41 protein-coding genes and 1 pseudogene are annotated in these 41,419 nt (G+C 71.0%); 28 read left to right on the top strand and 14 right to left on the bottom strand.

What is annotated here, in order from left to right:
* The 6 genes from VGZ23_05470 to VGZ23_05445 form a co-directional block, all read left to right on the top strand.
* A partial coding sequence (locus VGZ23_05470) for a polysaccharide deacetylase family protein (GenBank protein HEV2357044.1) occupies positions 1-827 on the top strand: 827 nt, incomplete at its 5' end.
* The gene (tatC, locus tag VGZ23_05465) at positions 824-1,624 is read left to right on the top strand and encodes a twin-arginine translocase subunit TatC (protein HEV2357043.1); all 801 of its coding nucleotides are present in this window, start codon (positions 824-826) and stop codon (positions 1,622-1,624) included. The genes VGZ23_05470 and tatC, both read left to right, overlap by 4 nt.
* Positions 1,625-1,863: 239 nt before the next feature.
* Positions 1,864-3,435 carry an FAD-dependent oxidoreductase gene (locus VGZ23_05460; protein ID HEV2357042.1) on the top strand — a complete coding sequence of 524 codons (1,572 nt, stop codon included), beginning with the start codon at positions 1,864-1,866 and terminating at the stop codon, positions 3,433-3,435.
* A gap of 78 nt (positions 3,436-3,513) precedes the next feature.
* Positions 3,514-4,083 carry a sulfite oxidase-like oxidoreductase gene (locus tag VGZ23_05455; GenBank protein HEV2357041.1) on the top strand — a complete coding sequence of 190 codons (570 nt, stop codon included), beginning with the start codon at positions 3,514-3,516 and terminating at the stop codon, positions 4,081-4,083.
* A gap of 61 nt (positions 4,084-4,144) precedes the next feature.
* Positions 4,145-5,377, top strand: coding sequence for an MFS transporter (locus tag VGZ23_05450; GenBank protein HEV2357040.1), 1,233 nt, complete (start codon positions 4,145-4,147; stop codon positions 5,375-5,377).
* Between the two features lie 106 nt (positions 5,378-5,483).
* Positions 5,484-6,809 carry a phenylacetate--CoA ligase gene (locus VGZ23_05445; GenBank protein ID HEV2357039.1) on the top strand — a complete coding sequence of 442 codons (1,326 nt, stop codon included), beginning with the start codon at positions 5,484-5,486 and terminating at the stop codon, positions 6,807-6,809.
* A gap of 20 nt (positions 6,810-6,829) precedes the next feature.
* Here VGZ23_05445 and VGZ23_05440 read toward each other — a convergent pair whose 3' ends face one another.
* Complete coding sequence (locus VGZ23_05440) at positions 6,830-7,540, bottom strand: hypothetical protein (GenBank protein ID HEV2357038.1); 711 nt, start codon at positions 7,538-7,540, stop codon at positions 6,830-6,832.
* Between the two features lie 67 nt (positions 7,541-7,607).
* A complete protein-coding gene (gene fabF, locus VGZ23_05435) occupies positions 7,608-8,852 on the bottom strand; it encodes a beta-ketoacyl-ACP synthase II (protein HEV2357037.1) in 1,245 nt (414 codons plus the stop codon).
* Positions 8,853-9,028: 176 nt separating this feature from the next.
* Here fabF and VGZ23_05430 point away from each other — a divergent pair, with 176 nt between their 5' ends.
* A complete protein-coding gene (locus VGZ23_05430; protein ID HEV2357036.1) occupies positions 9,029-10,474 on the top strand; it encodes a cation-efflux pump in 1,446 nt (481 codons plus the stop codon).
* On the opposite strand, the gene VGZ23_05425 is transcribed toward VGZ23_05430, so the two are convergent.
* The 3 genes from VGZ23_05425 to VGZ23_05415 are packed head-to-tail and all read right to left on the bottom strand — an operon-like array spanning position 10,422 to position 12,821.
* Positions 10,422-10,892 (bottom strand): SRPBCC family protein, encoded by a 471-nt coding sequence (locus VGZ23_05425; GenBank protein HEV2357035.1) that lies wholly within the window; start codon positions 10,890-10,892, stop codon positions 10,422-10,424. The genes VGZ23_05430 and VGZ23_05425 overlap by 53 nt on opposite strands.
* Before the next feature lie 2 nt (positions 10,893-10,894).
* Positions 10,895-12,082, bottom strand: a complete 1,188-nt coding sequence (locus VGZ23_05420) for an NAD(P)/FAD-dependent oxidoreductase (GenBank protein HEV2357034.1) — start codon at positions 12,080-12,082, stop codon at positions 10,895-10,897.
* A 1-nt stretch (position 12,083) separates the two neighbouring features.
* Positions 12,084-12,821 (bottom strand): methyltransferase domain-containing protein, encoded by a 738-nt coding sequence (locus tag VGZ23_05415; GenBank protein ID HEV2357033.1) that lies wholly within the window; start codon positions 12,819-12,821, stop codon positions 12,084-12,086.
* 126 nt (positions 12,822-12,947) lie between these two features.
* On the opposite strand from VGZ23_05415, the gene VGZ23_05410 reads away from it, so the two are divergent.
* Both VGZ23_05410 and VGZ23_05405 read left to right on the top strand, forming a co-directional pair.
* Positions 12,948-13,904 carry a cobalamin-binding protein gene (locus VGZ23_05410; GenBank protein HEV2357032.1) on the top strand — a complete coding sequence of 319 codons (957 nt, stop codon included), beginning with the start codon at positions 12,948-12,950 and terminating at the stop codon, positions 13,902-13,904.
* Positions 13,905-14,020: 116 nt separating this feature from the next.
* On the top strand, positions 14,021-15,082 hold the full coding sequence (locus tag VGZ23_05405; protein ID HEV2357031.1) for an AI-2E family transporter: 1,062 nt from the start codon (positions 14,021-14,023) through the stop codon (positions 15,080-15,082).
* 654 nt (positions 15,083-15,736) lie between these two features.
* Here VGZ23_05405 and VGZ23_05400 read toward each other — a convergent pair.
* Positions 15,737-17,341 (bottom strand): DHA2 family efflux MFS transporter permease subunit, encoded by a 1,605-nt coding sequence (locus VGZ23_05400; GenBank protein HEV2357030.1) that lies wholly within the window; start codon positions 17,339-17,341, stop codon positions 15,737-15,739.
* Positions 17,341-18,777 (bottom strand): HlyD family secretion protein, encoded by a 1,437-nt coding sequence (locus tag VGZ23_05395; protein ID HEV2357029.1) that lies wholly within the window; start codon positions 18,775-18,777, stop codon positions 17,341-17,343. Before VGZ23_05395 ends, VGZ23_05400 begins: the two co-directional genes overlap by 1 nt.
* A 101-nt stretch (positions 18,778-18,878) precedes the next feature.
* Between VGZ23_05395 and VGZ23_05390 the strand changes: the two genes are divergently transcribed.
* Positions 18,879-19,352: a helix-turn-helix domain-containing protein gene (locus VGZ23_05390; GenBank protein HEV2357028.1), complete on the top strand. Its 474-nt coding sequence runs from the start codon at positions 18,879-18,881 to the stop codon at positions 19,350-19,352.
* A gap of 41 nt (positions 19,353-19,393) precedes the next feature.
* Here the strand turns inward: VGZ23_05390 and VGZ23_05385 are convergent, their stop codons facing one another.
* The 3 genes and pseudogenes from VGZ23_05385 to VGZ23_05375 all read right to left on the bottom strand — a co-directional run bounded on the left by VGZ23_05385 (position 19,394) and on the right by VGZ23_05375 (position 20,894).
* Positions 19,394-19,861 carry an SRPBCC domain-containing protein gene (locus tag VGZ23_05385; GenBank protein HEV2357027.1) on the bottom strand — a complete coding sequence of 156 codons (468 nt, stop codon included), beginning with the start codon at positions 19,859-19,861 and terminating at the stop codon, positions 19,394-19,396.
* The gene (locus VGZ23_05380) at positions 19,858-20,235 is read right to left on the bottom strand and encodes a metalloregulator ArsR/SmtB family transcription factor (GenBank protein HEV2357026.1); all 378 of its coding nucleotides are present in this window, start codon (positions 20,233-20,235) and stop codon (positions 19,858-19,860) included. Before VGZ23_05380 ends, VGZ23_05385 begins: the two co-directional genes overlap by 4 nt.
* Positions 20,236-20,312: 77 nt before the next feature.
* A pseudogene (locus VGZ23_05375) lies at positions 20,313-20,894 on the bottom strand (purine-nucleoside phosphorylase).
* A 152-nt stretch (positions 20,895-21,046) separates the two neighbouring features.
* On the opposite strand from VGZ23_05375, the gene VGZ23_05370 reads away from it, so the two are divergent.
* Both VGZ23_05370 and ada read left to right on the top strand, forming a co-directional pair.
* Entirely contained in the window at positions 21,047-21,322 is a 276-nt protein-coding gene (locus VGZ23_05370) for a hypothetical protein (GenBank protein ID HEV2357025.1), read from the top strand.
* A gap of 197 nt (positions 21,323-21,519) precedes the next feature.
* The gene (ada, locus tag VGZ23_05365) at positions 21,520-22,683 is read left to right on the top strand and encodes a bifunctional DNA-binding transcriptional regulator/O6-methylguanine-DNA methyltransferase Ada (GenBank protein HEV2357024.1); all 1,164 of its coding nucleotides are present in this window, start codon (positions 21,520-21,522) and stop codon (positions 22,681-22,683) included.
* Here ada and VGZ23_05360 read toward each other — a convergent pair.
* Complete coding sequence (locus VGZ23_05360; protein ID HEV2357023.1) at positions 22,670-23,557, bottom strand: DMT family transporter; 888 nt, start codon at positions 23,555-23,557, stop codon at positions 22,670-22,672. The two genes, ada and VGZ23_05360, sit on opposite strands and share 14 nt — an antisense overlap.
* 118 nt (positions 23,558-23,675) lie before the next feature.
* On the opposite strand from VGZ23_05360, the gene VGZ23_05355 reads away from it, so the two are divergent.
* From VGZ23_05355 to VGZ23_05340, 4 genes are all read left to right on the top strand, one after another.
* A complete protein-coding gene (locus VGZ23_05355; GenBank protein HEV2357022.1) occupies positions 23,676-24,776 on the top strand; it encodes a Zn-dependent alcohol dehydrogenase in 1,101 nt (366 codons plus the stop codon).
* Positions 24,776-26,035 carry a D-alanyl-D-alanine carboxypeptidase family protein gene (locus tag VGZ23_05350; protein HEV2357021.1) on the top strand — a complete coding sequence of 420 codons (1,260 nt, stop codon included), beginning with the start codon at positions 24,776-24,778 and terminating at the stop codon, positions 26,033-26,035. The genes VGZ23_05355 and VGZ23_05350 overlap by 1 nt, the downstream gene beginning before the upstream one ends.
* Positions 26,036-26,177: 142 nt before the next feature.
* Entirely contained in the window at positions 26,178-26,468 is a 291-nt protein-coding gene (locus tag VGZ23_05345) for a hypothetical protein (protein ID HEV2357020.1), read from the top strand.
* Between the two features lie 201 nt (positions 26,469-26,669).
* On the top strand, positions 26,670-27,167 hold the full coding sequence (locus tag VGZ23_05340) for a DUF4189 domain-containing protein (protein ID HEV2357019.1): 498 nt from the start codon (positions 26,670-26,672) through the stop codon (positions 27,165-27,167).
* 146 nt (positions 27,168-27,313) lie between these two features.
* On the opposite strand, the gene VGZ23_05335 is transcribed toward VGZ23_05340, so the two are convergent.
* Positions 27,314-28,342, bottom strand: coding sequence for an amidohydrolase family protein (locus VGZ23_05335; GenBank protein HEV2357018.1), 1,029 nt, complete (start codon positions 28,340-28,342; stop codon positions 27,314-27,316).
* 143 nt (positions 28,343-28,485) lie between these two features.
* Here VGZ23_05335 and VGZ23_05330 point away from each other — a divergent pair, with 143 nt between their 5' ends.
* The 9 genes from VGZ23_05330 to VGZ23_05290 all read left to right on the top strand — a co-directional run bounded on the left by VGZ23_05330 (position 28,486) and on the right by VGZ23_05290 (position 37,185).
* A complete protein-coding gene (locus VGZ23_05330) occupies positions 28,486-29,931 on the top strand; it encodes an aldehyde dehydrogenase family protein (GenBank protein ID HEV2357017.1) in 1,446 nt (481 codons plus the stop codon).
* A complete protein-coding gene (locus tag VGZ23_05325; protein HEV2357016.1) occupies positions 29,932-31,140 on the top strand; it encodes a M20/M25/M40 family metallo-hydrolase in 1,209 nt (402 codons plus the stop codon). It abuts the gene before it with no gap.
* A gap of 55 nt (positions 31,141-31,195) precedes the next feature.
* On the top strand, positions 31,196-32,134 hold the full coding sequence (locus VGZ23_05320) for an energy-coupling factor transporter ATPase (GenBank protein ID HEV2357015.1): 939 nt from the start codon (positions 31,196-31,198) through the stop codon (positions 32,132-32,134).
* 44 nt (positions 32,135-32,178) lie between these two features.
* Positions 32,179-33,090, top strand: coding sequence for an energy-coupling factor transporter ATPase (locus VGZ23_05315; protein HEV2357014.1), 912 nt, complete (start codon positions 32,179-32,181; stop codon positions 33,088-33,090).
* Positions 33,087-33,926, top strand: coding sequence for an energy-coupling factor transporter transmembrane component T (locus tag VGZ23_05310; protein ID HEV2357013.1), 840 nt, complete (start codon positions 33,087-33,089; stop codon positions 33,924-33,926). The genes VGZ23_05315 and VGZ23_05310 overlap by 4 nt, the downstream gene beginning before the upstream one ends.
* A gap of 22 nt (positions 33,927-33,948) precedes the next feature.
* On the top strand, positions 33,949-34,857 hold the full coding sequence (locus VGZ23_05305; protein ID HEV2357012.1) for a GNAT family N-acetyltransferase: 909 nt from the start codon (positions 33,949-33,951) through the stop codon (positions 34,855-34,857).
* 173 nt (positions 34,858-35,030) lie between these two features.
* A complete protein-coding gene (locus tag VGZ23_05300) occupies positions 35,031-35,576 on the top strand; it encodes an ECF transporter S component (protein ID HEV2357011.1) in 546 nt (181 codons plus the stop codon).
* Between the two features lie 47 nt (positions 35,577-35,623).
* The gene (locus tag VGZ23_05295; protein HEV2357010.1) at positions 35,624-35,782 is read left to right on the top strand and encodes a hypothetical protein; all 159 of its coding nucleotides are present in this window, start codon (positions 35,624-35,626) and stop codon (positions 35,780-35,782) included.
* A gap of 80 nt (positions 35,783-35,862) precedes the next feature.
* Entirely contained in the window at positions 35,863-37,185 is a 1,323-nt protein-coding gene (locus VGZ23_05290) for an amidase (protein ID HEV2357009.1), read from the top strand.
* A gap of 6 nt (positions 37,186-37,191) precedes the next feature.
* Here the strand turns inward: VGZ23_05290 and VGZ23_05285 are convergent, their stop codons facing one another.
* Positions 37,192-37,662: a QueT transporter family protein gene (locus tag VGZ23_05285; protein HEV2357008.1), complete on the bottom strand. Its 471-nt coding sequence runs from the start codon at positions 37,660-37,662 to the stop codon at positions 37,192-37,194.
* 71 nt (positions 37,663-37,733) lie between these two features.
* Positions 37,734-38,222 carry a preQ(1) synthase gene (gene queF, locus VGZ23_05280; protein HEV2357007.1) on the bottom strand — a complete coding sequence of 163 codons (489 nt, stop codon included), beginning with the start codon at positions 38,220-38,222 and terminating at the stop codon, positions 37,734-37,736.
* A 209-nt stretch (positions 38,223-38,431) separates the two neighbouring features.
* On the opposite strand from queF, the gene VGZ23_05275 reads away from it, so the two are divergent.
* From VGZ23_05275 to VGZ23_05265, 3 genes are all read left to right on the top strand, one after another.
* Positions 38,432-39,100 (top strand): DEAD/DEAH box helicase, encoded by a 669-nt coding sequence (locus tag VGZ23_05275; protein ID HEV2357006.1) that lies wholly within the window; start codon positions 38,432-38,434, stop codon positions 39,098-39,100.
* Between the two features lie 83 nt (positions 39,101-39,183).
* Positions 39,184-40,065, top strand: a complete 882-nt coding sequence (locus tag VGZ23_05270; GenBank protein ID HEV2357005.1) for a methyltransferase domain-containing protein — start codon at positions 39,184-39,186, stop codon at positions 40,063-40,065.
* 271 nt (positions 40,066-40,336) lie between these two features.
* Positions 40,337-41,419 (top strand): threonine synthase (locus VGZ23_05265; protein HEV2357004.1); only part of this gene is annotated, 1,083 nt, incomplete at its 3' end.

Below are 41,419 nucleotides of genomic sequence, written 5' to 3'. Positions count from 1 at the left end.
CGCTCGCCGGAGCCGGCGACGTCTGGTTCGCCCCCGAGCTGCTGGAGGGCGCCCTCGTCCCGGCGCCGCCGCTCGCGCACGATCCGCACCTCCCGCCCGGCGTGCGGGGCCCCGTGCTCCCGGGCGCCCGCACGTATGAGGCGGCCGACCGGTTTCAAGGCAGCCTCACGCAGCGCATCATCGATACCAAGCTCCGGCTCGAAGGGCTGCTGTTCGGCGCGGTGAGCGGCGGGCGGTTGTGGCGGGGCAACCCGCGCCGCCGGGAGATCGCGCTGACGTTCGACGACGGGCCGAGCCCGCTCGCGACGCCGCTCCTGCTCGCGGTCCTCCGCCGGTACGGCGCGCACGCCACGTTCTTTGTGATCGGGGAGCACGCGCGCGCGTACCCGTACCTCCTGGCGGAGATGGCGGCGGGCGGGCACGAGGTGGGCGACCACACGTTTCATCATCCGAACATGACAACCGTGGACCCGGGCGTTGCCGCCAGCGAGATCGCCAGCGCGGCGGCCGTGATCGACCGCGCGGCCGGCCGGCCCGCCCGCTGGTTCCGGCCGCCCGGCGGCGACTACACGGCGGCGGTCGCGGAGGAATCGCAGCGGCTCGGCCTCGGCCTCGCCATGTGGACCGAAAACTCCGGCGATTGGGCGCTCCCGCCGGCGAAGATTCTCGTCGAGCGGGTGCTCGCGCGCGCCGAGCCCGGCGCCGTCGTCCTCATGCACAACGGCACGCTGAACACCGTGCGGGCGTTGCCGGCCATCATCGCCGAACTGCGGCGGCGCGGGTATGCGCTCGTGACTGTCTCCCAGCTCGCGCAGGACGCCGAATGAGCGCGGGCTCCCGCGGCGAAGACTTAGGTGCGATGATGGACGAGCGATCCGACACCCCGCGCGACACGCCCATGACGCTCGTCGAGCATCTGGAGGAGCTCCGGGTTCACCTCACCCGTGCCGTTCTCGGCCTCCTCATCGCGACCCTCGGCGGCTTCGTCTTCGTGGATCCGTTGCTTGCCCTGCTGCTGCGACCGACCGGCGGGATGAAGCTGACGACCCTGACCGTGTTGGAGCCGTTTCTCGTCAAGGTCAAAGTGGCCTTCCTCTTCGGGCTCGCGGTCAGCATGCCGTGGATCATGTACCAGGTCTATGCGTTCATCGCGCCGGCGCTGACCGATCGGGAGCGCCGGCGGACCGTGCCGCTCGCGCTGCTCGCCGGCCTCCTCTTCGCGATCGGGATCATCTTCGGGTACCGCTTCGTCATGCCGATCAGCACGCACTGGCTGCTGCAGCAGGGCCGCGGCCAGTTCAACATGCTGCTTACCGCGAACGCCTACATCTCGTACGTCCTATTTTTCCTGCTGATCGTCGGCGCGACGTTCGAGACGCCGCTCGTCATCCTCTCGCTCGCGATGCTCGGCCTGGTCAGTCCGCAGACCCTCCGGCGGGAGTGGCGCATCGCCTACATGATCATCGCCGCGATCGCCGTCTTCGGGACCCCGGATTGGAGCCCGGTGACGATGCTGCTGGTCGCGATTCCGATGGCGCTGCTGTACGAATTCAGCATCATCCTCTGCCGCATTTTCATCCGCCCCCCGTCGCCGCGGACCGCCGCGTCGTCCCCCCCGGCGTAGGCGGTCATCGGCAGCCGCCCCGTCGGAGGCGCCGCCGGCCCCTTGAGGTGCGGTAAGTCCGATGTGGGGGTAAGTTCCGAGTAGTGTAAACTGGGAGCGGACCGGTCGCCCACCCAGTCCCAACCTGCGTCATCGGTTTGCCGCAGTATTGCGAATGGAACGGCGGTTGCTATAATGGCGTACTAGGCAACGTGAGGGGTGGCTATGGCGAACCGCCCGCCGTGGCGTCGGGGGGACGCATGAACACCGGAAAACCGGCACGGCCGCGGCGCAGGCCGCAGAGCGTCGCGGCCGCGGTCTTGGTGCTGTGCGCCGGGCTACCGCTGTGGCTCGGGCCGGCGGCCTCTGCTTCCGCCCCGGTGGGGTCATCCTCTCTCCCCGCCGCCTCGGAGTCTTGTGACACGCGCACGCCCGTGCTCGTCGTCGGCGGCACGCCCGCCGGCGTCGCAGCCGCCGTCGCCGCCGCGCGAACCGGGACGCCGGTGCTGATGACCGAGGAGAGGCCGTACCTCGGCGGCGACCTCACCGGCCCCATGCTCAACATGCTCGACATGGATTTCGGCCTGGGCGGGCAGCAGCTGGCGCAGGGCATCTTCGGGGAGATCTTCAACCGGCTCGGCATGACGTTCGACGTCGACGCCGCCAAGCGCGTGTTCATGGACGCGGTCCGGCAGGAGCCCCTCATCACGCTCGAGCTGCACCGCAGGCCCGTCGAGGTGATGATGCGCGGTCCGTGGGTGACGGGCGTCGTCTTCGAGGATCCGCACCGCGGCCGGGTGACCGTCTGCGCCAAACGCGTGATCGACGCCACCGACGACGGCGACATCGCGGCGATGGCCGGGGCGCCGTTCACGATAGGGCGGGAAGACTCCGGCATCGACCGGGCCATGATGTCCGCCACTCTGGTGTTCGAGCTGGGCGGAGTCAACTGGCACCAGGTCGTGACGTACGTCACCGGTGTGCGCGAGCAGCACATGCGCCGCGGCGGCGTGTACCGGGGAAACGTGTGGGGCTACGGTCCGATCATGCGGATGTACAAGCCGATCGAGCCGAACATCGGGGTCTACGACCTCAACCTCGGCCTGCAGAACAACCACACGGTCCTGATCAACGGGCTCCTCGTCTTCGACGTCGACGGCACCGATCCGGCGTCGGTCGCCGACGGCATGCGGCGGGCCAAGGCCGAGCTGCCCTCGCTCGTGGCGTTCCTGCGCGAGACCGCGCCGGGGTTCGGGAAGGCGACGCTCGTGCGCACGGCGGACTACCTGTACATTCGTGAGACGCGGCACATCCGCGGACTGTACACGCTGACGGCTTCGGACATCGTCAATAGCCGCGTGTTCTGGGACGCCGTCGGCGTCGCGAGCTACCCGATCGACATTCACCCGTACAAGCCCGGCGAGTTGAACCCGTACGCGCCGAAGCGGTTCGTCTACACGATCCCGTTCCGCTCGCTCGTGCCGTTCGGGACGGCCAACCTGATCATGGCCAGCCGGGCCATCTCGGCGACCTACGCCGCGGCGGCGTCCTGCCGCGTGGCGCCGACGACCATGGAGGAGGGCCAGGCCGCCGGCCTCGCCGCGGTCCTGTCGCTCGAGCGGCGGGTGTCCGTCCGGCAGCTCGCCGATCAGCCGGCGATGATCCACGAGTTGCAGGCCGGCCTGCACGCACAGGGCGCATTCCTGCTGCCCGAGACCCTCGCCTCGACCGGCCATGCCATCCCGTCGTCGCCCGAGCGCGCCGCAACCCCGGTGCTCCCTGCTCCCGCAGCGCCGACCCAACTGGAGGGCGTGCAGCACCCGAAACCGTAAGCCGACCGGTTCCTGAGGCGCTCCCGACGGCCGGCGGGCTCCCCAGGGGCGGCCGCGGCCCAAGACGAAGGACGTGGCATGGACACTCCGCGACTGCCGCCTGGTCAGTCGGTGACCCAGAAGTGGCCGGTCCTCCACTACGGGGGCATTCCGCGCATCGACCTCGCGACCTGGGTCTTCACGGTTGAAGGCGACGTCGAGACGCCCCGCCGCTGGACGTGGGAGGAGTTCGGCACCCTCCCGCGCACCCGCGTCCCGTGCGACATCCACTGCGTGACCGCCTGGTCCCGGTACGACAACGTCTTCGAGGGCGTCTCCGTGCGGGAGGTGCTCGACCGCGCGCGGCCGCGTCCCGGCGCGTCGTTCGTCATGGTCCACTCGTACGGCGGGTACACGACGAACCTCCGGCTCGACGACCTCGCGCGGGACGACAACGTGTTCGCGTTCACCCACGACAGCCGCCCGCTTGCGGCCGAGCACGGCGGCCCGTGCCGGCTGGTCGTGCCGCACCTGTACTTCTGGAAGAGCGCCAAGTGGGTGCGCGGGTTGGAACTGCTGCGCGAGGAGCGTCCCGGCTTCTGGGAACAGAACGGCTACAATATCCGCGGCGACCCCTGGAAGGAAGAGCGCTACTCGGATCCATGGTAGGACCCACCGCGCCGTCGATCCGAGTGGTGCGGGACCTCGAGGCGCGGCGGCCCGACGCGTCTTGACGCCGGACGGCCGCCCGGCGGCGGCCGCCCCGCGGGGCACGGCGGCGGGGACGGTCTCGGACCGTGCCACGCTTCTGCGTCTCGCCGTGCTCTGGCTCGCCGGCATCGACATGCGGGTGACGCTCCTCGCGGTCCCGCCGGTGCTGACCCTAATCCACCGCGATCTTCGTCTCAGCGAGACCGGGGTGGGCGTTCTGACCAGCCTGCCCGTGCTGCTTATGGCCGCCGCGGCGGTCCCCGGCTCGCTGCTGATCGCGCGCGCCGGGGCCCGCCGCGCCGCGATCGCCGGAATCATGGTCGTCGCAATCTCCTCCGGGCTTCGAGGCGCGGGGCCGTCGGTTGCGATGCTGTTCGCGATGACGTTTGTGATGGGCGTCGGCGTGGCCGTCACCCAGCCGGCCGTCCCGTCGCTCGTGGCGCGGTGGTGCGCCGACCGCGTCGGCCTTGCGACCGCCGCCTACGTCAACGGACTGCTGGTCGGTGAGACGCTGAGCGCGGCGTTGACGCTCCCGCTTGTGCTGCCGCTCGTGCGGGGGGCCTGGCCGTCCACGCTGGCCGTCTGGGCCCTCGTGCCGCTGGGAACCGGGGTTCTCATGCTGGCGCTTCGGTCCCGGCTCCCGGACGCGGCCGCCGGCCCGACCGCGCCGTGGCGGCCCGAGTGGCGCGGCGCGCTCGTGTGGCGGCTCGGCCTCTTACTCGGCGGGATCAGCACCGCGTATTTCGGGACCAACGCGTTTCTCCCGGATTACCTGCACACCGTGGGACAGGCCGGGCTCATCGGACCATGCCTCGCCGCGCTCAACGCCGGACAGTTGCCGGCCTCCCTGCTGGCACTCATCCTCGCACCGCGCATCACCGGACGGCGCGCGCCGCTGCTGGCCGTGCCGGTGTCGGCCGCGGCAAGCCTCGCGGTCTTTCTCATCGGCCCGCCGGCCCTTCGCGTGCTCGGGGCGGGGTTGATCGGGTTCTCGGCCGCGCTCGGGCTCGTGCTCGCCCTCGCGCTGCCTCCACTCACAGTCCCGTCCCGGGACGTCCATCGGCTCTCCGCCGGCATGTTCGCGGTCGGCTACGGCTATTCGTTTCTGCTGCCCCTGCTCGGCGGCATGGTGTGGGACCTGAGCCACGTCCCGGTGAGCGCATTCCTGCCGGCGTTCGCCGGAGCCGCCACCGCCTTCGCGGCCGCCTCGGCACTGCCCCCGCGCGCGGGGCTGGCTTCCGGAGGGTCGTGAACGCGCGTCGGCGGCGGACACGGGGTCCCCAAGGATTCCCGTCGGCGCAGCGAATTCTTGGGGCGAGGGGTCCCGGCTCACGCCGCGGGCCGGGGGAGGGAGCCGGATGATCTGGAATCCCGCCGCGGAGACGATGCCACGCGCCGAACTGGCGGCGCTGCAGCGCGCCCGCCTCGCGGACCTCGTCGCACGGGTGTACGCGCGGGTGCCGTTCTACCGCGAGGCCTTCGATCGCGCAGCGGTCCGACCCGGGCAGGTGCGGTCGCTCGACGACCTCCGCCGGCTCCCATTTACGCGCAAAAGCGACCTCCGCGATCACTATCCCTTCGGGCTGTTCGCCGTGCCGCTCGACCAGACGGTGCGTCTCCACGCGTCCTCGGGCACGACCGGAAAGCCGACCGTCGTCGGGTATACTCGGGCCGACCTCGCGCTGTGGGCGGAGGTGTGCGCCCGCTGTCTGGCCGCGAGCGGCGCCCGCCCCGGCGATGTCTTTCACAACGCCTACGGGTACGGGTTGTTTACGGGCGGGCTCGGCATGCATTACGGCGCCGAGCTGATGGGGCTCGTCGTCGTGCCGGTCTCAGGCGGCAACACCGAGCGGCAGCTGCTGCTGATCCAGGACTTCCGGCCGCGCGTGATCGCCTGCACGCCCTCGTACCTGCTGACGCTTGCCGAGGCGGCCGCGGCGCGCGGCGTCGACACGTCGCGGCTCGCGCTGCGGTGCGCCGTTCTCGGCGCGGAGCCGTGGACCGAAGCGATGCGGCGTCAGATCGAGCGCATGGTGCCGGTCCGGGCCGTGAACATCTACGGGCTGAGCGAGGTCATCGGGCCGGGCGTCAGCAACGAGTGCGTCGAGGCGCAGCGCGGGTCCCACGTCTTCGAAGACCAGTTCCTCGTCGAGACCGTCGATCCGCGCACCGGCGAGCCCGTGCCGCCGGGGGAGGTTGGCGAGTTGGTGTTCACGACGCTGACCAAAGAGGCCCTGCCGGTCGTGCGCTACCGCACCGGCGACCTGGCCTCGCTCGACCCGTCGCCCTGCGTCTGCGGGCGCACGCACGTCCGGATGTCGCTCGTCGTCGGCCGCACCGACGACATGTTGATCATCCGCGGCATCAACGTCTTCCCGTCGCAGATCGAGGCGGTGGTCGTGGAATTTTCCGAGCTGTCCCCCCACTATCAGGTCGTCGTCGCGCGCGAACATACGCTGGATTCTCTCGAGGTGCGGGTGGAAGCCGCGCCGGGCGCGGCCGCACTCCTCGGAACGCTCGACGGCGACGGACCGGCGGTCACAGACCTCCGGCGGCGGATCCTCGAACGGCTGCGGGGCGTGATCGGGATTCAGGCCCGGCTGACGCTCGTGGCGCCGGGCGGCCTGCCGCGGAGCGAGGGCGGCAAGCTCCGCCGGGTCGTCGACGAGCGGCCGCGGGGGTAAGGCCGGCGGCGCTCGAGCCCTTATCGCTCCAGGAAGTCGGCCTGGAGTACGTTGTGCCAGGGTTGCCCCGACGGACCGAGAAACGGCGTCGAGGCATAGAACGATCCGCTCGCGCGGACCGGTTGGCCCGCCCGCAGCGCGGGATGCCCCCAGACCAGGACTCCGATCGAGGTCCCCTGCGCCTCGAGACGAAACGCCGTGATGGGTGTGCCGTACAGGTCCACCGTCGGCTCCACGTCCGCCGCGGTGCCGGTGACCGTGACGACCATCCGATCGTACGCCGCGCTTCGGGTGGCGAGATCGCGCACGGTGTCCACGGGGGCGGCACCCACGACGGCCGGCGCCGCCGGGGAGGGCGCCGAGGGCGATGTAACGGTCGGTCCGACCACGACCGCCGGGATCTGGAAGACCGGCGCCTCAAACACCGGCGCCGCGAAGATCGGCGCGCCCAGGACCGGCGTCCCGATCACGGTTGGTACGGGTGAGATCGCCGGCAGGAGCGGGCTCCCCGGCGGACAGATGAGGACCTGCCGGACCACGGTCGACGTCGCCGGCGTCAACGGGACGGGGAAGGCGATCGCATCGAGCGGAGTCACCGTGACCGGGCTCGCCGTCCGGCTCGTCGCAATCTGTATCTGCCGGCACGCCGTCTGCGCGACGGCGGAGACGGGACGCGCGCCCACGCCGAGCAGGGCCAACGCGAGTACCAGGCCGCCGATCCGCCACGTCATCGTTCTCACCCCCATTGCCGCCGTCACTCTTCGACGGGCGGTGGACCAATGCCTCGGCGCGCCGCGGCTACGCCGCGCCGAAGACCAGCGACGCATTGATGCCGCCGAACCCGAACGAATTGCTGAGCACGTACCGCAGCGGCATCTCGCGGCCGCCGTCGCGCACGTAGTCGAGGTCACAGGCCTCGTCCGGCGTTTCCAGATTGAGCGTCGCCGGGACGTAGCGGTCCCGCAGGCTGAGCAGGCAGATGGCCGCCTCGATGGCGCCCGTCGCGCCGAGGGCGTGGCCGTGCATGGCCTTGGTGCCGCTCACCGGAATCCGGTACGCGTGCGTCCCCAGCACTTGCTTGATCGCCAGTGTCTCCGCCGAGTCGTTGAGCGGGGTGCCGCTGCCGTGGGCGTTGACGTGGTCGACCTCTTCCGCGGCGACGCGGGCCTCGGCGAGGGCCAGCCGCATCGCCCGGGCCGCCTGCGCCCCGGAGGGCAGGGGGGCCGTCATGTGGTGCGCGTCGTTGGAGGCGCCGAAGCCGAGCACCGTGCCGTAGATCGCCGCCCCCCGGCGGCGGGCGTGCTCGAAGTCCTCGAGCACCAGCACCGCGCCGCCCTCGGCCATCACGAAGCCGTCGCGCGTCCGGTCGAACGGCCGGCACGCGCGTTCGGGCTCCTCGTTGTACGTCGTCATCGCCCGGATGATGTCGAACGCGCCGAAGATGAGGGGGGTGAGCGGCACCTCGACGCCGCCCGCGAGCATCACGTCCGCGTACCCGTCCCGGACCGTGCGGAACGCCTGGCCGATCGCGATCGCGCCGCTCGAGCAGCTGTCGGAGTTGCCGCTGCTGGGGCCGCGGAGATCGTGTTCGATCGCGATGTTGCAGGACGCCGCGCCGCAGAAGACCGAGAGGGCGAGCGTCGGCCGGATCCGCCGGGCGCCTTGGGCCAGGAACACCGCGTGCTGCTCCTCCGCGAACGCCGCGCCGCCGAGCGCCGAGCCGACGAAGCAGCCGATCGCGTCGCGGTCCTCGTCTTCGAGCCGCAGTCCCGCGTCATCGATCGCCATGCGGGCGCACGCCACGGCGAACTGCGAGTAGCGGTCGAGACGGCGGAGCCGGCGCGGTTCCACGTACGCCGACGGATCGAACTCCGGCACCTCGCCGGCCACGCGGCAGCCAAACGGCGACGGGTCAAATCGCGTGATCCGGCCGATCGCGGAGCGTTCGCGTCGCACCCCCTCCGAGAGCCCCCGGACGCCGCAGCCGATCGGCGTGACGGCTCCGATGCCGGTCACGACCACCCGGCGCTTCCCGTCATTCATGATGGACCTCCCAGTACCGCCGGCGCGGGTCCCCTCCGCGCGTATTTTCCCTGCCGTGTCACAGACCCCGCTCCCATCATCATCCGCCTTGCGGGTCACGGCTCGGTCGGGAACAGATCACGAGATCGTCACGCGGTTGGGCCGGGCGCTTGACCCCGCGCCCGGGCTGCGCCATCATGGTGCGGACACGCATGGCATCCTTGTCGCCGGCTGCGGAATGGGACAAACGGTCCGTCGCGGGAACCTCCGTGCTGGCCGCGGCCCTGCTCACTGCGCTCAAAGCGACGGTGGCGATTCTGACCGGCAGCCTCGGCCTGCTGGCGGAGTCCGCGCACTCCGGGCTCGATCTGCTGGCGGCCCTCGTCACGTACGTCTCCGTGCGGGCGGCCGCCCGCCCGGCCGATCCCTCCCATCCGTTCGGGCACGGGAAAATCGAGAACCTGTCGGCGTTTGTCCAGACCGCGCTGCTGCTCGCCACCAGCGGCTGGATCACCTGGGAGGCAATCCGCCGGCTCGTGGTCGGCGGCGTCCACGTGGATCCCTCCGTCTGGGCGTTCGCGGTCCTGTTCGTGTCGATGACGATCGACTTTGCGCGGTCCCGCGCGCTCTTCCGCGCCGCGCGCCGGTACGACAGCCAGGCCCTCGAGGCCGACGCCCTGCACTTTTCCACGGACGTGTACAGCAGCGGCGTCGTCATCCTGGGGCTCGTGCTCATCTATGTCTCCCGCGACACCCACGTCCCGTGGTTGCGCGATGCCGACTCGGTCGCCGCCCTGGTCGTGGCCGCGGTGAGCCTCTACATCGGGTTCAAACTCGGCAACCGGACGGTCGGCGCGCTGCTCGACGCGGCGCCGCCGGGCGTGGCGGAACAGATCGCGGCGGCGGTCTCCCGCGTGCCCGGCGTGCTCGGGCGGGAACGTATTCGGGTGCGCCGGAGCGGCGGGACCCTCTTTGTCGACCTCCGGTTGCGGCTGCCGAGCAACATCCCGCTCGAACACGCCAAGGTGCTCGAGCGCAACGTCGAGTCCGAGGTCCGCCGCCTCTACCCGACCGCCGACCTCGTCGTCGACGCGGCGCCGCAGGAGCCGGCCGCGGCCGACGTCATCGAGCGGGTCCGCGCCGTGGCGCACACCGACAACTTCGAGATTCACGACGTCACGGCCTATCGCATCGGGCGGCGGATCAACGTCGAACTCGATTTGGAACTCGACCCCGCCCTGCCGCTGGAGGCCGCCCACGACCGGGCGACGCGGCTGGAGCGGGCCATCCGCCAGGCACTCCCCGAGGTGCGCGACGTCAACATCCACATGGAACCCCTCCGCCGCGCGGTCCCCGCCGGCGCCGCGGCGCGCGGGCTGCGGGCCGACATGGAGGCGAAGCTCCGCGAGATCGTGCGCGGGACCCCGGAGATCCTGGAATGTCACGCGCTGGACGTGCACCGCGTGGAGGACCGGGTGGCCGTCACGGTCCATTGCGTCGTGCCCGCCGGCCGGTCGGTCACGGAAGTCCACGACATCACCGAGCGGCTGGAGATGAACCTGCGCCAGGCGTTTCCGGACATCACCAACGTCAACATCCACGCCGAGCCGGCGCCGGGTGCTCGGTCTCGACGAGACGCTTGATCCGCCGCAGGGTCGCTCTCGCCGTCGGCTCGACGAACATCGGGCCGATGATCCAGCCGGCCACGGCGCGGCCGATCAGCGGCCACGACAGAAGCAGGTCGTGGAGAATCGTCACGGCCACCTCGCCGTCGGCGGCGGGGTCGAGGCGCCATTCGACCTCCATCGTCCGGGTGACGCCGCCGACGTGGGTGAAGCGGATGCTGTGTCTTTCCGGGACCACCGTTTGCCGCGCCCGCCACGAGAGGGGAATCCACCCGCGCCGGGCCTTCATCTCGACGAGCCGGATGCGGCCCTCGTCTTCCAGCACGCGCACGTCGCGATAGTGCGGCAAGAGGCGGGGCCAGTCCTCGACCCGGGCCGCGTAGCCGAAGATCACTTCGATGGGGCCGCGAATGCGAACGGCGGTCTCCGTGTGCACGCTTAGGCGGCGCCCAAGAGGCGTGCGAGAAAGGCCGGCCGGAGGATCGTGCTCATGGCCTCGGTGTTGCCGATCGCGCCGATGAGCCGCGCCCGGAGATCGGTATGCCGGCCGAGCCGGCCGGCGGCCCGGCGCACGATCCAGGGGCGGAAGGCCAGGCTTTGGACGAGCCGCGAGGCGGCGAAGACCAGGCCGAATTCGCGCTGCCGCGCGCGCGCGTAGCCGCGGACGGCCGAGGCGCCGGTGCCCTCGAGCGCGGCGGCGGCGGCCTCCGCGCACAGTTCGGCGCCCCGGAGGGCGAGGTACACGCCCTGGCCGGTCATGGGATCGAGGTGGGCGGCCGCGTCCCCGACCAGCAGCACCCGTCCGCGGCCGGCGAGGCGGCGGTGGTACCCGAGCGGGCCCACCGCGCTGAAGGGGCCCGCGCGCACCACGCCGTCCAGCCGGTCGCGCAGCCCGAGGCACCGGCGCAGCCACGACCAGTACCCTGCCTCGAGATCCCCCCGCCAGGCCCGGATCGTGGAGCGCGGGACCGCGATCGTGACGTTTGCGAGTCCGTTCGGCAGGTGGGCGATCCCGCAATAGCCGTCGCGCCGGAGATGGAGTTCGCCCCAGCGACGCGCGCCGGGATCGGCGGCCTCGAGGCCGGCCAGATATGCGCCGACGGTGTAGCGTCCGCGCCGGGCCACGCCGCCCATCCCCGCGGCGCGCGCGACCGTGGAACGCAGCCCGTCCGCGCCGACGACCAGGCGCGCCAGCCGGTCGTCGCGCCCGCGCCGGCCGTCCAGGATCACCCGCACGCCGCGAGACTGCCTGTCGAGCGCGACGATTCGGTGCGCGTCGAGGATCTCCGCGCCGGCGCGCTCCGCGTGTTCGAGGAGGATCTGATCGAGGTCGCGCCGCGGCACGGTCCAGCCGTTGCGGCGCGGGAAGGGCAGCGCGATCACCGCGCCGTCCGGCGTGACGCAGCGCATGCCGCGAATCGGCGCGCCGGCCCGCGCGACGGCGTCGCGGGCGCCCAGGCGGTCGAGAATCTCATCGCACCCCGGGTTGAGGTAGTCGCCGCAGGCCTTCGGCCGGGGAAACGCGGCGCGGTCCACGACGAGCACGCGGCAGCCGCGCTGCGCGAGCAGCGCCGCGGTCGCGCTGCCGGCAGGCCCGCCGCCCGCCACGAGCACGTCGATCACCACGTCACCCGACCCGTTCCAGCGCCGCGCGAAACATCGGCACCCGCCGCAGGGCAAGGGTGGGAACCCCGGCCGCCGCGGCCACCGCGCGGTATTCCGCCCATGAATAGGCGCGGCGGACGGAGCGGGGTCCGTCGGTGCGGATCAGGGGGCTCCGAAAACCGCGCGTCAGCAGCCACACGCCGGCATAGGCCGCGGGCGAGCGCACCAGATCGACCACCAGGAATCCGAGGCGTGCGAGCCCGTCGAGGCGCCGCACGAGCGCGGGGCGTTCCCCCGGGTCGAGGTGGTGAAGCGAGATCGAGCAGAGGCACGCGTCGAAGGACCGGTCGGGGAAGGGGAGTGCCCGCGCGTCGGCCCGGACGACGGTGATCTGCGGAAAGGCCGCCGACGCCTCGGCGGCGAGCGCCGCCGTCACCGGATGCCCCTCGACCGCGACGATGCGGATCGGGACGTCGCGGCGCCGGGCCCAGCGCGCCACCGCGCGCGGGATGTCCGCGCCCCCGGTCGCGACGTCGAGCACCAGAAGCGGCGCCCCCGGGGACCGCCGGCCGCGCCAGAGCGGGAGAAGCCTGTCGAGGTACCGGCATACGAGACGGACGGAGCCGGTGAGTCGATTGATGCGGGCCAATTCCTCGAGATTCGGGCGCAGCATCTCCGCGGTGCACGCCGGATCGTCCATCAATTCGTGGACGGCCGCGGACGGCCGAAGGCCGCCAATCACGCCGTCAGGCGGCGGCACAGACCTGTCGGAACGGGACCCCGCGTTCATTCAAGGCCTGTATTATGCGCCCACCCTGCAACGCCTCCGTAACGCCGGCGGCGGGGCTTTGCCCCCCCGGGCGCGAACTCGGCTCTGGACGCGGAGGTGTCTACGACGCGTATTGCCACGCTGGTACCGAGCGCCACCGAGATCGTCTGCGCCCTGGGGCTGGCCGACGAGATCGTGGCCGTCACTCATGAGTGCGACTATCCGCCGGCGATCCGCGGCCGGCCGGTGGTCGTGCGTCCGCGCGTGGATTCCAGCCTCGGCAGCGCGGCCATCGACGCGGAGGTGGAGAGTACTCTGCGCCGCGGAGAGAGTCTCTACCGGCTCGACGTCGAGGCGCTTTCGGCCGCCCGGCCGGATCTCATCGTGACGCAGGATCTATGTGAGGTCTGCGCGCTGCCGAGCCTCGACGTCGAAGGGATCGCGGCACGTCTGCCCGGGGCGCCTCGCGTGCTTCGGCTCCACCCCCACACACTGGCCGACATCCTCGCCGACGTGCTGCGGGTCGGGGAGGCGGCCGGCCGCGGGGACGAGGCGCGCCGCGTCGTCGCGGCGCTCGAAGCCCGCGTCGCGGGGGTCGAGACCGTCCTGCGCCGCCGGCCCGGCCGGCCGGGCGAGGAGGGAACGCCGCGCGTCTTCTGTATGGAGTGGCTCGATCCGCCGTTTTGCAGCGGCCATTGGATGCCCGAGATCGTGGAGCGCGCGGGCGGCCGCGAAATGATCGGGCGGCACGCGCGGCCGTCGTATCGCGTCGAGTGGGACGCGATCGCCGCGGCGGCGCCGGACGTGGTTGTGCTCACGGTGTGCGGGTTTGACGTGGGCCGCACCGTCGCCGAACTGCCGGCCGTGACCGGCCGTCCCGAATGGCGCGGCCTCCCCGCCGTCGCCGCCGGCCGCGTCTACGCAACCGACGGCAGTGCGTTCTTCAGCCGGTCGGGCCCGCGGATCGTCGACGGTCTGGAGATCATGGCCGCGATTCTGCATCCCGAGGCCGCCGCCCGGCGGCCGCCCGGCGGGTGGGTGCGGCTGGCGCGGGAACTCGTGGCGCCGGACTAGGCGGGGTGTCCTGTTCTCTAGGCGGAGGTGTATAATAATGCGTCGGCATTTTGTCCCATTGGGACACCGTGGGGGGACGGCACATAAGCACGCTTGATCGTTGGGGCCGCGCCACAATGGCCCTCATCGTGGCGGCGGCGTCCGCTTACCTCCTGTTCCGGCTGCGTTTCGTCCTTGTGACGGTCGCGCTCGGCGCGATGCTGGCGTACGCGCTGATGCCGTTCGTCGACCGCGCCGCCGGACTGCGGCCCTGGGGACGGCCGGTGCCGCGGCTCCTGGCGGTCCTCGCCGTATTCCTCGCCGCTGCCCTCCTGCTTGCGTTCGCAGCCCGGTTGGCCGTGCAGCCCGTCGCCACCGAAGCCCGGTTGTTCGGGCAGAATCTCGAACAGTACCGGGACCGGGTCGCGGGGGCGCTGACCCAAATGCAGATCGGGCTGCAGCGAAACATCCCCGCGCCGCTGGTGCCTCCGGTGAACCGGGCGCTCGACCAGGCCGAGACGATCGCCCTCGGCGCGGCGACGGGCGCCCTCCGCAGCACCGCCCGCTGGATCTCCAAAGGCTTCGAGGTGCTGCTGATCCCGATTCTCGCGTTTTATTTCCTGCTGGACCTCCCGGTGCTCCGTGACGAGCTGCTGGGCTTTCTCCCCGGCGGCACGCGGCGGGTGGTGGTGGCGGCCGGCCGGCGTGCCGATCGCATCGTCGCCGGCTACGTGCGCGCCCAGCTCATCCTGATGCTGGTCTCGGGGGTGGCCGTGGGCGTTGGGCTCGCGATCATCGGCGTCCGGTACCCGCTGCTGCTCGGCATTGTCGCGGGGCTCACGCGCGCGATCCCGATCATCGGCCCGGTGCTCGGCGCGATCCCGATCGTCGGCATCGCCGCCCTCCAGTCGCCGGGCACCGCGGTGACCGTGCTGGTGTTCTTCGTCCTGCTGCAACTGGCGGAGTCGCAGATCTTGCTGCCCAACGTCATCGGGCACGAACTGAAGCTGCACGCGGCCACGATCCTGCTGGCCCTCTTGATCGGCAACGCGTTCTTCGGCCTGATGGGGATGTTTCTCGCCCCGCCCGCGGCGGCGTTCGCGAAGGCTCTGCGCGAGATGCTCGAGTCCGCGCCGGAGGCCGTGCCGCCGGGCCTTCCCGAGACGCTGCCCGAGCCGGCCGGCGCCGGCCGGCGCTGACGCAATCGCGAGGCGGCGGCGGCTGACCCTTACGCTCGGCCTGGACTGCGCGTCGTGTGGGAGTGGCGGGCGTCGACGTCAGATTCAGGCGATACCCCTTGACGACCACGCCCTGAACCGGACTGAAATCCAGATCGGGCGCGCGCACGAAGCCCATGCGCGCGTACATGCGCACGGCGGTTTCCATGAAGTCCATCGTGTGCAGGCCGAGTGCTCGAGCGCCGGCGTGGCGCGCCCGCCGCACGCATTCCGCCATGACCGCGGTCCCGACACCCTGCCCACGCGCGGCTGGCGGCACGGCGAGCAGCCGCACCTCGGGGCCCTCTCCGCCGGTGGCGGAGCGACCGTACGCATTCGCATTGGGCGGAAAGAGGAGGACGCTGCCGAGGATGGTGCCCTGCCGCTCGGCCACGATCGGCTCGGCCGGTCCGTTCCCGTCAAGCGTCTCGAGCATCGTGCGCCGGTAGGCCATCCAGAACGGCTCGGGCACGACCGCGGCGTACTCCTGATACGCAGCCAGGGTGACATCCCGAATCGCGTCGCGATCGCCGTCGCGCGCGTTTCGGATGCGGATCGCTGTCAGGGTGAAACGACCTTGCGAGTCCTCCATCAGGCCTGCCTCCCCAACCGTTGTCTCTGCTCCTGTCGGCATCTCTAGTGCTCGACCGCCACAGCGGCTCCGGGTGCCGGCTGGCCCTTTCCCGCGAGAAACGGCGTCGCGACCAGCGCGCCGAAGAACACCAAGGCGATGATCATGAACGCGTGCTCGAACGACAGGACCGTGGCCTGCCCGGTGATGATGCGGTCGAGGAGGGCGAGGGCCTGCTGTTGGGCCGTTGTGGCATTGCTGCCCCCGCGTATCATCAATGCGGTGACCTGGCGCGTGGCTTCCGCCCACGCCGGATGGTCGGGTCGCGCCTGCTCGACGAGGCGTGCGTGGAACAGCGTCGTGCCGCGCTCCAGCATCGTTGCGATCACGGCGGTCCCAAACGCGCCTCCCAACTGGAGCATCAGGTTCATCAGGCTCGCCGCTTTGATCGCTTTGGGCCGTTCGACGGCGTTGAGCCCCGCCGAGAAGAGCGGGACGATCATCATCGGAAATGCAAATCCGAGGATCAGCATCGGGAGCAGGACCTGCTCCGGTCCCGCGTCGAGTGTCCAGCGGGACATCAGGGACATCGATAACCCGGCGAGCACGAGCCCGGGTCCGACGACAAACCGAGGCCCGAGGAGGCCGGCGATCATCCCTCCGATCGGTGAGACGGCCATCGACACAAGACCGCGGGGGAAAAACTGGACGCCCGTCTGGAGGGCCGTATAGCCCAGGCCCTCCTGCAGGAACAGCGAGACGAGTACCAGACCGCCGAACAGGCCGAAGCCGACGGCTCCAACGCTGAGCCAGATGGCGGTAAACGCACGGTTGCCGAGGATGCGCAGATCGACGGCGGGCGTCTCCGTCCCGATCAATTCCCAGAAGACGAACAACAGCAGGCCGGACCCGGCGGTCAGAGCGAGTCCCCAGACGAGCGGGGAGTCGAACCACTCCCACCGGTTGCCCTGCTCCAGGACGACCACGAGGCTCGACAGCCCGACGGCCATGAGCCCGACTCCCACAAAGTCGAACCGCACCGGCCCCTCGTGCCGGGGGGCTTCGCGGATGATGGCGGCGACCATGGCGAAACCGAGCAGACCTACCGGAAGGTTGATGAAGAAGATCCAGCGCCACGTGTAACTGTCGGTGATGAAGCCGCCGAGCAGGGGACCGATGGTCGGTCCCACCAGCAGGACCAGGCCGTAGAGACCGGCCCCGAGCCCCTGCTGATGCGGCGGGAACGTCTCTCGCAAGATCGCCTGCTCGGTCGGCCCGAGGACCGCCGCGCCAAGTCCCTGCAGCACGCGGGCCGCGATCAGGACAGGGAGCGACGGTGCGATCCCGGCCAGGAACGACGCGCTGATGAAGACGAGGAGCCCGGTCTGGTAAACCCGCTTGCGTCCGACGGTGGGGCCGAGCCATCCGGTGAGCGGCAACATCACCACAATCGCCACCAGGTACGCCGTGGTGATCCAGGTGGCTTCGGTCACCGCAACCCCAAAGGTGGCCTGCACGTGGGGCAGCGCGACATTGACGATCGACGTGTCGATCGTCCCCATCAGAGTGCCGAGCGAGATCGCCGCGGTAACCAGCCACTTATTCGGAGCGGCCGAGAGGCCGCTCCCGGGGTCGGCTCCCATCCTCGCGCCTGCGGGCAGCGCGTCCATCACCGTCCGCCGGTGACGGCACGTCGAGCGAGTGCCGGCCGCCGTGTCGTGTCGACCGTCGCCTCGACCGAGAGCCCGACCTGGAGGTCATCGGGTGCGTCGTCGAGGGCGATGCGCACGGGCACCCGCTGGACGACCTTGGTGAAGTTTCCGGTGGCGTTCTGCGCCGGCAGGACCGAGAGGGCTCCGCCGGTGGCCGGCCCGAGCTGCTCGACGTGGCCGTGGAAGGTCCGGCGCAGGAGATCGACCCGGACCGTGACGGGTTGACCGATCCGGACGCCGCCGAGCTGGGTTTCCTTGAAGTTGGCCTGTACCCACTTGCGCGACGAGAACACGAGCGTCAGCAGCGTCTGACCGGGCTGGACGACCTGGCCGGGTTGCACGGGGACGTCGCTCCCCACGAGCGCGTCGTCGGGAGCGAAGATCGTTGTGTAGTCCAGCTGCTGACGCAGCGCGGCGAGTTGGGCCTCGGCCTGCGCCACCTGAGCGCGGGCGGTGGCGACTTCCGCCTCCCGCTGCGTCACCACGTCGAATCCCGCACGTGCGGTCTCGAGCCCCGCCGTGGCTTGGTCTTGCTGCGCGATCGCGGCGGCGACGTCGAGCCGCCGGATCGGGACCCGGAGTTGCGCGGCCTGCGCCTGCGCGAGCGATGCCCGGGCCTGGCTCACGGCATCGACAGCGCCGTGCTCCGCCGCGGCGGCGGCATCGTACGCGGCCTGGGCCTGGTCCACCTGCTGCGAGGCAATCGCGCCTTCCGAAAACAGCTCCCGTGCCCGCGCGAGATCGTTGCGGGCCTTGTCGAGATTGGAGCGCGCCGCGGTGACCTGCGCCGTGGCGGCGCTGAGTTGCGCTTGCGCCATCGAGATCGAGTCGTGGACGGTCTGGTCTTCCAGCGTGACCGCGGTCTGACTCTGCGGGACGTGCGCGTCCGCCGCGGCCCGGGCGGCCCGGGCCTGGGCAAACGCGGCACTCGCTTCGTGCTGCTGCGCAACGAGGGCCGCTTCCGCTTGGTGGACACGGGTCTGCGCGGCTTCAAGCGCGGCCTGCGCCTGCTGTGCCGCGATCCGGGCGTCCACGGGGTCGAGCTCGACGAGCGGCTCACCCTTGTGGACCAACTCGTAGCCTCGTATGAACACACGGCTGACCCGGCCAAAGACCTTGGCGCTGATGATCGCGGTGTCACCCTGCACGTACGCATCATCGGTGCTGGGATGGGTTCCGGCGTAGCCGAAGTAATGAACGGTGTAGCGTACCCCGGCGGCGATTACCACCAGGATCATCCCGAGCAGCCACCAGCGCGCCCGGCGACGGGGACGGCTTCCCGTACCGGCGGAGGGCGCATCTCCTGTACCGCGTTGGCCGCCCATCGCCACTTCCGTGGCGCGTGGTGGAGTGGCGCTTGTTGCGTCCAGGTTGGCCGGCTCGGTGTCCGCCATCGGTAGGCTCCTCTCCCGGGACTGTCGCTTGCGCTTTGCAAGCGTGTCGACGGTAACACAAGCGCTTGCATTTTGCAAGTCTTTTGTGCATACTAGGATCTATGGGGAGAGGTCCGCGGTCTCACTGCCCAATTTCGCTGGCGCTGGAAGCCATCGGCGATCGGTGGAGCCTGCTGATCCTCCGGGATGTGATCGTGCGGGGGAAGACCCGCTATCAGGAATTTTTGAACTCGGAAGAAGGAATTTCGACGAATATCCTGGCCGATCGACTCGTCCGGCTCGAGCAGCAGAGTCTGCTCACCAAGTCCGACGATCCGGACGACAAGCGGCAGTTTCGGTACTCTCCGACACAGAAGGCGCTGGATCTGCTGCCGATCATCTTCGAAATGGGGCGTTGGAGCGCGAAGTACGATCCCGGAACGGACGTGACGAATCCGTTTTTCCTGCGGATGAAGGCGGGCAAGGAGGGGTTCTTGAGGCAGATACGGGTCCAGTTCGAAGGACTCGACGGCCCCGGCGCCGCTCGACAAGGCCGTCCTCTTCGAAGGAGGCGGCCGCGGTCGATGCAAGGATAACGGAGGCCGAGCGCGGGAGCTACGCGGTCACTTGATGGCTTTCACCGCGGCGCGCCTTCGCGATGTTCTGCCCGTTCCCGAATCCGCGCGAGAATGTAGCCCCAGCCATGCGCCACACCCTCGTGATGCTCGGGGGTAATCTGCCCGATCGCGCGATGGAGGAGCGCGAGGCGCGTGGCGCCGCCTTCGGCCGTCAGCCTGTACTGCACGTGCGACACCGCCGCGTAGGACATGAACAGCGGCCCGTGGATCTCGAGGAGGGTGGGGGGCTTGATCACCTGCACGTGGCCCCACAGGTGGCCCGCGTTGTTCCCCAAGTCGCGGTACCATCGGCCGCCCGGCCACGGCTCGAGTGTCATGGGCAGCGGTGACCCCGGCTCCGTCTCATTGAGCGGACCGAGCTGTTCCAGCAGCGTCTCGAACACGACGTCGATCGGCGCCGCGATCGTCTCCTCCTGGCTGACCTCGAGCGTGCGAACATTCTGTTCTGGCGTGCTCGTCGGCATCATCCGGCCTCCTCGTCCTTGGGGTGTCCGTGCCTGCGGGCCGACCGGTCCGTCACGGTGCGCTCGGCCCGCTCCTTGATCCGCCGGAGCTGATGGGTCCAGAAGCGTTCATACGTCTTCACCCAGTCGTGCACCGGTCTCAACCCTTCCGCGTTGAGGCGGTACAGGCGGCGCCGGCCGTGCCGGCTCACCGAGACGATCCCGACCTCGCGCAGGACGCCGAGGTGCTTCGACACCGCCGGCTGCGGCATCCGCAGCCTCGCGACCACGTCTCCCACGGCGTGCGCGCGGCCGTCCACGAGCACATCGATGATCGCCCGCCGGCGGGACTCCGCGATCGCGTTGAAGACATCCGTGGTGGTCGCAGCCCGTGGCATCGTCTACATTTTATTCCTATATGAGAATAAGTCAAGACGCAACGCGACTCCGGCCGGCCGCACCGAGGCGGGCCTGCTCACATCGCGGCGAGGAGGCCGCGCAGGAAGCCGCGGAACTGCGGGCCGCTCCGGGCGGCGACCTCGCGCACGTCTTGCTCGGTGGCGTGATGCTGACGATCGGGAAGGGCCATGTCGCTGATAATGGAAAGACCGAGCACCCTGGCGCCGAGATGGCGCAGCGCGATGACTTCCGGCACGGTCGACATGCCGATCGCATCGGCCCCCAGACCGCGCAGGAGGCGCAATTCGGCGCGGCTGGCGAACGCCGGCCCCGCGATCCACGCGTACGTGCCCTCACGCAGGGTTAGGTCGCGGGAACGGGCGACGCGGGCGGCGAGCGCCCGCAACGCCCCGTCGTACGGATCGAACATGACGGGGAAGCGCGGCCCCAAGCGGTCGTCGTTGGGACCGGTGAGGGGGTTCGCTCCGGCCATGTTGATGTAGTCGACATGCATCATGATCTCGCCTGCGGCGAACCCGGGGCTAAGCCCGCCGGCGGCGGAGGTCACCACGAACGTCGCGGCGCCCAAGTAGTAGCCCAACCGGACCGGGAAGACCACTTGTTGAGGCGTATAGCCCTCGTACAGGTGTACCCGTCCCTACCGTTCGTTCGACGCGGAGGCGGCGAACGCTTTCGAGGCCGTCGCGAGATGCCGCCGCCGCAGGGAACTTAGCGGCCGCAGCCGGCGCTATCGCCAGTACTGCCTGCAGGCGGATTCGAGCGCGAAAACGATCGGGAGGTGATCCAGCCGTGACGCGCAAGGAATTTCTCGCCGGCGCCGCCGGCATGGCGGCGACGGTGGTTGCCGCGGGCGCCGCGATGGCGCAGACGCCGCCGCCGCGGGGTGAGATCGGCAGCGCGCGCAATCTCGTGCACGTCCGCACGGCACTCGACGGGCTCATCGATCAACTGCAGCGGGACCAGCACGATTACGGCGGGTACCGCGTGCGGGCCATCGCCGTGATGCAGCAGGCACGCGGCGACATCTCGCTGGCGATCAACTGGGACGCGACGCACCCGCACTGACGCCTCCGGCGCGTCGCGTGAATTGGTGGACCGTTGGGGCCGCGGCGCAGCGCGCCGCGGCCCCGCTGTTCCGTCGCGGCGGCGGCGGACCTTCTCCAGCCGTGCCGCAGGAGTACACTGGTTTTGGCGCGCAGAATCGGATAGAACGTCCGGGGCCGCCGGCGTAGGATCGGGACGACGACGCCGGAGGTGATGTGATGTTGACGACACAGGAGGCCGCGGTGCTGAACGGCCGGAGCAACGGCAGCGGTGGTGGCGGCGGCCTGACCCCGAGCGGGGGGGACGCCGACGACCGGCGGTGGCACGCCGTACTCGCCCGCGATCCCGCGGCCGACGGGGTATTCGTGTTCGCGGTGCGCTCGACCGGCGTCTACTGCCGGCCTTCCTGCGCGGCGCGGCGGCCGCGGCGCGATCGGGTGGAGTTTTTCCCCGGCCCTCGCGAAGCGGCGGCGGCCGGGTATCGGCCGTGCCGGCGGTGCCGGCCCGACGGCCCGGCCGCCACCGACGACCTGGTCGGTCTGACGCGGAGCGCCTGCCGGTACATCGAAACACACCTCGACGAGCCTCTGCGGCTCCCGGCCCTGGCGGCGGCGCTCGGCCGCACGCCTCGGCAGATCCGCCACGCGTTCACCCGTATTCTCGGGCTCTCACCGAAGCGGTATGTGGACGCCTGCCGGCTCGATCTGGTCAAGGCGCGGCTGCGGGCGCGGGCGGCGGTGACGGCCGCGTTGTATGACGCGGGCTACGGCTCGAGCAGCCGGCTCTACGAGCGGGCGGCGTCGCGCCTCGGCATGACCCCCGCGGCGTACCGCCGCGGGGGCGCCGGCACCACGATCCGGTACACGACGGCGGCCACCCCGCTCGGGCGCCTGCTGGTCGGCGGGACAGACCGCGGCGTCTGCGCGGTCGCGCTCGGCGACGCCGAGGCGCGGTTGCTCGATAACCTGCGGGACGAGTACCCGGCCGCGCGGCTCGCGCGCGACGATGCCGGCCTCGCGGCTCCCGTGCAGGCCATTCTGGCATATCTCGACGGCCGGCGGCCGCACCTCGATCTGCCGCTCGACGTGCGGGCCACCGCGTTTCAGGGACGCGTCTGGGACGCCCTCCGTGCAATCCCGTTCGGCGCCACGCGCTCCTACGAGGACGTGGCGCGGGCGATCGGCCGGCCGGCGGCCGTCCGCGCCGTCGCCGCGGCGTGCGCGGCGAACCCGGTCTCGCTCCTCATTCCCTGCCATCGGGTGATCCGGAAGAACGGCGGTCTCGGCGGGTACCGCTGGGGCCTGGAACGCAAGCGCGCGCTGCTCGAGCGGGAACGGCGGGCCGCGGCGGCACGGCCGGTCCGGGCGGTCAGCCGCGCGTGAGCACGACGCCCGCGATCACGAGGACGGCGCCGGCGGCCTGGAGCGGATCCAGGCGCTCGCCGAGCAGGAGCCAGGCCGCGATCAGCGCCACCACGGGATTCAGATTCGTGAGCACCGCGGTGCGCGACGCGCCGATTCGGCGAATCGCGACCGACCAGGCGACGTAGCCGAGGGCGATCAGGAGGCCGCCGGAATAGGCGATGCCGGCCCAGGCGGCGGCCCCGACGGCCGTCCACGACTGCCGGCGCAGCGCCGGAATCCCGATCAGCGCGAGTGCTGCGGCCGCCACCAGTACCGGCACGGTTGCGACGACGGACGGCGCGTAACGCTCGGTGAGCGGCCGGCAGGCGATGGTGTAGTAGGCCCAGCAAGCCGCCGACGCGAGCACCAAAAGATCGCCCCACGGCGCGGTCGCCGGCCCGGTCGCCGCGCCGGGATGCAGGATCGCCGCAAGTCCGAGCACCGATAAGACGATCCCCGCCCAGGTTCGTCGCCCGACCCGCTCCAGCCGCAGCGCGGCGCTGGCGGCCGCGACCATTACCGGGGTGAGGCTCATGAACAGGGCCGCCTGGCCCGCGGTGGTCAGCCGGATGCCCTCCACGAACGTGACCTGCTGGAGCACGTTGCCGAGCAGCGAGAGGGCCAGGATCCGCGGCCGGTCGCGCGGCGCGATCCAGAGGCGGTCGCGCCGGACGAGCACCAAGGCGAGAAGCAGCGCCGCGGCCAGCGCCCACCGCAGCGCGTTGAAGGCCAGCGGCGAGTCAAAGGCGGGTAGCGCCGCTTTGATTACGATGTAGTTGAGTCCCCACACCAGGGGAACGTACACGTAGAACACCGCATCGGCGGCGGGCGCGGCCGCGCGTTTGTCCTGCATGGGAGAGGATTCGCCGCCGGTCGAAGGGAAAGCCTCCGCCGTTCGCGTCACCACCCCCGGCGTCATCCGCGAATGGCGTCCGCGAGGCGCGTGGCAGTTCCTCGAGAGGAGGACCGGAGTGGTGCGCGCCGCGGTCTTCTACGAAGTCGGTAAGCCTCTGGTCGTCGAGGACGTCGAACTCGAGCCGCCGCGCCCCGGAGAGGTCCTCGTCCGCATCGTCGCCACCGGCGTGTGCCACAGCGATCTGCACTACATCAAGGGCGACCTGACGATGCCGCTGCCGGTGGTGCTCGGCCACGAGGCGTCGGGGATCGTGGCGTCCGTGGGCGCCGGCGTCGATTCGGTGCGGCCGGGCGATCACGTGGTCCTGCTCTTCGCCCCCGCCTGCGGGGCGTGCCGGTACTGCGACAGCGGCCGGCCGCATCTCTGCGAAATGCGCTACCGCGTCCGCGGACGGATGCCGGACGGTACGACTCGCCTCAGGCTGCGCGGCGAGGAAATCAACCATTTCACCTGTGTCTCATCGTGGGCGGAGCAGGCGGTCGTGCCGGCGTCCGGCGTGCTGCGCATCGACCGCGATCTCCCGCTGTCGGTCGCGGCCCTGCTCGGCTGCGCCGTGACGACGGGCGTCGGCGCCGTGGTCAACACCGCGCGCGTGGCGCCGGGATCCAGCGTCGCGGTCATCGGGCTCGGCGGGGTCGGGCTCAACGTGGTGCAGGGCGCCCGGATTGCCGGCGCCGCGACGATCATCGGCGTGGACCTTCTCGATCACCGCCTCGAGGCGGCGCGGCAGTTCGGCGCCACGCACGTCGTGAACGCCAAGCGCGACGACGCGGTGGCCGCCATCCGCGACCTGACGGGCGGCGGCGCCGATTACACCTTCGAGGTGATCGGCCGGCCCGAGACGGTGCGCCAGGCGGTCGACGCGGCGGCGCGCGGCGGCGTCGCGGTGGCGGTCGGCATCCCGCCGGCGAAGGCAGAGCTGGCGGTCGGGGGCCCGGCGCTCGTGCTGAACGAAAAGACGCTGAAGGGCTGTTTCTACGGATCCTCCCGCCTGCGGGACGACATTCCGCGGCTGCTGCGGTTGTACTATGGCCGGCACCTCATGCTCGACGAGCTCGTGACCGCGTCGTTTCCCCTCGAGCGGGTGAACGAGGCAGTGGAGGTCCTGGAGCGAGGGGAGGGCCTGCGGACGATCCTGCAGGTGTCGGCGGCGTGATGCGGCATCGACTGCACGCAACGACGTTTCGTACGTGGATGCTCGTGGTCTGCGGTCTCCTGCCGCTCCAGCCATGGAGCGCGCCCGCCGCCTGGGCGGCGCCGCGGCCCCACACCCCGGTTTCCCGCGCCGGCCCGGTCGAGACCGCCTCGATGCTGCTCATGGAGGTCGGCAGCGGCGACGTGCTGGAGAGTACGCACCCCCACGTCCAGCGGGCGCCGGCCAGTCTCGACAAGTTGATGACGCTCTATCTGACGCTGCGGGCAATCCACGCGGGGCGGCTCACGCCGGACACGAACGTGACGGTGAGCACGGACGCCTGGCGCATCGGCCGCGTCCCCGGCAGCAGCCGCATGTTCCTGAACGTGGGGGACACGGTGACGGTGGGGCAGCTGCTGGAGGGCCTGATGGTGGCATCCGGCAACGATGCCGCCGAGGCGCTCGCCGAGACGGTCGGGGGATCGGCGGAGCGGTTCGTCGACGACATGAACGCTACCGCCGCGCGGCTCGGGATGCACGACACGCACTTTGTCACCCCCCACGGGCTGCCCGCGCCCGGGGAGCACGTGAGCGCCTGGGACATGGCGCTCCTCGCCCGGCAGCTCCTGCTCGAGTTTCCGGATGCGACCCGCTACAGCAGCCCGCAGTACGAATCGTACGCCGGCATCCGGCAAGCCAACTGGAACAACCTGGTCTTTCGTGACCCGCGCGTGGACGGCCTGAAGACCGGGCACACCGCGGAGTCCGGCTACAGCATCGTCGCGACCGCGCGCGACGGCCAACTCCGGCTGGTCGCAGTCGTGCTCGGCGCGCCGACGGTTCGCCGGCGGACCGCGCTCGCCGAAGGCATGCTGGCGGCGGGCTTCGCCCACTACACCGTCGTCGCGGTCCCTTGGCAGACCATCGTGCCGGCATCTCTGCGGGTGTACGGCGGGCGCGCCCCCGCCGTGCCGCTGCAGCCGGCGCATCCCGTGCAGGTGCTGATCGCCCGGGGCTCGCGCGGAGACTTCGACGTGACGGAGCAGATCACTGTGCGTCCGTTCGCGCCGATCGGACAGGGGCAGCAGGTCGGCCTGATCACCGTCGGCCGTGGCGGCCGCGTCATGCAGACGGTGCCGCTGCTGGCCGGGACCGCGGTCGACCGCAGCGGGTTGTTCGGCCGCGTGTGGGGCGCCGTCCGCTACGCGGCGGCGTCGCTGCTGCACCGGCATCCTCAGATGACGCGCGGCACCTATTCCCCGCCCGTCCCCGCAAGTTAACGCCGCGGCGGCGCACGCAACGCCGCGGCGCAGGAAGCCCCGCGTACGGTACAGAAGGCGATCAGGTCGCGGCGCTCTGTGACGGCGCTCCGCCGCCGCGCGGCGCGCGAGTGCCGCGGGGGCTACGTTGTGGAGGTGCGGTGTGGACAACCAATCGGGGCCGGGAACAGGGGCCGCGGTGTCCCCTGAGGTCCAGGCCGAACGTCGGGAGTGGGCGGAGCCGCTGCTCGCCGGCGTCGTCGTGTCGTTGATCGCGGAAGCGAAGGACGCCGGGTGGAGCGGCCGTCTCGAGTATGTCGTGGAGATGTGCGTGCAGGAGATGACGTCGACCCTCGGGATGTCGCGCGACGACGTGATCGCGGCCGTGCTGCGGTGGTCGGCGGAACTGGGGGAGACGCTGACCCGGGAGGACGTCGAGAAGGCGATCGACTAGCCGCGGTCCTCCCCCGCGCAAAGCGCGGGGCAGGCCCTGCGAGGGGAGAAGCCGCCGGAGTCATCGCGCCGGCGCCCGGTGGGCGCCGGCGTATTCATTGAGCGTACAAGGGTATGACAAGAGCAGAGGCAGCGGCGGGCGCCGGGAAGCTCCGCGAACCACGTCCGCCGCTCTCCCGTACAGCATTCCGGAGGTGGTTAGATGCGAGAGCGTCGTTCGATGGGCCAGGCCGGAGGAGCCGTGCTCGTAGCGGCGGCCCTCCTGACGTCGGTCTCCGCGGCCGCCGCGGTGTGGCCGAGTGCCGCGAGCGCCGAAGGGGCGATCGCGGTCGGTCAACCCGCCGACGTGGCAACGCAGGGGTTCGCCTACGGCATGGTGGGCGACTTGTCCACCACCGATCAGGCGTCCAGCAGGGCGCTCAAGAGCTGCCAGACGGCGAAGGGCGCGTCCGACTCCGCGAAAGCGGCCTGCAAGGTGATCCAGACGCTTCACGAGCAATGCGCCGCGGTCGCGATAGATCCCGCGAAGGGGACCCCCGGCGTGGGATGGGCGGTGGCCGACGTCAAGAAGGCGGCGGAAACTCAGGCCCTGCAGAAGTGCCATGACACGGCGGGCGACCGCGCGTCGTATTGCAAGATTGCGGGTTCGATCTGCGACGCCAACATGTACCGGCAAAATAGCGGCGGCGATCACTCGTAGGCCCCGGCGGCCGGCGCGGGTTTGACCGAGCGGCGCGCGGGGCATATATAGGAACGAAGTTCGGGATGAACAGGAGGTGGAAGGGATGCTGCTGGCCGGATTGCTGTTGCTTATCGGTCTGGCGCTCTGGGCCACCGGACACCTGATCATCCGTTAGCGGTTCCGGTTCCGGGTTCCAGGCCCAAATGAACTGTCGGGCGGGCGTTGATCGTAAACGCCCGCCCGGCGGTTTTCCAGTAGATCTGCTCGAGGACATCCCCCGGAAGATCGAGCCCCCGTAGCATCGGCGTTCCGTCGGCGTCCGGGTCGGGGATCGGCGACGGGCAGACGAGATCCGTCTCCCAGAACATCTGGTGGACCCAGTACCGGACGAGGTACCGCACGGGATCGGGATCTTTCAGGACGACCTGGTCGGTGCCGAAACAGATCCGGTGCGCCCAGCGCCGGAAGAACTCCCGCGCGGCCTCCCGCTGCCGGCCCAGCTCACGCACGATCCATTTCGTCGCGCTCGTGTCGAGGTAGAGATTCGGATGCCGCGTCAGCAGCTCGGCGAGGTGGTCGAGATGCTCGGGGTCGCCGCCCATGTGCGCGGCCAGAAACGGTACCGTGGGAAAGTCCCGCAGCCGGCGCTCCAGCATCGGATACTGGTCGGCCTTCGTGCCGTACTTGGCGGGGGGGTATTTGTGCGCGAACCAACGATCCGGATCGCTCACATGCACCAGCACTCCGAGGCCGTGCTCGGCGATCGCCCGGAACACCCCGTCGAGCCGCGGCGAATCGAGCAGGAAGTCCAGCCGGTCACGAATGCGCGGCGCGAACCAGAACTTGATGATCCGCACGCCGGCGGCGTGGGCCCGCGGGATCATCTCGAGCGTGCGGTCTTCCGGCGGCCGGCCCGGTCCGCCGGCCGCGGCGCCCGCCGGTGCCGTCACGAGGGCCCGGGCCGCCACTTCGATCTCCCCAGGATAGCGGCGCTGCAGCGCGAGCCCGTCGTCGAGCGGGGTGATCGCGACGACGCGCGTGACGCCGTAGCGGCGCGCGGCCTCGAGGAGCTCGTGATTCGTCGCCGGGTCGGTCATGTGCGTGTGCATGTCGGCGATGGGGCACGAGACGGCGCGCGGGGGCGGGGTGGCAAAGCCGTGGGCTCGCGCTTCGTCGAGCGGCTGTCCCTGCATTCGGGCGGCTCCTGAGGCTGGGTCTCGCCTTCAATGTACCGTATCGCGCTGCACGGCGCAGCCTTTCACATCGTAGAACGCGCCCAATGCCCCGGCGCTTCCGACGGCAGGAGTCGGTTCTTGCGAGACGGAACAGCGCGCCCATGAGTACAACCTCGCGCGCGCGCACCCTGCTCGATGTGAACCCCGCGAACACCGCCGAGGTGCTCGCCGAAGTTCCGCTGGCGTCGGCCGCCGACGTCGAGCCCGCCGTCGCGCGGGCCGGCGCGGCCTTCCGCGTGTGGCGGGACACCCCGGCCCCCGAGCGGGGCCGCGTGCTGGCACGCGCCGCGGAGATCGCGCGCCGCCGGCTCGACGAACTCTCGGACCTCCTGACCCGCGAGGAAGGCAAGGTCCTGCCGGAGGCGCGCGGCGAGGTCCTGAAGGGCATCGCGCTGCTCGAATGGTACGCCGGCGAGGGGTTTCGGATGGGCGGCCGGACGCGGCCGTCCGAGATGCCGTCGACCCTGCTGTTTTCGCTCAGGCAGCCGGTCGGCGTCGTGGCGGTCATCACCCCGTGGAACTTCCCGTGGGCCGAGCCGGCCTGGAAGGTGGCGCCGGCCCTGGTGGCCGGCAACGCGGTGATCCTCAAGCCCGCGTCCCTCACCCCTCTCGTCGCGCAGCGGTACGCCGAGATCCTGCGCGAAGCGGGGCTGCCCGACGGGGTGCTCACCGTGCTCGTCGGCGGCGGCGCGGACGTCGGGGATGCGCTTGTGCGGCATCCCGAGATCCGAGCGGTGTCCTTCACCGGATCGTGCGAGATCGGGGGTGACGTCTACGCGCGGGCGGCCCGGCGGCTGGCCAAGGTGACGTGCGAGATGGGCGGGAAGAACGCGGTCGTCGTCATGCCGGACGCCGACCTCGAGTTGGCCGCGGCGGGGATCGCGCAGGGGGCCTTCGGCAGCACCGGCCAGCGGTGCACGGCGACCAGCCTATGCGTTGCACACCGCGACGTCGTCCGGGAGATCGTCGACCGCGTCGTGGCGCGGGCGCGGGCGCTCCGGGTGGGCAACGGGCTCGAGGCGGGCGTCGACTTGGGACCGCTCGTCGACGCGCACCAGCTCGAGACAGTTCTCGGGTACATCGATGCCGGCCGCGCGGAAGGCGCGGGGCTCGCCACCGGCGGGCGGCGGCTCGCGGACGGCGCCTGCGCCGGGGGCTTCTTCGTCGAGCCGACGGTGTTCGTCGACGTCGCGCCGTCGTCCCGCCTGGCGCAGGAGGAGATCTTCGGCCCGGTCCTGTCCGTGGTGACCGTCGGATCGCTCGACGAAGCGCTGCGGGTGACGAACGGGGTGCGGTACGGGTTGAGCTCCTCCATTTACGCGCGTGACGCCGCCGCGATCATGCAGTTTGTCGACCGTGTCGAGACGGGGATGGTGCACGTCAACTCGCCGACGGTCGGCGGCGAAGCGCAGATTCCCTTCGGCGGCATCAAGTGGAGCGGCGCCGGCGGCCGCGAGATGGCCGAGGAGGGGCTCGAGTTCTTCACGGAACTCAAGAGCGTGTTTTTCGACTACACCGGGCGCGTCCGCGACACGAAGATCTATTAGATGCTCGACGCGGTGTTGCGCGCCGTCGACGACGGCTACACGCTCGACCTCGCGCGCCGGCTGGTCCGGGTTCCGAGCGTGTACCGGCCGGGAATCCCCGAGGCGACCGAGGCCGCCTCGGCGGCCCTGCTGGCCGAGGAGCTCCGCCGGCTCGACCTCGCGGTTCACGTCGAAGACGCCGGCCCGGGCCGGCCGAACGTCATCGCCGATCTGCCGGGCGGTCCCGGTCCCGTGTTGATCTTCGAGGGCCACACGGATGTCGTGACCGAGGGCAACGCGGCCGCCTGGTCGGTTCCGCCCTTCGGCGGCGAGATCCGGGACGGCCGGCTGTACGGGCGCGGCGCCGCGGACATGAAGGCCGGGATCGCGGCCGCGATCGGCGCGGTCCGCGCGCTGCGCGACGCCGGCGTACGGCTGGCCGGCACCGTGCGTCTGGCGATCGTGGCCGATGAAGAGGGGATGATGCTCGGGATCAAGTCGTTCATCGGCAACGGCTGGGCCGAGGGTGCCGCCGGCGCGATCGTGTGCGAACCCGAAGACAACGCGATCTGCCTCGTGCAAAAGGGCGCCATGCGGGCGCTCGCACGCTTCGAGGGGCGCATGGCCCACGGGGCGATGCCGAAGAGCGGCCGCAATCCGATTCCCGCCGCCGCCGCGTTCGTCCGCGAGGCCGGCGCCCTCGAGGCCCGCTACGTGGCGCGCCACGGCCGCCACGCGCTGCTCGGGGAGCCGAGCATTACCCCGACGTTGCTGCGCGCCGGAGAGCCGGCGCAGCTCAACGTGATGCACGCCGACGCGGTGGTCGGTCTCGACATCCGGACGATCCCGGGGCAGGCCGACGCGGCGATCCGGGCGGACCTCGTGGCCGCGGCGGCGTCCGCCGCCGCGGCCACGCCGGGATGCCGGAGCGAAGTCGAGGTCATCGAAACGCGCCCCTGGACCGAGACGGATCCGCACGCGGCGATCGCGGTCGCGGTGGCCGCAGCGTGCCGCCGCGTGCAGGGCCGGGCGCCGCGCTTCGCCGGCGTGCCGGGCGCCACCGACGGGACGTTCCTCCACGCGTGGGCGCACGTTCCGATCGTCACGATCGGCCCCGGCGACGTCACCATCCCGCATCAGGTTGACGAGTTCGTCCGCGTCGCCGACGTGGCCCAAGCCTGCCGTATTTACGCCGCGGCGGCGTGGTACTTTCTCACCGGCGCCTCGTGATCGAATGCCGCCGCGATCAGCGGTGCGATCCGCTCCGCTGTAGCGCCGGGGGCTGATGCCGCCGCAGCCCTTGATCGTCTGCGAGAACATCGAGTTTTCGTACGCCGCGCCCCCCACGGGCGGGGATCTGCGCTCCCGTCCCGCCGCGGCGTCTCCCGCGGCGCCGTTCGTGCTGCGCGGCGTGTCGGTCAACATCGACCCCGGCGAGGTGGTCGCGATCGTCGGGGCCAACGGATCCGGCAAATCGACTCTCGCCCGCCACCTGAACGCGCTCCTTCGGCCGACTGCGGGACGCGTCGTCGTTGCCGGTCTCGACACGCGCGATCCCGGCCACACGCGCGCCATTCGCGGCACGGTCGGCATGGTGTTTCAGCACCCGGAGAGCCAGATGGTGGCGACCATCGTCGAGGAAGACGTGGCCTTCGGCCCGGAGAACCTCGGCGTCCCGCGCGCGGACCTGCGGGCCCGCGTCCGCGAGGCGCTCGAACTCGTGGACATGTGGACCCACCGGGACCGCCCGCCGCACCTCCTGTCCGCCGGGCAGAAGCAGCGAGTGGCGATCGCGGCGGTGCTGGCGATGCGGCCGGCGTGTCTCGTGCTCGACGAGGCCACCTCGATGCTCGATCCCGAGGGCCGCGAGGCGGTGGCCCGCATCGTCGCGGAGCTGCGGGGGCGGGGGACCGCCGTCGTGGCGATCACGCATCTCATGAGCGAGGCCGCGCGGGCGGATCGGATCATCGTGCTGGCCGGCGGCGCCGTGGTCCTCCAAGGCTCCCCGCGTCACGTCTTCGCGCAGGCGGAACGCCTGCGCGACGTGGGGCTCGATCTTCCTCCGATCACCGACGTCGCGCTGCGCGTGCGGGCGCGCGTCCCGGCCTTTCCCGTGGATGTCCTCTCGGTCGACGAACTCGCCGCCGCGGTGGCGGCCCGGACGGGTCCCCGCTCCTCCCCACACGGGGGCTCGTCAGGGGCGGGCCCCTCGTCCCCCCTATGAGGGGGAGGGGGGGCGGGCCCCTCGTCAGGGGCGGGCCGGCGCGCGTGAGCGCCGGCCCGCCGCTCCCGGGTGGCGTCGCCGCGGCCCCCGGCGGCGGCCGTCCGATCATTCAGGTCGCGGATCTCTGGCACACCTACATGGCCGGCACCCCGTTCGAGCAACTGGCCCTCCGGGGGGTCGCCATCGAGGTGCGCGAGGGGGAAGTGGTGGGCATCCTCGGCCGTACCGGCTCCGGCAAGTCCACCCTGATTCAGTACCTGAACGGACTGTTTCGCCCGCGGCGCGGACGGGTGATTGTCGCGGGGCACGATCTGGCGAGCCCGCGGACCGATCTCCGCGCCGTGCGCCGGCTCGTCGGTCTCGTCTTCCAGGATCCCGAGACGCAGATGTTCGAGCCGCTGGTCGGGGACGACGTCGCCTACGGTCCGCGGCAACTGAACCTCTCGATGGAGGAGATCCGCGCGCGCGTACGGTGGGCCATGGACGCCGTCGGCCTGCCGTTCGAGCGGTTCAAAGACCGCTACACCTTCTCATTGAGCGGCGGCGAGATGCGCAAGGCGGCGCTGGCCGGCGTGCTGGCGATCCGGCCGCGCGTGCTGGTGCTGGACGAGCCGACGTCCGGGCTCGATCCGGCCTCGCGTGCCGAGCTGCGCCGGCGGATTCAGGATCTGCGCGACCGCGACGGCCTGACGCTCGTCCTCGTCTCGCACGACATGGAGGACGTGGCGCGCCTGAGCGACCGTCTCTACGTGCTGCAGGACGGCCGGGTCGCCGCGGAGGGGCCGCCGCGCGAGGTGTTCAGCGACCCCGCGCGCCTCGCGGCCCTCGGGCTGGTCCCGCCGGAGCCGGTGCAGGTGGTGCAGCGGCTGCGCGCGCTGGGGCTGGACGTGCCGGGGGACGCGCTGACCGTGGAAGAGGCGGCCGACGCGGTCGCGGCGCTGCTCGGCGTCCCATGAGTGAATTCGAGCTGCTGCGCAACATCACGCTCGGGCAATACCTGCCGACCGGGTCGTACCTTCATCGGATGGATCCCCGCGCCAAGATCGTCGCCACGATCCTGGTGACGGGGGCGGTGAGTTTCACGCCGACGCTCATCGGGAACGCGGTCCTCATCGCGGTGTGCCTGCTCATCGTGGCGCTCGGCCGCATCCCGCTCGGCTACGCGCTCCGCGGACTGCTGCCGGCGATCCCCGTGCTCGTCGTGCTCGCCGTGATGCAGCTCGCGTTCTTCGGCCGGGCCTACGATCCGTCGAGCCCGGTGGTGTTCCAGTGGGGCTGGGTGACCGTGACCGCCGCCGTCGTCCGGCTCGTCATCGTGTCGGCCGCGCGGTTCGTGGAGTTGCTCTTCGTGACCAGCGTCTTCACCCTGTCGACCCGCACGACCGAATTGACCCACGGGATTGAGAGCCTGCTGCGCCCGTTTCGGCGGCTCCGGGTGCCGGGTCACGAACTCGCGCTCGTCGTGACGATCGCGATCCGGTTCGTGCCCACGCTGGCCCTGGAGGCCGAGCGGCTGATGAAGGCACAGGCCTCCCGCGGCGGGCGCATCGGCGGGAGTCGGTGGCGCGTCATCGAGCGCACGCGCCAGCTTGTGCCGATCCTGGTCCCGCTGTTTACGTTCGCGCTGCGGCGCGGCGAGGAGTTGATCGTCGCGATGGAGGCGCGGGCGTACACCGGAGGCGCCGGGCGCACCGCCTACACCGCCCTGGAGGGCCATCTCCGCGACTGGCTGGTCCCGGCCGGCGCGCTCGCATTTTTCGTGGTGATGCTGTGGGCGCGGTTCCCGACGTGACGGGCCTGACCGGGGGCCTCCGGTGAGCCTCGTATACCGGCCCGCGCGCGCGGACGACGCCGCCCCGGCGACGGCCATCTTTGCCGCGGCGGTCAACGATCTCTCCGCACGGCACGGATTGGCGGCGCCGCCGCTCCGGCCGCTGCCGCCGAACCCATTCTTCGCCTTCTGTCTTCGCGATCAACCGGAAGGCTTTTGGGTCGCCGAGGACGGCGGCGACGTGATCGGGTTCGCCCTCAGCCGCGTCCTCGGCGAGATGTGGTTTCTCGCCTTTCTGTTCGTTGCGCCCGGCCATCAGGGACGGGGGATCGGGCGGGAACTCCTGTCGCGCGCGGCCGCACACGGGGGGCCGGCGATCACGAATCGGGCCCTCATCACTTTTGCCTACAATCCCTCGTCGATCTCCCTCTATCTGAAGCACGGGATGTATCCGCGCGAGTCGATATATTGGATGGCGGGGCCGAGTCATGGCGCGCCGCCCGCCCGGCCGGCGCGTGCGGCCGTCGATTACGAGCGACTCCCGGCCGATCAGGCAGCGCTCGCGGTGCTCGCCCCCATCGACAGGGCGGTCCTCGGATTTGCCCGGGACGGCGTCCACGCCTATCTTCTCAACGCCCCCGGCGCGGCGTGCTACCTGTGCCTGCGGGACGGGTGTCCGATCGGGTACGCCTACGCCTGGACGAACGGGCGCGTCGGACCGCTGGCGGCGATCGATGGATCGCAGGTCCGCGCCGTCATGGACGGTGCGCTCTCGCTCGCCGCAGGCGGCGGGTCGCGGCAGATCTCTACCGTCGTCCCCGGCGCCAACGCCGACGCGGTGTCGCTGGCGCTCGAGCGCGGTCTTCGCCTGACATTTCCATACGTGTTGATGTCCGAGAAGCCGTTTGGGCACTGGGACCGCTACCTATGCCATTCTCCGGGTTTGATGTAGCGGGCGGCGCGTCCCGCGCGGCAGGAGGATCCCGGCGTGCGGGGCCTGTCCCGCGCGGCAGGAGGACCGTGGCGCGCGGGGGAATGTGCCCGCGGATTCACCGAGGTGGTCCGGCTTCGGCGCCCCCTACCGGGGACGGGCCGGCGGCCTACGACGACCACGGGAGGGGACCGATGCAGGGGCAGGGGGGACTCTCGACGCGCGGCATCGTGATGTCGGCGGTGCTTGGGGCCATCGCGATCTTTCTCGGCGCAACGCGGCTCGGATTCATTCCGACGCCGACCGGTATTGCGGCGACGATCATGCACGTGCCGGCGATCATCGGCGGCATCCTCGAAGGGCCGGTCGTGGGCGCGATCATCGGGATCATCTTCGGACTGTACAGCTTCTTCTACGCGACGATCCCGATGTTCAAAGATCCGATCGTCGCCATTGTGCCGAGGATCTTCATCGGCATCTTCGCCGCGTGGGCCTACGTCGCGTTCCGGCGGAGCGGGGAGGCGACGGCGATCACGGTGGCCGCCATCGTCGGCACGGCGACCAACACCGTCCTCGTGCTCGGCTTCGGCGTGCTGCGCCACTATCTGCCCCTCAAGGCCGCCGCGGTGGTCGCGGTGAGCCACGGCAGCCTCGAGGCCATCGTCGCGGTCATCATCTCGCTCGCGGTGCTCCTCGGCTGGAAGCGCGTGCAGCGGCCGGAAGCCCGCGCGCGCGTCTAGCGAGGTCCTCCACGATCGAGTCCGCGGACCTCGCCGTCTTCGCCCGAATGCTCGGCCTGGCCCTCCCGCAAGACGCGCTGGAGCGCCTGGCGCCGGCCGTTGCGAAGATGTACGCGGATCTCGAGCGGCTTCGCGCCCTGCCGATCGACGGACGCGAGCCCGCGCTGCCGCCGCTTTCACCGGCGCGCCCGGAGCAGACCCGCTGACCGAACTGGCGTACGAAACGATCGCCGGGATCGCCGCGCGCCTGCAGGACGGCGAGGTCCGGCCCCCGGCGCTCGTCGAGTTGCTGCTCGACCGGATCGAGCGCTGGCGCCCGCTCAACGCCTTCATCACCGTGACGGCCAACGCGGCGCGCGCGCAGGCCGAAGAGGCCGCGCGCGAGATCGCCGCCGGGCGGTACCGCGGACCGCTCCACGGCGTGCCGGTATCCCTGAAGGACCTGATCGAGACGCGGGGCATCCGCACGACGTGCGGGTCCCGCATCCTCACCGACCATGTGCCGGCCTACGATGCCACCGTCACGGCACGCCTCCGCGAGGCGGGGGCGGTGCTGCTCGGCAAGGCGGCCCTCCACGAGTTCGCCTACGGCGTCACGACCAACAACCCGCACTTCGGCCCGACCGGCAATCCCTGGGCGCTCGACCACATTCCGGGCGGGTCGAGCGGCGGCAGCGGGGCGGCGGTGGCGGCGGGACTGGGATACGCATCGATCGGCACGGATACCGGCGGGAGCATCCGGATCCCCGCGTCCCTGTGCGGCGTCGTCGGGCTCAAGCCGTCCTACGGCCGCGTCAGCCGCTACGGCGTCTTTCCGCTCTCATGGAGCCTCGACCATCCCGGACCGTTGACCCGTACCGTCGAGGACGCGGCGATCGTCCTGCAGGCGATCGCCGGGCCCGACCCGCGCGATCCCACGACGGCCGGGCATACCGTTCCCGACTTCCGGGCGGCCGTCCGGCGCGAGGTGCGCGGCCTCCGGGTCGGCGTGCTCGACGATCCGTACCACCGTGAGGTGGAGCCGCGGGTTCGCATCGCGTTCGACGCGGCGCTCGACGTGCTGCGCGGCCTCGGCCTGCGGCTCGCGCCGATCGCCGTTCCCCATGCCGCCGAGGCGTTCACGGCGCAGCTCGCGATCCTCCAGGTGGAGGCCACGAGCGTGCACGAGCGCTGGCTGGCGGAGCGCCCCCAGGACTACGGTCCGGAGACCCTCGAGCGGCTGCGGCAGGGCTACTTCGTGACGGGGACCCAATACCTGCGGGCCCAGAAGGCGCGCGGACTCATGCTCGAGGAGTTCACCGAGCTCCTGAGGCGCGTGGACGCGCTTGTGTTGCCGAGCACGCCCATCGTCGCGCCCGGCATCGGGCAGACCACCGTGGAGTTCGGCGGCCGGACCGTCGACACGCGCGCGCAACTGACCCGGTTCAGCCGGCTGTTCAACTTCGTCGGCGCCCCGGCGCTGTCGGTGCCGTGCGGGTTTGGCGATGGTCTGCCGGTGGGGCTGCAGATCGCCGGCCGGCCGATGGACGAGGAGACCGTGATCGCGATCGGGGCGGCGTTCGAACGCGCAAACCCATGGCATACCCGCCGCCCGCCGGAGCCGGAGTGACCGGCATCATCGAGGAACGCGCGGCGGCCCGAAGACCCGCCGGAGCGCCGCGTGCACCGGCTGCATCACCGGGACGCCGAGCACGATCAGGAGCACTTCGCTGACCAACAGCGGCGGAAGCAGCGCCCGGAGCGGCGCCCGGAGCAAAACGGACAGCATCACCGACACCGCCACCGCGATGATGACCGCATACGCGGCGGCGCCGAGGTAGGCGTTCACCCGGCCGAGGCGCCAGCACGCCCACCCGCCGACGAGGTTCGCGAAAGGCATCCAGATCAATTCCCACGGCCCGACAAACGGGCTCGTCAGGTTGCCGAGAAAATTGCCGACGACGAACGCCGGGATGAGATCGGGCTCCCAGATCACCAGTGGCTTGAGGGTCTCGGACAGCCGCAGTTGATACGGGCCGTAGGCCACCGGCGCGAGATAGATGGTGAGCGCGGCATACGCGGCCGCGATGACGGCGCCCTCGGCCACGCGTACGGCGGCTCGCTGTCGGGCGGAGCCGCCGGCCGGCCCGGCCGGGGGCGGTGCGGATGCGGGCCGGCTCAACCCGAGTCCGCCCACCGCACCCGAACGACCGTGTGGATGCCTCCGCGGACGCGGTAGTCGAGCTCGAGCTCCACCCACGCCGGGGCGCAGGCGCGGACCAGGTCGTTCAGAATGCGGTTGGCCGCGTGCTCCTGGAAAATCCCGACGGCGCGGTACGACAGCAGGTAGTACTTGAACGACCGCAGTTCGAGCACGCGTTCCCGCGGCAGATACCGGACCACGAGGCGGCCGAAGTCCGGCAGTCCCGACCATGGACAGACGGCCGTGAACTCCTCCGTATCGATCTCCACGACGGCCGGCGATCCGGGATACTCGTAGGGGAACGTGTCGAGCACGTCGGCGCGAACGGCGTCCGCGGGCCGGATGTCGAGGGCGACGGGGCCGGGCGTGTGGTCGCCGTCGATTCCGGCTGTCACCGGTTGGGCGGCCGGGGCCTCGGGGGCCGTCACGCCGGGATCTGGCGCCGCATCGGGAGAGGCTCGCACGTGTGTTCGCCACCTCGGTTCGGTTGAACGTCGCGTACGGTCATGATACAATAAGCGCACCGACCAACTCAAACCTCGGCGCTGCGCATGACGTAACTTCCAATGGATGGGGAGAGGCGACGTCTCCCTGTCGTGTTCTGTGTACCCGGCATCTCCCGGTCGGGTGCATGCGGGTGCACGGCGCGGAACCTGATGCGAGGGGCGTGCACATGGCAGTGGAAAGCCACACCAACGGATTCAACGGCCTGGCGGACCCCCGTATCCAGCGGGCGCTTCAGGAACTCGGGTGGGCCTCGCCTACGCCGATTCAGACGCGGGTGATTCCGTCGCTGGCGATCGGGCGGGATCTCGTCGCTCAGGCCGACCCGGCGCCGCGGACGACGGCGGCGTTCGGCATCCCGATGCTGCAGCGGTTGGATCCGCGGAGCAAGGCCGTGCAGGGCCTCGTGCTCGCGCCGACCCGGGATGCGGTTCGCCAGATCACGGGGGATCTCGGGCGTCTCGGCGCGCACACCCGCCTGCGCATCGTGTCGATTTCCACGGGCGAGCCGCTGGCGCGGCAGGTGGCCCGGCTGCGCGAGAAACCGCACATCGTCGTCGGCACGCCGTCGCGCGTCCTGGAGCACCTCGGCAAAGCCACGCTGACGCTGCGCAGCGTGCACATGCTGGTGCTCGATGACGCCGACCGCATGCTCAAGATGGGTCTGCGCACCGACGTGGAGCAGATTCTCGTGCGCACGCCGTCCACGCGTCAGACCGTGCTGTTCTCGTCGACGCTGCCGGAACCGATCCGCGCGATGGTGAGCCGGTACCTGCGGAACCCGATCTGGGTGACGACCGCCCCGGTGCAGACGCTCACCGCCGGGCAGCGGGCCTGAACCGGCCGGGACGTCCCGCCGGGTCGTGACACCGCGGGCGGCACAGGGGTATAATGGGGGGGACGCCGCACGGGGGAGGCCCTGTGAGCAGCCGGCCTGATGTAGCCGCGGACATGTCGAGTTCCGATCCCCAGCGCTCCGCCGACATGTTTTCCCCCGAGGACCGTTTCGGATTTTGGCGGTTTGCCCGCCATCCGTTCTTCACCGACGTCAATCGTTGGCTCGTCGACCGCTTGGCCCCCCTGGGACCGCGCATCGTCGACCTCGCGTCCGGCCCGGGGGCGATCACGGAGTTGTTGCTGGCCCGCATGCGCGAGCATACGCGGGGGATCATCTACGCCGTGGATCCGTCGCTTGTGGAGCTTGATCGCGCGCGCCGGCGGATCGCCTCGAGCCTTGTCCGGTTCGTCCACGGGAGCGCCGAAAACCTCAGCCGGCTCGTTCCGCAGGTAGACGTGGTCGTGTTCTGCAATGCGATTCACCTGATCGGCGACAAGCAGCGGGTCATCGGCGAGATCCGGTCGGTCTTGGGTCCCGGGGGAGTCCTCGGGTTCAACACGACGTACTTCAAAGGATGTTACGTCCCGGGCACGGAGCGGTTTTGGCGGTCGTGGGTCGTCCGCGCGGCCCGGCTGCTCCAGCAGCACGGCGTCAGCGTCGCACACAGCCACGCCGATCGCCCGGCCGCAATGCGGTGGTGGACGCCGACGGAGTACGCGGGGCTGGTGACGGAGGCGGGGTTCGTCGACGCCTCGTGGCAACTCCAGGAAGTCGAACTGTCGCCGGAGAGCCTCGAGGACATCGGCCAATTTTCGATGTTTATCGAGGGCGCGCTGCCCGGCGTGCCGCTCGATGCCGGCGCCAACGCCCTCAAGCGCACGGTCCGGGCCGCGATGGGGGACGCAGGACTGACCGGCGGAGTGCCCCGGTACTGGCTGCAGTTCATCGCACGGGCGCCCGCCTGAGGATTCGGCCGGCCAACCTCGGCGGCTTCACCCGGTAGCCGGTCTATCCCACGGGAAACCGCACCCGTCGCAAAAATGCCTGCAAACGAACCGTTTCTATGGCATCCATAGATTCATTCTGCCTCTTTCGCATTTGGCCGGAATATGGTATAATACGGCTTGTTTAAGGTCCGCGGATCGCGCGGGCCTTTTTCGTTCTCTCCGCGAAGCGTACAAAGGATCGACTACGGCGTCTTGTCCGGGAAGGACGGGAGGCGTCAGGGGGGCATCCATGAATTACCTGCATCACCTCGAATGCACGGCCTGCGGCGCCACGTACTCCGCGGACGAGCTGCACACGGTGTGCCCGGCCTGCGGCAAGGTGTTGTACCCGCGGTACGATCTGGAGCGCGCCCGGGGAGAGCTCTCCCGGGACGCGCTGAGCGGGCGGCCGGCGTCGATGTGGCGATATCATGAGCTGATGCCCGTGCGGGATCCGGCGAACATCGTGACCCTCGGCGAGGGCATGACGCCGCTCCTGCCCATGCCGGGAATCCGCCGGAAGCTCGGCCTCCGGCACGTGTTCTGCAAGGAGGAAGGCCTCAATCCGACCGGGTCGTTCAAGGCCCGCGGCCTCTCCGCGGCGATCAGCAGAGCGATGGAACTCGGCGTGCGGACCATTGCGATGCCGTCGGCGGGAAACGCGGCCTCGGCGGCGGCGGCCTATTGCGCGCGTGCCCACCTCGATCTCTACCTGGTGATGCCGGTGGACGCGCCGCAGACCAACAAGGCGGAGTGCGCCGCGTACGGCGCCCACACGTATCTGATCCACGGCCTCATTACCGACGCCGGCCGCGTGCTGCGGCAGGCCGGCGGCGGACGCGGGTGGTTCGACATGTCGACCCTCCGCGAACCGTACCGCGTGGAGGGCAAGAAGACGCTCGGCTACGAGCTCGCGGAGCAGCTCGACTGGCGGCTGCCGGACGTGATCATCTATCCCACCGGCGGGGGAACGGGGATCGTCGGCATGTGGAAGGCGTTCGCGGAGATGGAAGCGCTCGGCTGGATCGGTCCGCAGCGGCCGCGCATGATCGTCGTGCAGGCCGCGGGGTGCGCGCCGATGGTGCGCGCCTACCAGGAAGGGAAGGAGAAGGCGGAGCCGTGGCGCGACGCGCAAACGATCGCCGCGGGGCTCCGGGTGCCCGAGGCGATCGGTGACTACCTCATCCTCCGCGCCGTGCGCGAGAGCGGCGGAACCGCCTACAGCGTGACGGACGGTGCGATTCTCGGCGACATGCGGGAACTCGCGCGGGAAGACGGGGTCTTCGCCTGTCCGGAGGGCGCGGCGACTTACGGGGCGCTCAAGGCGATGCTT

The sequence above is a fragment of the bacterium genome, from assembly GCA_035945995.1.
In the GTDB taxonomy this organism is placed as follows: Bacteria; Sysuimicrobiota; Sysuimicrobiia; order Sysuimicrobiales; family Segetimicrobiaceae; genus DASSJF01.
The sequence above is the reverse complement of the archived record's forward strand: the minus strand, read 5'-3'. Positions and strand labels throughout refer to the sequence as shown.

Bases quoted from the DNA above. Each gene is read 5' to 3' on its own strand.
- VGZ23_05445 (HEV2357039.1), top strand. From the start codon at position 5,484: ATGATCTGGAATCCCGCCGCGGAGACGATGCCACGCGCCGAACTGGCG.
- VGZ23_05335 (HEV2357018.1), bottom strand. From the start codon at position 28,342: ATGCAGGGACAGCCGCTCGACGAAGCGCGAGCCCACGGCTTTGCCACC.
- VGZ23_05275 (HEV2357006.1), top strand. From the start codon at position 38,432: ATGGCAGTGGAAAGCCACACCAACGGATTCAACGGCCTGGCGGACCCC.
- VGZ23_05360 (HEV2357023.1), bottom strand. From the start codon at position 23,557: ATGCAGGACAAACGCGCGGCCGCGCCCGCCGCCGATGCGGTGTTCTAC.
- VGZ23_05390 (HEV2357028.1), top strand. From the start codon at position 18,879: ATGGGGAGAGGTCCGCGGTCTCACTGCCCAATTTCGCTGGCGCTGGAA.
- VGZ23_05295 (HEV2357010.1), top strand. From the start codon at position 35,624: ATGCTCGGCCTGGCCCTCCCGCAAGACGCGCTGGAGCGCCTGGCGCCG.
- VGZ23_05400 (HEV2357030.1), bottom strand. From the start codon at position 17,341: ATGGACGCGCTGCCCGCAGGCGCGAGGATGGGAGCCGACCCCGGGAGC.
- VGZ23_05350 (HEV2357021.1), top strand. From the start codon at position 24,776: ATGCGGCATCGACTGCACGCAACGACGTTTCGTACGTGGATGCTCGTG.
- VGZ23_05340 (HEV2357019.1), top strand. From the start codon at position 26,670: ATGCGAGAGCGTCGTTCGATGGGCCAGGCCGGAGGAGCCGTGCTCGTA.
- tatC (HEV2357043.1), top strand. From the start codon at position 824: ATGAGCGCGGGCTCCCGCGGCGAAGACTTAGGTGCGATGATGGACGAG.
- VGZ23_05380 (HEV2357026.1), bottom strand. From the start codon at position 20,235: ATGCCACGGGCTGCGACCACCACGGATGTCTTCAACGCGATCGCGGAG.
- VGZ23_05430 (HEV2357036.1), top strand. From the start codon at position 9,029: ATGGTGCGGACACGCATGGCATCCTTGTCGCCGGCTGCGGAATGGGAC.
- VGZ23_05320 (HEV2357015.1), top strand. From the start codon at position 31,196: ATGCCGCCGCAGCCCTTGATCGTCTGCGAGAACATCGAGTTTTCGTAC.
- VGZ23_05460 (HEV2357042.1), top strand. From the start codon at position 1,864: ATGAACACCGGAAAACCGGCACGGCCGCGGCGCAGGCCGCAGAGCGTC.
- VGZ23_05440 (HEV2357038.1), bottom strand. From the start codon at position 7,540: ATGACGTGGCGGATCGGCGGCCTGGTACTCGCGTTGGCCCTGCTCGGC.
- VGZ23_05330 (HEV2357017.1), top strand. From the start codon at position 28,486: ATGAGTACAACCTCGCGCGCGCGCACCCTGCTCGATGTGAACCCCGCG.
- VGZ23_05325 (HEV2357016.1), top strand. From the start codon at position 29,932: ATGCTCGACGCGGTGTTGCGCGCCGTCGACGACGGCTACACGCTCGAC.
- VGZ23_05455 (HEV2357041.1), top strand. From the start codon at position 3,514: ATGGACACTCCGCGACTGCCGCCTGGTCAGTCGGTGACCCAGAAGTGG.
- VGZ23_05405 (HEV2357031.1), top strand. From the start codon at position 14,021: ATGGCCCTCATCGTGGCGGCGGCGTCCGCTTACCTCCTGTTCCGGCTG.
- VGZ23_05395 (HEV2357029.1), bottom strand. From the start codon at position 18,777: ATGGCGGACACCGAGCCGGCCAACCTGGACGCAACAAGCGCCACTCCA.
- ada (HEV2357024.1), top strand. From the start codon at position 21,520: ATGTTGACGACACAGGAGGCCGCGGTGCTGAACGGCCGGAGCAACGGC.
- fabF (HEV2357037.1), bottom strand. From the start codon at position 8,852: ATGAATGACGGGAAGCGCCGGGTGGTCGTGACCGGCATCGGAGCCGTC.
- VGZ23_05310 (HEV2357013.1), top strand. From the start codon at position 33,087: ATGAGTGAATTCGAGCTGCTGCGCAACATCACGCTCGGGCAATACCTG.
- VGZ23_05385 (HEV2357027.1), bottom strand. From the start codon at position 19,861: ATGATGCCGACGAGCACGCCAGAACAGAATGTTCGCACGCTCGAGGTC.
- VGZ23_05300 (HEV2357011.1), top strand. From the start codon at position 35,031: ATGCAGGGGCAGGGGGGACTCTCGACGCGCGGCATCGTGATGTCGGCG.